The 57671-nt window shown below is 39.3% G+C and carries 63 protein-coding genes, 1 pseudogene and 2 other annotated features (2 of these 66 cut by a window edge); of the genes and pseudogenes, 10 read left to right on the top strand and 54 right to left on the bottom strand.

Going from position 1 to position 57671, the window contains the following annotated elements:
- From rpoD to gpr, 29 genes are all read right to left on the bottom strand, one after another.
- Positions 1 to 426: the 5' portion of an RNA polymerase sigma factor RpoD gene (gene rpoD, locus EEJ45_RS03320; protein ID WP_124563367.1), read on the bottom strand. Its footprint begins 690 nt before the window's first position; only the first 426 of its 1116 coding nucleotides appear in the window; it begins with the start codon at positions 424 to 426; its stop codon lies beyond the left edge, outside the window.
- Positions 427 to 466: 40 nt separating this feature from the next.
- Positions 467 to 2242: a DNA primase gene (gene dnaG / locus EEJ45_RS03315; protein WP_124563366.1), complete on the bottom strand. Its 1776-nt coding sequence runs from the start codon at positions 2240 to 2242 to the stop codon at positions 467 to 469.
- A 33-nt stretch (positions 2243 to 2275) separates the two neighbouring features.
- The gene (locus EEJ45_RS03310) at positions 2276 to 2734 is read right to left on the bottom strand and encodes a YaiI/YqxD family protein (protein ID WP_124563365.1); all 459 of its coding nucleotides are present in this window, start codon (positions 2732 to 2734) and stop codon (positions 2276 to 2278) included.
- Between the two features lie 512 nt (positions 2735 to 3246).
- Positions 3247 to 4056, bottom strand: coding sequence for a pyruvate, water dikinase regulatory protein (locus tag EEJ45_RS03305; RefSeq protein WP_124563364.1), 810 nt, complete (start codon positions 4054 to 4056; stop codon positions 3247 to 3249).
- Between the two features lie 20 nt (positions 4057 to 4076).
- Positions 4077 to 4706, bottom strand: a complete 630-nt coding sequence (gene ccpN / locus EEJ45_RS03300; protein ID WP_124563363.1) for a transcriptional regulator CcpN — start codon at positions 4704 to 4706, stop codon at positions 4077 to 4079.
- 114 nt (positions 4707 to 4820) lie between these two features.
- Positions 4821 to 5567 (bottom strand): DNA repair protein RecO, encoded by a 747-nt coding sequence (recO, locus tag EEJ45_RS03295; RefSeq protein ID WP_124563362.1) that lies wholly within the window; start codon positions 5565 to 5567, stop codon positions 4821 to 4823.
- Positions 5568 to 5598: 31 nt separating this feature from the next.
- Positions 5599 to 5742: a YqzL family protein gene (locus EEJ45_RS03290; protein ID WP_124563361.1), complete on the bottom strand. Its 144-nt coding sequence runs from the start codon at positions 5740 to 5742 to the stop codon at positions 5599 to 5601.
- Between the two features lie 101 nt (positions 5743 to 5843).
- Complete coding sequence (era, locus tag EEJ45_RS03285; protein ID WP_124563360.1) at positions 5844 to 6746, bottom strand: GTPase Era; 903 nt, start codon at positions 6744 to 6746, stop codon at positions 5844 to 5846.
- Positions 6739 to 7137, bottom strand: coding sequence for a cytidine deaminase (locus tag EEJ45_RS03280; protein WP_124563359.1), 399 nt, complete (start codon positions 7135 to 7137; stop codon positions 6739 to 6741). The genes era and EEJ45_RS03280 overlap by 8 nt, the downstream gene beginning before the upstream one ends.
- Positions 7138 to 7157: 20 nt before the next feature.
- Positions 7158 to 7520 (bottom strand): diacylglycerol kinase family protein, encoded by a 363-nt coding sequence (locus EEJ45_RS03275; protein ID WP_124563358.1) that lies wholly within the window; start codon positions 7518 to 7520, stop codon positions 7158 to 7160.
- The gene (gene ybeY, locus EEJ45_RS03270) at positions 7517 to 7984 is read right to left on the bottom strand and encodes an rRNA maturation RNase YbeY (protein WP_124563357.1); all 468 of its coding nucleotides are present in this window, start codon (positions 7982 to 7984) and stop codon (positions 7517 to 7519) included. Before ybeY ends, EEJ45_RS03275 begins: the two co-directional genes overlap by 4 nt.
- Positions 7985 to 8002: 18 nt before the next feature.
- The gene (locus tag EEJ45_RS03265) at positions 8003 to 10111 is read right to left on the bottom strand and encodes an HD family phosphohydrolase (RefSeq protein ID WP_124563356.1); all 2109 of its coding nucleotides are present in this window, start codon (positions 10109 to 10111) and stop codon (positions 8003 to 8005) included.
- A gap of 304 nt (positions 10112 to 10415) precedes the next feature.
- A complete protein-coding gene (locus EEJ45_RS03260) occupies positions 10416 to 11375 on the bottom strand; it encodes a PhoH family protein (RefSeq protein WP_124563355.1) in 960 nt (319 codons plus the stop codon).
- A gap of 3 nt (positions 11376 to 11378) precedes the next feature.
- Positions 11379 to 12578 (bottom strand): sporulation protein YqfD, encoded by a 1200-nt coding sequence (gene yqfD / locus EEJ45_RS03255; protein WP_124563354.1) that lies wholly within the window; start codon positions 12576 to 12578, stop codon positions 11379 to 11381.
- 12 nt (positions 12579 to 12590) lie between these two features.
- Positions 12591 to 12869, bottom strand: a complete 279-nt coding sequence (gene yqfC / locus EEJ45_RS03250; RefSeq protein WP_124563353.1) for a sporulation protein YqfC — start codon at positions 12867 to 12869, stop codon at positions 12591 to 12593.
- A 100-nt stretch (positions 12870 to 12969) separates the two neighbouring features.
- On the bottom strand, positions 12970 to 13413 hold the full coding sequence (locus EEJ45_RS03245; RefSeq protein ID WP_124563352.1) for a GatB/YqeY domain-containing protein: 444 nt from the start codon (positions 13411 to 13413) through the stop codon (positions 12970 to 12972).
- 14 nt (positions 13414 to 13427) lie between these two features.
- Positions 13428 to 13601 carry a 30S ribosomal protein S21 gene (rpsU, locus tag EEJ45_RS03240; protein WP_000048061.1) on the bottom strand — a complete coding sequence of 58 codons (174 nt, stop codon included), beginning with the start codon at positions 13599 to 13601 and terminating at the stop codon, positions 13428 to 13430.
- A gap of 303 nt (positions 13602 to 13904) precedes the next feature.
- Positions 13905 to 14567 carry a deoxyribose-phosphate aldolase gene (gene deoC, locus EEJ45_RS03235; protein WP_124563351.1) on the bottom strand — a complete coding sequence of 221 codons (663 nt, stop codon included), beginning with the start codon at positions 14565 to 14567 and terminating at the stop codon, positions 13905 to 13907.
- Between the two features lie 397 nt (positions 14568 to 14964).
- On the bottom strand, positions 14965 to 16302 hold the full coding sequence (mtaB, locus tag EEJ45_RS03230; RefSeq protein ID WP_124563546.1) for a tRNA (N(6)-L-threonylcarbamoyladenosine(37)-C(2))-methylthiotransferase MtaB: 1338 nt from the start codon (positions 16300 to 16302) through the stop codon (positions 14965 to 14967).
- A gap of 5 nt (positions 16303 to 16307) precedes the next feature.
- The gene (locus EEJ45_RS03225) at positions 16308 to 17051 is read right to left on the bottom strand and encodes a 16S rRNA (uracil(1498)-N(3))-methyltransferase (protein ID WP_124563350.1); all 744 of its coding nucleotides are present in this window, start codon (positions 17049 to 17051) and stop codon (positions 16308 to 16310) included.
- A gap of 52 nt (positions 17052 to 17103) precedes the next feature.
- The gene (gene prmA / locus EEJ45_RS03220; RefSeq protein ID WP_124563349.1) at positions 17104 to 18039 is read right to left on the bottom strand and encodes a 50S ribosomal protein L11 methyltransferase; all 936 of its coding nucleotides are present in this window, start codon (positions 18037 to 18039) and stop codon (positions 17104 to 17106) included.
- A 33-nt stretch (positions 18040 to 18072) separates the two neighbouring features.
- Positions 18073 to 19170 carry a molecular chaperone DnaJ gene (gene dnaJ, locus EEJ45_RS03215; protein ID WP_124563348.1) on the bottom strand — a complete coding sequence of 366 codons (1098 nt, stop codon included), beginning with the start codon at positions 19168 to 19170 and terminating at the stop codon, positions 18073 to 18075.
- Positions 19171 to 19276: 106 nt separating this feature from the next.
- Positions 19277 to 21100, bottom strand: coding sequence for a molecular chaperone DnaK (gene dnaK / locus EEJ45_RS03210; RefSeq protein WP_124563347.1), 1824 nt, complete (start codon positions 21098 to 21100; stop codon positions 19277 to 19279).
- A 25-nt stretch (positions 21101 to 21125) separates the two neighbouring features.
- Positions 21126 to 21698, bottom strand: a complete 573-nt coding sequence (gene grpE, locus EEJ45_RS03205; RefSeq protein ID WP_278017819.1) for a nucleotide exchange factor GrpE — start codon at positions 21696 to 21698, stop codon at positions 21126 to 21128.
- A gap of 27 nt (positions 21699 to 21725) precedes the next feature.
- Complete coding sequence (hrcA, locus tag EEJ45_RS03200; RefSeq protein WP_124563346.1) at positions 21726 to 22757, bottom strand: heat-inducible transcriptional repressor HrcA; 1032 nt, start codon at positions 22755 to 22757, stop codon at positions 21726 to 21728.
- 127 nt (positions 22758 to 22884) lie between these two features.
- Complete coding sequence (hemW, locus tag EEJ45_RS03195) at positions 22885 to 24021, bottom strand: radical SAM family heme chaperone HemW (RefSeq protein WP_124563345.1); 1137 nt, start codon at positions 24019 to 24021, stop codon at positions 22885 to 22887.
- Positions 24022 to 24102: 81 nt separating this feature from the next.
- Complete coding sequence (gene lepA, locus EEJ45_RS03190) at positions 24103 to 25929, bottom strand: translation elongation factor 4 (RefSeq protein ID WP_124563344.1); 1827 nt, start codon at positions 25927 to 25929, stop codon at positions 24103 to 24105.
- A gap of 208 nt (positions 25930 to 26137) precedes the next feature.
- A complete protein-coding gene (locus EEJ45_RS03185; RefSeq protein WP_124563343.1) occupies positions 26138 to 26461 on the bottom strand; it encodes a hypothetical protein in 324 nt (107 codons plus the stop codon).
- Positions 26461 to 27564 carry a GPR endopeptidase gene (gpr, locus tag EEJ45_RS03180; RefSeq protein ID WP_124563342.1) on the bottom strand — a complete coding sequence of 368 codons (1104 nt, stop codon included), beginning with the start codon at positions 27562 to 27564 and terminating at the stop codon, positions 26461 to 26463. The genes EEJ45_RS03185 and gpr overlap by 1 nt, the downstream gene beginning before the upstream one ends.
- Positions 27565 to 27751: 187 nt before the next feature.
- Here gpr and rpsT point away from each other — a divergent pair, with 187 nt between their 5' ends.
- Positions 27752 to 28018, top strand: a complete 267-nt coding sequence (gene rpsT, locus EEJ45_RS03175; protein WP_124563341.1) for a 30S ribosomal protein S20 — start codon at positions 27752 to 27754, stop codon at positions 28016 to 28018.
- A 323-nt stretch (positions 28019 to 28341) separates the two neighbouring features.
- On the opposite strand, the gene holA is transcribed toward rpsT, so the two are convergent.
- Positions 28342 to 29352, bottom strand: coding sequence for a DNA polymerase III subunit delta (gene holA / locus EEJ45_RS03170; RefSeq protein ID WP_124563340.1), 1011 nt, complete (start codon positions 29350 to 29352; stop codon positions 28342 to 28344).
- A gap of 259 nt (positions 29353 to 29611) precedes the next feature.
- Between holA and EEJ45_RS03165 the strand changes: the two genes are divergently transcribed.
- A complete protein-coding gene (locus tag EEJ45_RS03165) occupies positions 29612 to 29746 on the top strand; it encodes a YqzM family protein (protein WP_124563339.1) in 135 nt (44 codons plus the stop codon).
- 260 nt (positions 29747 to 30006) lie between these two features.
- Here EEJ45_RS03165 and EEJ45_RS03160 read toward each other — a convergent pair whose 3' ends face one another.
- The 3 genes from EEJ45_RS03160 to EEJ45_RS03150 all read right to left on the bottom strand — a co-directional run bounded on the left by EEJ45_RS03160 (position 30007) and on the right by EEJ45_RS03150 (position 33432).
- The gene (locus EEJ45_RS03160) at positions 30007 to 32304 is read right to left on the bottom strand and encodes a DNA internalization-related competence protein ComEC/Rec2 (protein ID WP_164464187.1); all 2298 of its coding nucleotides are present in this window, start codon (positions 32302 to 32304) and stop codon (positions 30007 to 30009) included.
- 86 nt (positions 32305 to 32390) lie between these two features.
- Complete coding sequence (locus EEJ45_RS03155; RefSeq protein WP_124563337.1) at positions 32391 to 32840, bottom strand: ComE operon protein 2; 450 nt, start codon at positions 32838 to 32840, stop codon at positions 32391 to 32393.
- 37 nt (positions 32841 to 32877) lie between these two features.
- Complete coding sequence (locus EEJ45_RS03150) at positions 32878 to 33432, bottom strand: helix-hairpin-helix domain-containing protein (protein ID WP_124563336.1); 555 nt, start codon at positions 33430 to 33432, stop codon at positions 32878 to 32880.
- 93 nt (positions 33433 to 33525) lie between these two features.
- Here EEJ45_RS03150 and comER point away from each other — a divergent pair, with 93 nt between their 5' ends.
- Positions 33526 to 34344 carry a late competence protein ComER gene (gene comER, locus EEJ45_RS03145; RefSeq protein WP_124563335.1) on the top strand — a complete coding sequence of 273 codons (819 nt, stop codon included), beginning with the start codon at positions 33526 to 33528 and terminating at the stop codon, positions 34342 to 34344.
- 60 nt (positions 34345 to 34404) lie between these two features.
- Here comER and EEJ45_RS03140 read toward each other — a convergent pair whose 3' ends face one another.
- From EEJ45_RS03140 to EEJ45_RS03105, 8 genes are read right to left on the bottom strand one after another with little or no spacing between them, the layout of a single operon-like run.
- Positions 34405 to 35148: a class I SAM-dependent DNA methyltransferase gene (locus EEJ45_RS03140; RefSeq protein WP_124563334.1), complete on the bottom strand. Its 744-nt coding sequence runs from the start codon at positions 35146 to 35148 to the stop codon at positions 34405 to 34407.
- Positions 35148 to 35501, bottom strand: coding sequence for a ribosome silencing factor (gene rsfS, locus EEJ45_RS03135; RefSeq protein ID WP_124563333.1), 354 nt, complete (start codon positions 35499 to 35501; stop codon positions 35148 to 35150). Before rsfS ends, EEJ45_RS03140 begins: the two co-directional genes overlap by 1 nt.
- Positions 35502 to 35506: 5 nt before the next feature.
- The gene (gene yqeK, locus EEJ45_RS03130) at positions 35507 to 36067 is read right to left on the bottom strand and encodes a bis(5'-nucleosyl)-tetraphosphatase (symmetrical) YqeK (RefSeq protein ID WP_124563332.1); all 561 of its coding nucleotides are present in this window, start codon (positions 36065 to 36067) and stop codon (positions 35507 to 35509) included.
- A complete protein-coding gene (locus EEJ45_RS03125) occupies positions 36036 to 36626 on the bottom strand; it encodes a nicotinate-nucleotide adenylyltransferase (protein ID WP_124563331.1) in 591 nt (196 codons plus the stop codon). The genes yqeK and EEJ45_RS03125 overlap by 32 nt, the downstream gene beginning before the upstream one ends.
- Complete coding sequence (yhbY, locus tag EEJ45_RS03120) at positions 36623 to 36913, bottom strand: ribosome assembly RNA-binding protein YhbY (RefSeq protein ID WP_124563330.1); 291 nt, start codon at positions 36911 to 36913, stop codon at positions 36623 to 36625. The genes EEJ45_RS03125 and yhbY overlap by 4 nt, the downstream gene beginning before the upstream one ends.
- A gap of 3 nt (positions 36914 to 36916) precedes the next feature.
- Positions 36917 to 37735, bottom strand: coding sequence for a shikimate dehydrogenase (gene aroE / locus EEJ45_RS03115; protein ID WP_124563329.1), 819 nt, complete (start codon positions 37733 to 37735; stop codon positions 36917 to 36919).
- Between the two features lie 10 nt (positions 37736 to 37745).
- Positions 37746 to 38852: a ribosome biogenesis GTPase YqeH gene (gene yqeH, locus EEJ45_RS03110; RefSeq protein ID WP_124563328.1), complete on the bottom strand. Its 1107-nt coding sequence runs from the start codon at positions 38850 to 38852 to the stop codon at positions 37746 to 37748.
- A gap of 4 nt (positions 38853 to 38856) precedes the next feature.
- Positions 38857 to 39372: a YqeG family HAD IIIA-type phosphatase gene (locus EEJ45_RS03105; protein ID WP_124563327.1), complete on the bottom strand. Its 516-nt coding sequence runs from the start codon at positions 39370 to 39372 to the stop codon at positions 38857 to 38859.
- A gap of 255 nt (positions 39373 to 39627) precedes the next feature.
- On the opposite strand from EEJ45_RS03105, the gene EEJ45_RS03100 reads away from it, so the two are divergent.
- On the top strand, positions 39628 to 39777 hold the full coding sequence (locus EEJ45_RS03100; RefSeq protein WP_124563326.1) for a sporulation histidine kinase inhibitor Sda: 150 nt from the start codon (positions 39628 to 39630) through the stop codon (positions 39775 to 39777).
- Positions 39778 to 39839: 62 nt separating this feature from the next.
- Here EEJ45_RS03100 and EEJ45_RS03095 read toward each other — a convergent pair whose 3' ends face one another.
- Both EEJ45_RS03095 and sigK read right to left on the bottom strand, forming a co-directional pair.
- Positions 39840 to 40616 (bottom strand): phosphatidylserine decarboxylase, encoded by a 777-nt coding sequence (locus tag EEJ45_RS03095; RefSeq protein WP_124563325.1) that lies wholly within the window; start codon positions 40614 to 40616, stop codon positions 39840 to 39842.
- A 127-nt stretch (positions 40617 to 40743) separates the two neighbouring features.
- Entirely contained in the window at positions 40744 to 41460 is a 717-nt protein-coding gene (gene sigK, locus EEJ45_RS03090) for an RNA polymerase sporulation sigma factor SigK (protein WP_124563324.1), read from the bottom strand.
- A gap of 400 nt (positions 41461 to 41860) precedes the next feature.
- Here sigK and EEJ45_RS03085 point away from each other — a divergent pair, with 400 nt between their 5' ends.
- Both EEJ45_RS03085 and EEJ45_RS03080 read left to right on the top strand, forming a co-directional pair.
- Positions 41861 to 42223: a DUF4259 domain-containing protein gene (locus EEJ45_RS03085; RefSeq protein WP_124563323.1), complete on the top strand. Its 363-nt coding sequence runs from the start codon at positions 41861 to 41863 to the stop codon at positions 42221 to 42223.
- A 627-nt stretch (positions 42224 to 42850) separates the two neighbouring features.
- Positions 42851 to 43402, top strand: coding sequence for a DUF3231 family protein (locus EEJ45_RS03080; protein ID WP_124563322.1), 552 nt, complete (start codon positions 42851 to 42853; stop codon positions 43400 to 43402).
- Between the two features lie 31 nt (positions 43403 to 43433).
- On the opposite strand, the gene EEJ45_RS03075 is transcribed toward EEJ45_RS03080, so the two are convergent.
- The gene (locus EEJ45_RS03075) at positions 43434 to 43976 is read right to left on the bottom strand and encodes a 2TM domain-containing protein (protein ID WP_124563321.1); all 543 of its coding nucleotides are present in this window, start codon (positions 43974 to 43976) and stop codon (positions 43434 to 43436) included.
- An 85-nt stretch (positions 43977 to 44061) separates the two neighbouring features.
- Between EEJ45_RS03075 and EEJ45_RS03070 the strand changes: the two genes are divergently transcribed.
- From EEJ45_RS03070 to EEJ45_RS03060, 3 genes are all read left to right on the top strand, one after another.
- Positions 44062 to 44652 (top strand): TetR/AcrR family transcriptional regulator, encoded by a 591-nt coding sequence (locus EEJ45_RS03070; RefSeq protein WP_124563320.1) that lies wholly within the window; start codon positions 44062 to 44064, stop codon positions 44650 to 44652.
- A 66-nt stretch (positions 44653 to 44718) separates the two neighbouring features.
- The gene (locus EEJ45_RS03065; RefSeq protein WP_124563319.1) at positions 44719 to 44988 is read left to right on the top strand and encodes an exonuclease domain-containing protein; all 270 of its coding nucleotides are present in this window, start codon (positions 44719 to 44721) and stop codon (positions 44986 to 44988) included.
- Positions 44989 to 45060: 72 nt separating this feature from the next.
- Positions 45061 to 46068 (top strand): YeiH family protein, encoded by a 1008-nt coding sequence (locus tag EEJ45_RS03060; RefSeq protein WP_124563318.1) that lies wholly within the window; start codon positions 45061 to 45063, stop codon positions 46066 to 46068.
- Positions 46069 to 46136: 68 nt separating this feature from the next.
- On the opposite strand, the gene EEJ45_RS03055 is transcribed toward EEJ45_RS03060, so the two are convergent.
- Complete coding sequence (locus EEJ45_RS03055) at positions 46137 to 47399, bottom strand: MFS transporter (RefSeq protein ID WP_245999817.1); 1263 nt, start codon at positions 47397 to 47399, stop codon at positions 46137 to 46139.
- A 159-nt stretch (positions 47400 to 47558) separates the two neighbouring features.
- On the opposite strand from EEJ45_RS03055, the gene EEJ45_RS03050 reads away from it, so the two are divergent.
- Complete coding sequence (locus tag EEJ45_RS03050) at positions 47559 to 48791, top strand: helix-turn-helix domain-containing protein (RefSeq protein WP_124563317.1); 1233 nt, start codon at positions 47559 to 47561, stop codon at positions 48789 to 48791.
- 56 nt (positions 48792 to 48847) lie between these two features.
- Here EEJ45_RS03050 and lysA read toward each other — a convergent pair whose 3' ends face one another.
- The 9 genes and pseudogenes from lysA to EEJ45_RS03005 all read right to left on the bottom strand — a co-directional run.
- Positions 48848 to 50134 (bottom strand): diaminopimelate decarboxylase, encoded by a 1287-nt coding sequence (lysA, locus tag EEJ45_RS03045; RefSeq protein WP_124563543.1) that lies wholly within the window; start codon positions 50132 to 50134, stop codon positions 48848 to 48850.
- Positions 50135 to 50287: 153 nt separating this feature from the next.
- Positions 50288 to 50827, bottom strand: a complete 540-nt coding sequence (locus EEJ45_RS03040) for an ABC transporter substrate-binding protein (protein ID WP_281274442.1) — start codon at positions 50825 to 50827, stop codon at positions 50288 to 50290.
- Between the two features lie 73 nt (positions 50828 to 50900).
- On the bottom strand, positions 50901 to 51536 hold the full coding sequence (locus EEJ45_RS03035; RefSeq protein ID WP_124563315.1) for a hypothetical protein: 636 nt from the start codon (positions 51534 to 51536) through the stop codon (positions 50901 to 50903).
- Between the two features lie 225 nt (positions 51537 to 51761).
- Positions 51762 to 52928, bottom strand: a complete 1167-nt coding sequence (locus EEJ45_RS19005; protein WP_124563314.1) for an ABC transporter substrate-binding protein — start codon at positions 52926 to 52928, stop codon at positions 51762 to 51764.
- A gap of 162 nt (positions 52929 to 53090) precedes the next feature.
- Complete coding sequence (locus EEJ45_RS03025) at positions 53091 to 54428, bottom strand: amino acid permease (RefSeq protein ID WP_124563313.1); 1338 nt, start codon at positions 54426 to 54428, stop codon at positions 53091 to 53093.
- Positions 54429 to 54524: 96 nt separating this feature from the next.
- Positions 54525 to 54748: a binding site (T-box leader), on the bottom strand.
- Positions 54749 to 54960: 212 nt separating this feature from the next.
- Positions 54961 to 55187, bottom strand: a binding site (T-box leader).
- A gap of 69 nt (positions 55188 to 55256) precedes the next feature.
- Positions 55257 to 56423 (bottom strand): M20 family metallopeptidase, encoded by a 1167-nt coding sequence (locus EEJ45_RS03020; protein ID WP_281274441.1) that lies wholly within the window; start codon positions 56421 to 56423, stop codon positions 55257 to 55259.
- Positions 56424 to 56481: 58 nt separating this feature from the next.
- Positions 56482 to 56796, bottom strand: a pseudogene (locus EEJ45_RS03015) (TIGR00366 family protein); the annotation flags it as partial.
- Positions 56797 to 56838: 42 nt separating this feature from the next.
- On the bottom strand, positions 56839 to 57645 hold the full coding sequence (locus EEJ45_RS03010; protein ID WP_124563312.1) for an ABC transporter permease subunit: 807 nt from the start codon (positions 57643 to 57645) through the stop codon (positions 56839 to 56841).
- A protein-coding gene (locus EEJ45_RS03005; protein ID WP_124563311.1) for an ABC transporter ATP-binding protein crosses the window boundary here: on the bottom strand, positions 57642 to 57671 show its final stretch. The gene runs 852 nt beyond the window's last position; 30 of the gene's 882 nt are visible here — the last part of the coding sequence; its start codon lies off the right edge, out of view — the gene reads right to left on this strand; it ends in the stop codon at positions 57642 to 57644. The genes EEJ45_RS03010 and EEJ45_RS03005 overlap by 4 nt, the downstream gene beginning before the upstream one ends.

The following is a 57671-nucleotide window of genomic DNA, read 5'->3' as shown; positions in this document are numbered from 1 at the left end:
ATTCGCTTCAGCAAGACGACGTTTCGCTTCTTCATCACCTTGTTCAATTCGTTCTGCAAGGTTAATCTCTTCTTCTGCTGACAGCAAATCAACTCGACCAATTTCTTTTAAATACATACGTACAGGGTCATTAATTTTCACACCTGGTGGTACGCTTAAATCATTTAAGTCGAACTCTTCTTCTTTTAATTGGTGGATATTTGGGTCTTCATCGGAGTCACCAATTAACTCAATACCTTGTTCACCAAGATATTCATAATATTCATCCATTTGTTCGGACTCCATATCGAATCCGCTCATGCGTTCTGCAATTTCTTCGTATGTAAGAACGCCTCGTTTTTTACCGATTTCCATCAATTGCTCTTTTACTTGTTCAACAGTTACATCTGTTTCAATTTCTTTAGAACGTGCTGATTTGTCAGCCATCTGTTCCCCTCCTTGCACGAGATACAAACTATTTTGCTTATTATCTTCTTGCTTTCCGCTTATTGATGATGTTTTCTAAAGCAAACTGAGCTGCTGCTTTTGGATCAACTTTTTCAATCTTACGAACTTCAAAAGCATAACTCATTTCTTCTATTTTTTGTTTATGATTTTGTAGCGATTTCAAATCACCTTCAAATAGTTCTTGCGAATAGCTTGGGTTAATTAATTCATCAGTTGAAATATCTGTAGCAATTTTTTTGAGCGTTTCGTTAGAAAGCCAGTCTAAAAACTTGCTGACACTTGCTTCATATCCCTTTTCATAATATGCATATAGTTCATATAAAATCCCTTTATGTTCTTCAGTATAAAAATCTTGGATATACGGCTGCAGACGTTGTGCAACTTCTTCACTGTGTAAGGCATGATAAACTAGTTCTCTTTCGGCTCGTTCATACCCTTTAAAACGAGGTTTAGTGAGCTGACGTCTTACAGGTACAACAGAGTCGGTTTGCATACGTCCCTTTTGAAGCTTGCGTAATTCATTACGCAAATCTTCCATCTCATACGGAAATTCCTTAGCCAATGCTTGCAAATAAGGCTGGGCCTGTACAAACGTTGTCAATTTTGCGAGTTCTTGTACGACAGCCTGTACATATTTTCCTTGTTCCTGTGGGTTTTGTAAATTTTTACCAAAACGAAGATAGTGAAGTTTGAAATCAATAAATGTAAGACTTTCTTCCACAAGCTTTCGAAAAGAACTCGCACCATGTGTGCGAATATATTCATCCGGGTCCATTCGGTCCGGGATGATAACAGTTTTGACATTACAGCCAGCTTCTAAAAGCATTACCCCTGCTTTTGCAGTCGCTTCTTGTCCCGCTTTATCACCATCATAACAAATAACAACGTTTTGCGCGTGGCGCTTTAACAACAAAGCTTGCTCCTTGGTAATCGCTGTTCCCATTGTTGCAACAGATTCCTCAAGTCCGATACCAACAGCGGCAATCACATCTGCATACCCTTCAAATAATAAGGCACGTTGCTGTTTTCGCATACTGGTTCGTGCTTGATGAAAATGATATAATACATTGCTCTTATGAAAGATTGGGGTCTCAGGGCTATTCAAATATTTTGGTGCATCATCTCCTAGCGTTCTACCACTAAATGCAATCGTTTTTCCTTGGGCATTGTGGATAGGAAACATAACCCGATGACGAAAACGATCTCGATATCCTTCTCCCTGCTCGTTTTCGATAACCAAGCCTGCCTTTTCCATATTCACAAGAGAAAACCCTCGTTTTTGCAACACTTTTGCACCGTGATCCCAAGCAGGACCTGCATAACCGAGCTCAAACTTAGAAATAAGATCCTTGGATATTCCTCGCTTCAGCAAATATTCGAGAGCTATTTGACCTTCCTGCGAATTTAATAACAAATGATGATAATACTTTTTAAGAAGTTCATGAGCCTCCACCATTCGCCCTTCAGCATTGTCTACAACTTGCGGCTCCCCCACGTACCCTGCAACATTTACGCCAACTTTTTCACCGACTTTTTGTACAGCTTCCGAAAAGGAAATACCCTCTATCTTCATAAGAAAAGATAATGCATTTCCACCTTCTCCACAACCAAAGCAATGAAAAATTTGCTTATCTGACGAAACGGAAAAAGACGGGGTGCTTTCGCCATGAAAAGGACATAAACCAAAATAATTGCGTCCTTGTTTTTTCAGTTGCACATATTCGCTGATTACATCTACAATATCAACGGACTGACGGACGCGCTCTACAACTTCATCAGGGATTTTCTCTCCCATAACTCCACTCCGTAACTTTATATTCGGTATAAATCAGTGAATTCCTTCATGATTCGACAATATTTTTTGTAGCATATTTGAAAATCTCTCTCGATCTTCTTTGGTGAATGCCTTAGGTCCTTTTGTAAATGTGCCTTGTCGGCGTAATTTTGCAGATACATATCGTGAATGCAATATGCAATCAATTTGCTCGTCCTGAATTAGGATACCCCTGGGGGAAATCACAATAACCTTCTTTTTTACTAGAAGAGCGGCCAAACCCATGTCTTGGGTCACCACAATATCCCCTGCGTCAGCACGTTGAAAAATTGCAAAATCAACTTCATCCTGTAAAGAGTCTACATAAATCCATGTACCACTCCCAAAATTGGTTCGGTGAGCGTGAGAAGCAATAAAATAAACTTCTATTTCATACGGCTTACAAGCATCAACTATTTCTTGCTTTACAGGGCAAGCATCAGCATCTACAAAAATCCGTTTCGATTTCAGCATATTTCTCTATTCTACATCCCTTCAGCGAATCCTTCCATAATGCATGCTTAATTGTTTGGATTTTTGTCGATTTTACGTAGAAGAATAGGTATCACGAATCTATCCCTAGTTTATTCTGAAAAATCAAAGTCTAAACGTAAAAAACACATGCTTTTATCACAATTTTTTATTATAATATATTTTTATTTTATTGGCTACACAAAAAAACTGTTTCTTGCAGAAAATTATTTGCACATAATTTTATTATATTCGTTCTGCTACATAGGCCTCACACATTATTCCACGATAAAAAACACCCACACATTTGCGTAGATGTTTTCTCGCATAACACTTAGTAGCTACATAAGCTCATGTACTTTTCTAACCTATAAATAAATCAAGTTTTAACACAGCTAATAAAAAAAAAGAAATTGCACAATCCCCTGAGTGTCAATTATTACTCCTTACGGAAACCGACTGTATCCACACACGGCCCGCTCTTCTTGCCTACGAAATACAGAGTTGGTTTCTGATTAAAACCGCCGCTGTGTTTGTATGGCGTTTAAAATAAGATTTGCTGTTTCTTCAATTGCTTTGTTTGATACATCGATAACCTGACATCCAATCTTACTAACAACGTTTTCAAAATGCTTTAACTCAGATTGAATGCGGTTCATATTGGCATAACTGGCACCATCGCTGAGCCCAAGCGATTTTAATCGCTCTTTTCGAATGTTATTCAACTTATCCGGATCAATCTTTAGACCAAAGCACTTTTCTTTTGGCACGCGATACAGTTCTTCTGGAGGATCTATTTCCGGCACAAGCGGTACATTCGCCACTTTTAATCGCTTATGGGCCAAGTATTGTGAAAGTGGTGTTTTAGACGTTCGTGATACGCCAATTAACACAATATCTGCTTTTAGTATACCTCTCGGATCTCTGCCATCATCATATTTTACCGCAAATTCAATTGCTTCAATCTTTTTAAAGTAATCTTCATCAAGCTTTCGAACCAAACCGGGTTCAAATCTTGGAATTGCTCCTGTTGTAGCTTGAATACAATCAATGAGCGGACCAATAATATCGTATACTTGTACACCTTCAGCTTGTGCTTCATTAATTAAATAATTTCGCATTTCAGGTTTTACTAACGTAAAACAAATAATGGCACCGTTACTTTTAGCAATTGAAACAACTTCCTTAAGTGTACCCATATCTTCTACATACGGCACACGTCTAATATCCGGTGTAAATAAAAATTGTCCCATGGCAGCACGAACGACTAAATCAGCTGTTTCCCCGACTGAGTCAGACACCACATATACAATTTGATTGCTCATGTTCTAACCTCACTTTGTGATTACAACGTTTCATTGTTGACTAAATCTACGAATGCACGTGTAATGTTCGTTTTTGTAATACGTCCAATTACCTCTGCCCCATGCTCAGTATCACGCACAATCGGCATAGCATCGATTTGCTTCGCTATTAGCTTCTTAGCAACCTCATACAAACTATCTTCGCGTCTACACATCGTAATATTGGGCATTCTCGTCATGATAATATTGACAGGTACAGCCGTTAACTCTTGTTTACCAAGGCTTGCTCGAAGCAAATCTTTACGGGAAACTACCCCTACCAATACTGTATTATGGTCTACAACAAACAATGTTCCTACATCTTCAAGAAACATCGTACAAATCGCATCATATACCGATACATTTTTATCAACAACTACAGGTCTGGATTGATAGGATTGTACGGTTAATTTCTTTACAGCTTCTGCTAATAATTGTCCGCCTGTTTTTCCTGTATAAAAATAACCGACGCGTGGGCGTGCCTCTAGGTAGCCCGCCATCGTTAGAATTGCGAGATCCGGTCGCAACGTTGCTCTTGTTAAATGCAATTGCTCAGCAATCGCTTCTCCTGTAATGGGACCGAAGTCTTTGACAATCTGAATGATTTGTTCCTGCCTCTTATTCAACTCCATGCACTCACCACCTTTATCCTTTCGTGAAAAAACGTTATACTGTCTTTTCAATATTATATACTAAATGGAAGATTCAAAAAAGACCGTCACATTGGGGAAAATCCCGTGACGGTCTTACGGTGTTAGTTTATCTAACTGATTTAAAAAACGTCGTGACTTTAAATAAATACCGCAATGCTCATCAAAATAAGCGTTTAATGCTATACGCATTTGCTTTTTCGTTTCTGGTTTAACAGATATGTTACCTAACCTTGTTAAATCAAAATGATGGAATAATCGTAATAATTTTGCAGCCGCTTCATTCAACGGAATACGATATGAATCTTGTTCAGCATGCGAAGCACATAGAAAGCCGCCTTCACGTACAGAAAAGGCGACGAATGTATCTAACCGATGACAAATCGCACACTCGTCAAAAGACGGGTGAAGCCCTAGAACAGGTAACATTTTTGTCTGATACATTAACGATAAAATTTCCGCATCAGCTCCTTCATTCATATGATGAAGCGTTTGATACAGCATTTCAAACAAATACGGATTGTTCCTTTTTTCCTCGGTTGCCTTGTCAGTCAATTCTACTACAAATGAAGCATATGCAGTCAAAAATATATCTTCACGTATATCACGAAAAGAAGAAACAATTTCACCTTGCTGTAGTGTTCCTAAACCCGAACCAACTTGCAGGAGAAAATAGCCATATGTAAACGGCTGTGAAACTGCTGCTAAACGACTTTTCGGTTTTTTAGCACCTCTCGCCATTGCGCTTACTTTTCCAAATTCTCTGGAAAAGATGGTGACAATTTTATTGGTTTCTCCATAATCAGTTGTTCGAATCACAATTCCCTCAATTTTTTGAAACACGTTCGCTCCCCCTGGGATTGAACAAATAAGATCAAGAAATTGGCGAATCGCTTTCTGCTAGCTCATCCATTTGTTGGTCTGGTATGTTTTGCCCTTCTCTCTCTAATTCCTTTAAGAGAAGATATGTTTCGATATTGCCCGTCTTTGAAAACACACTCCAGGTAAACTTCAACATAAGAACCCACCTTCCTCAATAAGACCAGCATATACTCCAATTCCTTATTGTTATTAAAATGACCTTATTTGTTCATTTTCATGTGAGAAAAATTTTGTTAATTAATACTCGTCTTCCCGGAATCCAAAATCACGAAGCTGCGACATCTTGTTGCGCCAATCCTTTTGTACTTTTACCCATAGTTCTAAAAATACCTTTGAACCGAGAAGCATTTCAATATCAAGACGCGCACGCTTCCCAACCTCTTTCAACATGCCACCTTGTTTACCGATAATAATTCCTTTTTGAGAAGGGCGCTCAACCACCACAGTGGCATTCACATACACTGCTCCTCCCTCACGCTTTTCAATCGCATCAATTGCAACCGCAACAGAATGTGGCACCTCTTCACGCGTCAAATGCAGCACCTTTTCGCGAATCAATTCCGCGATAATAAACCGTTCTGGATGGTCCGTTACCTGATCGGCAGGATAATATTGCGGACCCGGCGGTAAATACTTCTTAATCGTTCCAATTAAAGCTTCAACATTATTACCTTCCAATGCGGAAATTGGAATTACTTCTGTAAAACTATAAGCCTCTTTGTATTTTTCAATCAGCGGCAATAACTTTTCAGGGTGTACCTGATCAATTTTATTAACTACCAAAAAGACAGGCTGCTTTGTGCTCTTTAATTTTTCAATAATATATTCGTCTCCGCGTCCAAATTGTTCTGTCGCATTAATCATGAACAAAACAATGTCTACTTCCTTTAGCGTATTTTCAGCCATTTTAATCATAAAATCACCAAGCTTATGCTTTGGCTTATGAATTCCTGGTGTATCAATAAAGATGATTTGCGCATCTGTTTCTGTATACACACCTTGAATTTTATTCCGCGTCGTTTGCGGCTTATCGCTCATAATTGCAATTTTTTGACCGATGATTCGATTTAAAAATGTAGATTTTCCTACATTAGGCCTCCCAATAATGGAGACAAACCCTGATTTGTATTCTTTATTCATGTAAATCCTCCGATGAAAATGCGCCGGGCAATAACGCCGCAACGGTCGTTTCCTGCACGTCGCCCTTTAAGTTAGCCAAATAAACTTTTGTTTCCGGCTTGCATAATTCTACCATAACTTGACGGCATGCGCCACACGGGGAAATCGGACCAGCTGTGTCTCCTACCACTGCGATGGCTGTAAAGTCCTTATCCCCTTCCGACACTGCTTTAAACAATGCTGTTCGTTCGGCACAGTTTGTCAAACCATACGAAGCGTTCTCCACATTACAACCTTGGTATAGTTTTCCGTCTGCTGCTAATAAGGCAGCTCCCACTTTAAATTTAGAGTATGGTACGTAAGCATTTTGACGAGCTTCAATCGCTTTTTGAATCAATTCTTGACTGTTCATATAACCAACCCTTCCCAAAATTAAAATGATTGCTGAACGTAAGGGGAAAAAATTAATATGCCGATTACAACAGCAATAAACGCAAACAACAAAACAGCTCCTGCCGCTACGTCCTTGGCATATTTCGCAAGCGGATGATGTTCAGTTGTTGTTAGATCCACTACTTTCTCCACTGCTGTATTTACAGCTTCCAAGCTCATTACAGCACCGATTGTGAGCAAAAGAACACTCCATTCCTGCCTAGAAATGTCATAACAAAGCCCCATTCCGCACACAACCACCGCTGCACCAATGTGAATTCTCATATTACGTTCATCACGAACACACATCCAAAGGCCAAAAAATGCGTATTGGAAACTGTTTATTAGCTTCCCCTTTTTCATCGCTTTAGTCCGTAAGCATGCAAAATTTTCTTTTGCTTATCAAACATCACCTTTTCTTCCTCTTCCGTCATATGATCGTAACCAAGAAGATGCAATAACCCATGAACTGTTAAAAATCCAAGCTCTCTTTCAAACGAGTGACCGTAATCTTCCGCTTGCTCTTTTGTACGGGGAACAGAAATAACAATATCTCCAAGCATCCGCATTTCTTCTCCGCCCATAACCTCTAGCTCTCCTTCACCCATCTCCTCCATTGCGAACGAAATCACATCCGTCGGTTGATTTTTGCCACGATATTCATAATTTAACTCCTGTATACGTTCATTCGTTACAAACGTGACCGACATTTCGGCATCTTCAACCTTTTCACTCTTTGCCGCAAACGCAATCAGTTCTTGTAACATATTAATATGCTTCTCCTCTACTTCATTCGTTTCATCAAAAAAATCAACAATGATACCCATCTCGTACCTCCACTACTATTAATCCGGATATGTAATACGTGAATGAAAAATCCCATTTAACGTCTCACATAATGTTTTTGTTACAATTTCTAACTCTTGAAATGTTAAATTACATTGAGAAAACTGTCCATCTCGCAAACGATCCGATACAATCCCTTTAACCAAATTTTCAATTTGCTCAGGCGTGGGTGCGTTCAATGAGCGCACAGCAGCCTCTACACTGTCTGCAATGCCAACAATAGCTGATTCTTTAGACCTGGCCTTTGGACCAGGATACCGAAACATTTCTTCCTTGTATTCTTTGTCTCCAATTTGAACCGCTTTATGGTAAAAATATTTTAAGAGCGTTGTACCATGATGTTCAGCAGCAATATCTACAATTTCTTTAGGAATTTTATGTTCGCGCAGTAGTTTTACACCTTCCGTTACATGAGAGATGATAATATCGCGACTAACTTCAGGAGAAAGCTCATCATGAGGATTAGCGGCACCCATTTGATTTTCTATAAAGAAATGTGGTCGCACCGTTTTCCCAATATCATGATAATAAGCACCCACTCGTGCTACTAGTCCATTTGCACCTATTGCTTCACAGGCAGCTTCTGATAGGTTTGCTACCATAATACTGTGGTGATACGTTCCTGGTGTTTCGAGTAAAATTTTACGTAATAATTTATGATTGGGGCTACCAAGCTCCATTAACTTCATTGTCGAAACAATCCCAAGTCCGCTTTCTAAGTAAGGCAAAAGACCCATAACGAGTACGGAAGAAAGCAGTCCTGATGCCGCAGCCATCATCAGATGCAATCCAACCTCAAACCAGGAAAACTGTCCGTTACGAAGTAACAGTAACGCCGATACTACTAGTACATTAAAGAAGCTAATAAAAATACCCGCTTGTAAAATCATACTTCTGCGGTTTTTCTCTTTTAAGAAGATGTTAGCCGACAACGCACTTAACAAAATATACGTACCGACAGAATAATTAAATGCACTGGTTACACCCTCATTAAACATAATGCTTCCACTGATAGAAAGAATCATACTTGTTACAAAAACAAATCGCTCACCAATCATTAGTTTAATTAACATTGTCCCCATTGCTACCGGTACCATATAACTAAGTCCCGCATATTCCACTTGTTGAAATAAACTAATTATTTTCATAAGAAAAACCGTCATAGCAACGATAATGATATATGCCACAAGGTAAGGCTTATCTTCATGCTTATGATTCAAAAAACGTGTAAACTGCTTATGCACAAAGAACAATAAGAGTGATATTAACATAATTAACCCAAGAAACGGTTGAAGTGCTGTTTGATTGTCCGCTAGCCCTACCAGTTTGAGTTGCTCATATACCTCTCGCTTAATGGTGTCTCCTTCTTTTACAATAACTTGCCCTTGTAAAATGTATACAGGATCCACTGTGCTCATCTCTAATTGCTTACGTTCTTTCGTTGCGATTGGATCATAAAAATAATTAGGTATAACAGCATATTGCCCTAAAGAAATAATGGCATCTTTTAAAGCGCCAGTAACACTTGCATAGCGTAATTCATTGCTGAGTCTTGTTCTTGCTTCACTTACTTCATTGATTTTTATTTGACGACTCATTACATTATTAACAGCCGTGACAGAAAACTCTCGCGCCGCCGCAAGTTGCTCCGGCGTAGCACTTAGCATAGCTAATAATCCTTGTTCAGTAACACTTTTAATAATATCGCTTGGAAGCTTCTTTTTCAGCATATCAACTTGCTCTGAAACAGGCACTGTTGTAGCCGACCCTTTGCTATCATCGCCTACCTCTTTAACGATATCAAATACAGAATTCACAATATCGATTCGATTTTGTTTATATTCGGTACGATATATATATTGATCCTCTACTTTTTGGGCAGCTTCTCTCTTCTTCTTTTCAGTAGTGGCTTTATCTTCAATAGTAATGGGAGAATGAATGGTTTTTTTTGCGATTGAAAGCAGTTTTACATCAAGCTCGTCCGGCTTTACATGACTGGCCAGGGCTGCAAATAAGATAAGACCCAGTACAGTGTATAAACTCATTGTGATAAAATTAATATGTGAAAGCCTTCTCACAAATCGAGAGACCTTGTTTGTTTTCAACATGTTCGCTTCCATCCTCCTCTCTGGTTTACTTCCATGACCAGTTCTGTATACATATTTTCCTACTGGGAGAAAAAACGCATACCCTGCGTATAACCTCCTTAACTTTCTGGCGATGTTACAGTTTTTTGTTGATTTCCACGGGCGATTAGGTACGGGGTCAGCCCCCCTTCACAATGCCAATTATCAATATTACGCTTTAACACAGCTAAATTTTTATGTTACTTTTAAGTTTATCATAAAAAAAAATACATAAACACCAAATATTATTTTACAGAATAAAGAGGGTGTCCTTACAGGACACCCTCTACTCTGCTTTCTCATATGCCGCAATAATCCTTTGTACAACAGGATGACGTACTACATCAGACTGCTCCAAAGTTACAAATGCAATACCCGAGACATCCTTTAGAATCGTCGTAACTGTAGCCAGTCCGGAACGAACACCTTTTGGTAAATCAATTTGAGACGGATCTCCTGTTATAATCATTTTGGAACCAAATCCAAGACGCGTTAAGAACATTTTCATTTGCGCGCTGGTTGTGTTTTGTGCTTCGTCCAAAATAACGTACGAATCATCCAATGTTCGGCCGCGCATATAAGCAAGAGGCGCAATTTCAATCGTACCTCGCTCAATCATGCGCTGTGTATGCTCCTGTCCAAGCAAATCATGGAGCGCATCATAAAGAGGTCTTAAGTACGGATCTACCTTTTCTTTTAGGTCACCCGGTAAAAAGCCGAGACTTTCCCCCGCTTCTACTGCCGGTCTTGTTAAAATAATCTTTTTAACAGAGCCATTTTTTAATGCTCGAATGGCCATGACCACAGCCAAGTATGTTTTTCCCGTTCCTGCAGGTCCAATCCCAAACACAACATCGTTCCTTTTTATAGCTTGGATATACTGACGTTGTCCAATTGTCTTAACGTGTACAGGCTTCCCTTTTGCTGTTTTTAATAGTTCTTCAACGTATAGATTTTCAAACTGTGCTAGATTGCCTTCTTGTCCTAACTGAATGGCATAGGCAACATCCCTGGCAGAAATTGAAATCCCTTTTCGAATTACTACCAATAAATGTTGCAAAATGTCTTCAACAAGTTCTACAGCCTCTGGTTCACCTGATACACGAACGCTTTCACCTCTCGTTACAATTGTAACCTGTAATTCGCGCTCAATAAGTTTTAAATTTGCATCTTGGACGCCGAATAATACGGCGGCCTCATTCTGATTTTCTACCTGTTGCTTCATCTCTACTAAACGTTCGGCCATTACTTAGTCTCCTTGAATATTGGATTCTGTAATCGGTTGCGCTACTGCTATGTTTTCTATTACCTTAAAATATAACTTTAATTTTAATGTACCATTCTCGATCTGCTTCTGTAAAACCTTTTCACTTAAAATAACTGCATTACTTTCCAATTTTTTCTTAAGCTCCACCTTCGCCATTTCAACGCCAACTGTTAGCGCTTCTTTTTCACTGTATTGACGCATAGCTCCCTCCTCTTCTCTTACAATAACCTTCTCATACCCGAAAGGAAGCTCCCATTTTAAAAAGCGAAGAGAATGAGTTGTCATTTCCTCTTTATATTGCTTGTACTTATTTTTTTCAAAACCCCATATTTTTATCTTGAAATTACCGATTCTCAGATAATGTTTATGAAAAAATTCTCCCGTATACACTTGAAATGATGTTTTTAATGGTACCTCAACGACAGAGTCATACCACGTCTCTCCAAATACAACTCCTTCTGCAGCTGTAACGGTTGGTTGATTTTCAGGACCATACATACCTGACACCAAAAGTTGCCCTGGTTCCACATGGTCATATAACTGCACCATTGTTTTACCATGTTCAACAAACATCTTTTGAACAATTGCTTTTTTACGAGCAACTAAATTTTGAGGCGGCAAAGCTTTTTCTTGCTCCGGCTCATTTTTTTCAACGACCTGCAAATAATATGTTGTTCCACGTAATTCAACACCCACCCAAGTGATAGAACCTACATTATTTGTAAGTTGCCACTGAATTTGTTCTACATTGGGCACTTGAAATTGTAGCTTTCCTCTCGTAACCCCCATTTTTTGTAGTTCCTTTTCAATAATATACGCAGTATCTGGCTTAGCTCCTTTGATTTCCACATTCCATACCATATTAGACAACAACAGTAAAATACCAAAAAAACCTAGAAAACCAAGAGCAAATCCTGCATTGCGAAATGTTCGTTTTTGCAAAAAAGGAAGCCCACCCCTTCCAACGAATGTTAAATCACATTCATATTTACGAAAGATAGGACGAAGTGCTTTAACATCTTTGACATAGATACGAAAAGTTAAAATATCCTCTCCTACTCTTCGAACATCCCACACATGCATACCTTGTCTCACACATTCATTCAAGAAACGCTCTACCCCTCGTCCAGTGAGCTTGACTTTAACATGTCCAAAAAAGAAGGTTATCCATTGATTTTTCATCGCTCTCCCCCATTACTCCTCTAAAAATAATACTTGATCAATCGTCCCTTCGAGCAATAATTCTTCCGGCAAGATTGTTTTAATTACAAAGCCACTTCCTTTAACAAGAAGATGCCCCTGCTTTAACAACAAGCGTACTTCGGTATCTGAAAAAACAAGTAAACCTTTATGATTTTCTATATAAATGTGGATTTGTCCAATCAGTGTAATACGCGGAAGATCCATCAGAACATCCGCAGGCAGGTCCATCTTCTTTGTCATCCAACCTTTCATCTGTTGCAGCTTTTTCACAAAAGACCCCCCTTTCATCTCATATGTATGAAACAGACGAGGCATCTATCACTAAAAACAAAAAAAGCATAAAAAAACACCTCCAATCGGAGGTGTTTTTTTATGCTAGCAACTGTGAAACAAGCTTATTGACCAATGAACCGTCTGCTTTTCCTTTTGTTTTCGGAATCACAGCACCCATCACTTTACCCATATCAGCTTTGGATGACGCACCTGTAGCCGCAATCACGTCACGGATAATCGCTGTGAGCTCTTCTTCCGTAAGCTGCTTTGGCATATACGTTTCCAAAACTTTCATTTCGTCTTTTACTTTATTCACAAGGTCTTCACGACCCGCTTTTTCAAATTCGAGGAGGGAGTCTTTTCGCTGCTTAGCTTCACGACTTAATACTGTAAGCTCTTCTTCTTCATTTAGAGCACGTTGCATTTTAATCGCTTCATTTTGCAAAGCAGCCTTTACCATGCGAATGACGGAAAGTCTTTCTTTTTCCTTATTCTTCATCGCTTGCTTCATATCATTGTTTAAAGTTTCGAGAAGACTCATACTTACACCCTCTCTTAGAATTTACGTTTTCTCGCTGCTTCGGATTTCTTCTTGCGCTTTACGCTTGGCTTTTCGTAAAATTCGCGTTTTCTTGCTTCTGCAAGAGTACCAGTTTTAGAAACTGAACGCTTGAAACGGCGAAGTGCATCCTCTAAAGACTCGTTTTTACGAACGACTGTTTTAGACATTATTCTTTCCCTCCCTCCGAAACATCCACTTACACTAATCTAGGGCATGCAAAAAAGAAACACTTCTTCAGCATGTCTTTTGAAATTATAATACATTTTACTCCTATTGGTCAACAGTTGCATGAATAAAAGACAAAAACCAGCATAAAGAAGTGACAAAAGAGACTCTTGAGATAGGAGAGAAGACGAGCATTGTTTAGTTGAAGCTTACGATGCGCTCATGCTTTGCAAGGCCAAGTACTCTTGCTATGGAAATTTTCCATCTATCTATTAAAAAAACTGTCCCAAATTGGGACAGTTTTTTTAATAGTCAGTTGTTGCTGTTTTACCACTTACAAGTAATACGCCGGAGCTTGTGCCGATACGAGTTGCACCCGCTTCTACCATTGCATCCATACCTGCAGCATCACGAACACCACCAGAAGCTTTTACGCCAATATCAGGTCCTACAGTCTTTCTCATCAATGCTACATCTTCTACAGTTGCACCACCTGTAGAGAAACCTGTAGAAGTCTTAACGAAATGCGCACCTGCTTTTACGGATAGCTCACATGCGCGAACTTTTTCTTCTTCTGTTAATAAGCATGTTTCAATAATAACTTTTACTAACGTTCCGTTTGCTGCTTCTACAACCGCACGGATATCACGCTCAACAAGCTCATCGTTTTTATCTTTTAAAGCACCAATGTTAATTACCATATCAATCTCTGTAGCACCTTTTGCAATTGCATCTTTTGTTTCAAATGCCTTTGTTTCAGGTGTGTTCGCGCCAAGAGGGAAGCCGATAACTGTACATACCTTCACATCAGTACCTTTTAATAGTTGTGCCGCTGTTTCTACCCATGTCGGATTTACACATACTGATGCGAAATCGTGTTGCTTTGCTTCTGCACAAAGTGTCTCAATTGCCTCTTTTTTTGTATCTGCTTTTAATAATGTGTGATCAATTAATTTTGCGTAGTTCATTTCTTATACCCCTTTCGTATATGTATATCACTTGTTAGTTGTCTGACAACTCAATTCGTTAGTCATTATAACATAAAAAAAAGACATTTCCTATGTTAAGTTTTCCTGTTACAAGCATTTGCATACATATAGCTTTATGAATTGTGCTAATGAAATCTCCAGTTCATTTTCATTCTAGAATTGCATGAAAAGCTTCATTCAAAAGTGATCGACTTCTTATACTGCACCCATAAAAAAGAGGATGGGACATAACTGAATCATGTAACTCTAAAGCCGAAAGAATAGTGAATAAATAACACTCATAAAGGAAAAATCCGAACTAAATCGAATTCTGTGTAGAGAATTCCGACTAATAGTTCGGTTTTTTCTTTGGCTGAAAACCTGTTGTCCCAATCTCTTATGCGCTAGCAGATTCTGATGGTATTTCATCCAGCACGCGCACAAATTGACCTTCGTTGTAAGGATAACCAGCCTTTGTAATTTTAACTTTTACAAGCTGTCCAATCCATTCTTCCGGTCCTTCTAAAAGCACTTTCAAGTAATTATCTGTATAACCAACTAACAATCCATCACTATTGTATTCTTCTGGTATAATCTCAAGTACTTCACCTTCGAATTGTGAAGCATATTCCTTTGCCAATTGATCAGATAACGAAATTAAACGATGCACGCGCTCGTTTTTTACTTCTTCATCGATTTGGTCGTCCATGCGAGCTGCCGGTGTTCCTGTGCGCTTAGAATAAGGAAATACATGAAGCTCTGAAAAACGATTGTCCTTGATGAAGTTATATGTTTCCATAAACTCTTCTTCAGTTTCACCTGGAAACCCTACAATTACGTCTGATGTAACAGCTAGACCCGGCAATGCCTCTTTTAAACGGTCTAATCTTTCTTTAAAGAATTCCATTGTGTATTTACGACGCATACGTTTTAATACAGTGTTTGAACCCGATTGAAGAGGAATGTGAAGATGGCGTACAACCACTTTAGAATTGCGTAGTACTTCAATCACTTCATCCGTAATTTGACTTGCTTCGATTGAAGAAATACGAAGACGCTTTAATCCTCTTACTTGGGCTTCCATATCGCGAAGCAACATCGCTAAATTATAGTTTTTCATATCTTCGCCGTAGCCACCTGTATGAATTCCAGTTAGCACAATTTCCTTGTAACCTGCATCTACAAGTTGCTGTGCCTGGCGAATAACCTCTTGCGGGTCACGAGAGCGCATTAAACCACGTGCCCAAGGAATGATACAGAATGTGCAGAAGTTATTGCACCCTTCTTGAATCTTTAAAGAAGCGCGTGTGCGATCCGTAAAATAAGGTACATCTAATTCTTCATAAACACGTGTTTTCATAATGTTGCGCACACCGTTAATTGGCTGACGCTCTTCTTTAAATTGTTCAATATAACCAAGCATTTTCTCACGATCTTGTGTACCTACAACAATATCCACGCCAGGAATGGCCATAATTTCAGCAGGAGACGTTTGGGCATAACAACCCGTAACACAAATTACCGCATCTGGATTTTGACGAACGGCGCGGCGAATAATTTGACGACTCTTTTTATCACCTGTATTTGTTACTGTACAAGTATTAATTACATATACATCTGCCGTACGCTCAAACTCTGTGCGCTCATAGCCACCTTCTTTAAACAGCTGCCAAATCGCCTCTGTTTCATAATGGTTTACCTTACAACCTAACGTATGAAACGCGACTGTTGCCATCATGATCACCTCATTAATTCAAAATGATAGGACACAGCAGACAACGCATAAAGCGGCGCTGTTTCTGTCCGTAAAATTCTAGGTCCTAATCCGCACGGAATAAAATTCGCTTCACGTAACTGTGTAACTTCTTCTTCCGCAAGACCCCCCTCAGGCCCAAAGACAAGCAACGCCTTTTCCCCAGGCTGTAATCGTTCTAATGCGCCTGCAAATCGTGCTTGCTCACCTTGTTTAGATTCCTCTTCGTAAGCGACAATGCATATGTCATAATTAGCACTCATTGCTAATAACTCTTTAAACGTTACCGGTGCATATACAGAAGGCACAACGGCACGATGCGATTGTTCGGCCGCTTCCTTTGCAATTTTTGTCCAACGTTCAACCTTTTTATCACCTTTTTTACTATCCCATTTTACAATAGAGCGCTTTGCTTGAAAGGGAAGAAAAGCTGCTGCGCCCAATTCTGTACCTTTTTGCACTACAAGCTCGAGCTTATCTCCTTTTGGCAAGCCGCTGGCAATCGTAACGAAGACAGGAAGCTCGTTGGATTCCTCCACCCATTGTACAACAGCCGCTTTCACAAATTCATTGGTAATTTCAGCAACTGTACAAAGGGCCGTTTTTCCGTTTGCACAGCAATACATGGAATCGCCTGGCTGCATGCGCATTACTTTGACAATATGGTGCGCATCATCACCGGTCAATAAAACCTCATCATTTTCTATACGTTCAACAAAATAGCGCTGCATATTTATCACCTGACAATGCGGATGCCCCGTTTACACAAACGGGGCAAACCGCTTATTTATTTCGAGCTACAATCGCTACCCAATCTTCAATGTTTAAAACTTCTTCTACAGTGAAACCTGCTTGTATAAGTGCATGCTCTACTTCTTTTTGTTTTGTTTGGATGATACCAGATGTAATAAATAAGCCAGATGGCTTTATTACTTTTGCCGCATCCTCTACAAACAGTAAAATAATGTCTGCTAGTAAATTCGCAACAATTAAGTCCACAGGACCATCGATTCCTTGCAGCAGATTTCCTTGCCCAACTGTAACCACATGTTCTGTGTTATTCAGCGTAACATTTGATTTGGCGCTTTCTACTGCGACATAATCTAGATCATACGCTTCTACTTTTGCAGCACCAAGCTTGGCAGCCGCAATGCTTAAAATTCCTGACCCTGTACCAACATCAATTACATGATCTCCTGGTCGAATCGCTTTTTCCAACGCACGAATACACATCACGGTCGTCGGGTGTGTACCCGTACCGAACGCCATCCCAGGATCAAGCTCGATAATGCGCTCTTCCGGTTCTGCATCGTATGTTTCCCATGTGGGGACAATCGTAAACGTGTTCGATACCTTTACAGGATGATAGTATTTCTTCCAAGACGTTGCCCAGTCTTCTTCGTTTACTTCATGAAGAGTAATTGTATTCGCACCAAGATCAATATCATAAAGCTTTAGGGAATCTACAGCTACGCGAATACTTTCCACAGTTTGATCCAGCTCATCATTAACAGGGAAATATGCTTTAACTAGCACACCCTCCTCCGGATAATCATTGCGATCTAATGCATAGATTTCACCAAAGACATTTTCACGTTCCTTCTTAAAATCTTCAATATCTGCGATAGAAACACCGCTCGCTCCCATCTCATGCAGTATATGAGAGATAGGTTCCACAGCTTCTTGCGTTGTGTGAATACTAATTTCTGACCATTTCATTATGTGACCACTCCTGCGGTTTTTCTACCAGTATTACCCTTTAAAAGCTCTTTTAAGCTTTCCGAACAGGCTGTCGTCTTTATGCAATTCTTCATGTCCGTCCAGTTCCTGCAGCAACTCTTTCTGTCTTGCACTCAAGTTTGTCGGTGTCACCACACGCACGATAACATATTGATCTCCTTGTCCATAACCCCTTACGTTCGGTGCACCTTTTCCTTTCAATCTGAACTGCTTTCCTGTTTGTGTACCAGCAGGAATTTTTAATTTCACCTTGCCGTGTACAGTAGGAACCTCCACCTCTGCACCAAGCGCAGCTTGCGCGAATGTGAGCGGCATTTCACATACAATATCATCGCCCTCACGCTCAAAGAACTCATGAGAACGTACGCGGATTAACACATACAAATCTCCTGGAGGTCCTCCATTCACGCCGGCTTCACCTTTACCAGACACACGAATTTGTTGCTGATCATCAATACCTGCTGGAATTTTCACATGAATCTTTTTATTTTTTCGAACTTTCCCTGTACCGTGGCATGTCGTACATTTCTCTTTGATAATTTGTCCGCTACCACCACAATGGTTACATGTGCGGCGATTTACGATGCGACCAAATGGCGTGCTCTGCTCCACGTTAATTTGACCTGCTCCGCTACAATGCGAACATGTTTCCTTTTTCGTTCCAGGTTTTGCACCCGAGCCGTCACATGTACCACAATTTTCCTCAGATGGAATCTCAATATCCATCTCTTTACCAAAAATAGCTTCTTCAAACTCAAGTGTTATAGAATACTGTAGATCCGCGCCTTGACGTGGCGCATTTGGATCACGTTTTCTACCTCCACCGCCAAAGAACGTACTGAAGATATCTTCAAAGCCAAAGCCACCTTCAAATCCGCCAAATCCTTGATTTGGACCAGCATGGCCAAATTGATCATATTGGGCACGTTTTGTATCATCACTTAACACTTCATATGCCTCTTGTACTTCTTTAAACTTTTCTGTCGCGTCTGCTTCAGTACTTACATCAGGATGATATTTTTTTGCTAAGCGGCGATATGCCTTTTTAATTTCATCTTTAGAAGCCGTTTTACCAACACCAAGCACTTCATAATAATCTCGTTTACTCATGGCCGTCTCCTTTCACATAAACGTAATTGTAACACCTTGTGAAACTCCTTTGCAATACAGAAAAAAGCCAAAGTCAAGGCGCGCCTGACTCTGACTTTTTTTGTTCTTACTTATCTTCTTTTACTTCTTCAAACTCTGCATCTACAACGTTATCGTTCTTTCCGTTTGCTTCGGACCCACCTTGTGCTTGTGCTGCTTGTTGCGCCTGCTCATATAGCTTTACAGAAAGATTTTGAACGATTTCCTGAAGTGCATCCTTTTTCGCGCGAATCTCTTCCAGTTCGTTCTTTTCAATTGCAGCTTTTAATGCATCTTTAGCTTCATTTGCCTTTGTTACCTCTGTCGCATCTACTTTACCTTCCAAATCTTTCACAAGCTTTTCTGTTTGGAACACAAGTTGGTCTGCTTCGTTGCGAAGTTCAGCTTCTTCTTTACGCTTTTGGTCCGCGCTCGCATTTGCTTCCGCTTCTTTTACCATGCGTTCTACTTCTTCATCAGAAAGACCTGAAGAGGATTGAATTGTGATTGCTTGCTCTTTATTTGTACCAAGATCTTTCGCACGTACGTTAACAATACCGTTGGCATCAATGTCAAACGTTACCTCAATTTGAGGAATGCCACGTGGTGCTGGTGGAATATCAGACAATTGGAAACGACCCAATGTTTTGTTGTCAGCAGCCATCGGACGCTCACCTTGCAACACATGAATATCAACTGCTGTTTGGTTATCAGCTGCTGTAGAGAATACTTGTGATTTACTTGTTGGGATTGTTGTATTACGCTCAATTAACTTCGTAAATACGCCACCCATTGTTTCAATACCCAGAGATAATGGTGTTACGTCAAGCAATAGAACTCCTTTTACATCACCTGTTAATACGCCACCTTGAATTGCTGCACCAAGTGCAACTACTTCGTCTGGGTTAACGCCTTTATACGGCTCTTTGCCTGTTTCGCGTTTAATTGCTTCTTGCACTGCTGGAATACGAGTTGAACCACCGACAAGAATAACTTTGTCAAGATCGCTTGGTGTTAAACCAGCATCACGAAGCGCACGACGAGTCGGCTCTAGTGTTCTTTCTACTAATTCTGCGGAAAGTTCTTCAAACTTCGCGCGAGTTAATGTTACTTCCAAGTGCAACGGACCTGCCGCTCCTGCACTGATAAACGGTAACGAAACCTGTGTAGATGTTACACCTGAAAGATCTTTTTTCGCTTTTTCCGCTGCATCCTTCAAGCGTTGCATTGCCATTTTATCTTGAGATAAGTCAATGCTGTTTTCTTTCTTAAATTCCGCTACTAAGTAGTCAATGATAACTTGGTCAAAGTCATCTCCACCTAGACGATTATCGCCAGCTGTCGCGATTACTTCGAATGTGCCCTCGGCCAATTCAAGGATAGATACGTCGAACGTACCGCCACCTAAATCGTATACTAAGATTTTTTGTTCTTCGTCTTGTTTATCTAATCCATATGCAAGAGCCGCAGCTGTTGGCTCATTGATAATACGTTCAACTTCTAAGCCGGCAATTTTACCTGCATCTTTTGTAGCTTGACGTTCCGCATCGTTGAAATAAGCAGGAACTGTAATAACTGCTTTTGTTACCTTTTCACCTAAGTACTCTTCTGCATAAGCTTTTAGATTTTGTAGAATAATTGCAGAAATTTCTTGCGGTGTATATTCTTTTCCTTCAGCTTCCACTTTGTAGTCAGTACCCATGTGGCGCTTAATAGAGATGATTGTGTTAGGGTTTGTGATGGCTTGACGTTTAGCCACTTCACCTACTTGACGCTCACCATTTTTGAAAGAAACCACTGAAGGAGTTGTACGGTTGCCTTCTGGATTTGGAATTACCTTTGGCTCGCCGCCTTCCATTACAGCGACACAAGAGTTTGTTGTACCTAAGTCGATACCGATAATTTTACTCATCGTTCATCCTCCTCAATATGTAGTGTTATTGGCTGACCTTCACCATAGAAGGGCGAATAACACGATCTTTTAGTTTATAACCTTTTTGAAACTCTTCTACTACCGTATTAGACTCATAAGCGCTGTCTTCTACTTGCATAACAGCTTGATGCAAATGCGGGTCGAACGGCTGTCCCGCCGCTTCAATTGCTGCTACACCTTCTTTAGCAAGAGCCTCTGTTAATTGTCGATATACCATTTCCATACCTTGTAAAAGAGATTGTGCTTGCTCATCGCTTACTTCTACCTTCATTGCTCTTTCAAAGTTGTCAAGTGCAGGTAAAATGTCAGATACAAGGCTTTGTGCTCTGTATTTTTCAGCCGCCTCTTTGTCAAGTTGAACACGGCGTCTGTAATTATCAAAGTCAGCCTGCAGACGAAGCATGCGATTCTCTGTTTCAGAAAGCTTTGCTGTGAGCTCAGCTACTTGTTCTTGTAAATCATTAGGTTCGGAGCTCGCCTCTTCCAACACTTCCTGATCTTCCGTAGTATCAACATGCTCTTGCTCTGCCATTACTTCTTCCGTTGTATGTTCATTACGTTCTTCCACCATTTTCACCTCCCTTAAAAATGCGGTTCTTACCAATTACGTTTTATTTTGCTGCGATTTTTCAAATACATCGGCAAGCTGCCCGGTAAATAATTGCAACAAGCTAATCACACGTGCATAATTCATGCGGGTTGGTCCTAGAATTGCGAATGTACCTAGTGTATCCTCGCCGATAGAATAAGATGCTGTAATAAGACTACAATCTTCCATAGCGGATGGACCATTCTCTCGACCAATCTTTACCTGCAACCCGGCCGTATTACCTAATAGGTGGTAGAAATCCTGCTCCTGATCAATCATATGAAGCAATGAACGCACCTTTTGAATATCATGAAACTCTGGTTGCGATAGCATGTTCGTTTTACCGCCAAAATAAATTTTTTGCGATGCACTAAACTGAAACGTACCATCGAGCAATTTAATAACCTGATCATAGTTTTGTACGTGTTGCCGCAATACAGTGATAATTTCTTTAAAGATTTTATTGTGAAGCTCAGAGATTGGTACACCAGTGAGCTTTTCATTTAAAATATTGACCATTCGTTCCAAATCTGCAACTTCAATGTATTCCGGAATTGTAATTGTTCTACTTTGTACATGACCGGAGTCAGTTACGATGATAGCCACTATGGTATTGGCTGCGATTGGAACAATTTGAACGTTCTTCAGCTTATTTTCACTGACCTTAGGACCTAGTACAATCGCTGTGTAACTTGTCAAATCTGATAAAATTTCCGCCGACTGCTGTGCAATTTTCTCCATTTCAATCATGCGTTCCGCGAATACGCCTTTGACTTTCACAATATCTTCTGCAGGTAAGCGCTGCGGAGACAGCAAATGATCAACGTAAAACCGATAACCCTTCTCAGATGGTACACGACCAGAAGAACTGTGTGTTTTTTCAATATACCCTTGTTCTTCTAAATCCGCCATCTCATTTCGGATGGTCGCAGAACTAAACGTAATCTCATCTTTTTTTGACAATGTGCGTGAACCTACAGGTTGCGCAGAACGGATGAAGTCGTCAATGATAATTTGTAAAATTAAGAGCTGACGTTCTGTAAGCATATATCATCACCTCTGTTAGCACTCTTTTACTTTGAGTGCTAAATCTAATATTAAATTACCAAAACTTCTGTATCATTGTCAACGCTTATGCATACGCAAGCAAAAAATTTGGTTCTACATGTAACGCTTATTCCATTAAGAATGTTTGAAATACCTCATTCCCTAATAGTTTACCTGCTCTTGTAAGACGAATTGTATGTTCTGTTTCTTCGAGCAAACCATGCTTTACCTGTTCACGAATTTGTTTTTCAAATACTTCGTGTACAGATATACCATATTTCGCAGCAAATGTTGTTTTGTGTACACCTTTTTCCTTACGAAGTCCCAAAAACATTTCCTCTTCCATTTGTTCTTCTTTTGTCACATCGTGTGCAGAAAGGTATGGAAATCCTGCAGCATCTATCGTTTCAAAATATTTTTTCAACGGCCCCACATTCTGAATACGCTTGCCATCTACATAGCTGTGCGCTCCGGCACCAAATCCATAGTAGTACTCATTATTCCAGTAAGTTAAGTTATGTCTGCTTTCATATCCTGGCTTTGAAAAGTTACTTATTTCATATTGGGAATAGCCATTACGCGACATCGCATCTATTACCATCTCATACATGTTAGCTTCATTCTCTTCTCCAGGCAAAGGTAGCTTTCCACGGCGCATAAGATTATAAAAGACCGTTTTAGGCTCAATAATAAGCGAATACGCAGAGAAATGCTGCACATCGAGCGTAAAAGCTGTCTCCAAGGTATCTTGTAAGTCTTCTAATGTTTGTCCAGGAAGTGAGTAAATTAAATCTACATTTAGATTTGTAAACCCTACTTCTTGTGCCTCTGTAAGAGCCGTTAATACGTCACGCTTTGTATGAGCACGACCAATACTTTGAAGTAGTTCATCATTAAAAGACTGAACGCCAAAACTTAGTCGATTCACCCCTCCGTCAAGCAAAAGTTGTAACTTTTCTTTTGGTAAATCACCTGGATTTGCTTCAAATGTCAGTTCGTAATTTACTGTACGTGGTACCAGATGTTTATTAATTACAAAAAGAAGTTTTTCCGTTTGCGCCATATTTAATGCGGTCGGTGTGCCACCTCCCACAAAAATAGTGTCTAATTGCTGAAATGGTGCAACTTGTAAAGTATTTACTATTTCTTTTTCTAAATAATCCAAATACAAATCAACAGGCTGTCTATCAATAAAAACCTTGTTAAAGTCACAATAATGACAGATATGCTGACAAAATGGAATATGAATATACGCTGCTCGCATTTGAAGCTTCCTTTCTTCATACGGTTATACCTTGATAAGAACACAAGCAGATAATAAATAAAAAGCCGCGATCGCGGCTTTTTATTTATTATCATCCATACGCAAAACTGCCATGAACGCTTCTTGCGGCACTTCAACAGAGCCGACGGATTTCATGCGTTTTTTACCTTCTTTTTGTTTTTCAAGAAGCTTGCGCTTACGAGAAATATCTCCACCATAACATTTTGCCAAAACGTTTTTACGCATTGCTTTAATAGTAGAACGCGCAACAACTTTGTTTCCGATGGCTGCCTGTACAGGTACCTCAAATTGTTGTCTTGGAATAAGTTCCTTCAATTTCTCTACAATTACTTTGCCACGCTCATAGGCAGAATCACGATGCACAATAAAGGACAAAGCATCCACATTCTCTCCGTTTAGTAAGATATCCATCTTTACAAGCTTGGAAGGCTTGTAGCCAATCAACTCATAATCAAATGATGCATATCCTTTCGTACTGGATTTTAATTGGTCAAAGAAGTCATATACAATCTCAGACAAAGGAATTTCATATGTTAATGTAACGCGACTTTGGTCTAGGTATTGCATATCAATAAATGTGCCGCGTTTGCCTTGACAGATTTCCATAACAGCACCGACATAATCGTTTGGTACCATTACTGTCGCTTTCACATACGGCTCTTCAATGCGATCAATTGTTTGTGGATCTGGCATATTAGAAGGGTTATCTACAACAATTTCTTCTCCGTTTGTTAAATACACCTTGTAAATAACACTCGGCGCTGTTGTAATCAAATCAATTTTAAACTCGCGTTCAATGCGCTCCTGAATGATTTCCATATGAAGAAGCCCCAAAAAGCCACAGCGGAAACCAAAACCAAGTGCCTGTGATGTTTCTGCTTCAAACTCCAAGGCAGAGTCGTTCAGTTGTAGTTTTTCAAGTGCTTCTCGCAGGTCATTGTAACGTGCTGTATCAATTGGATATAAACCACAGAATACCATTGGGTTTAATTTACGATAACCAGGCAAAGGTGAAGCAGCTGGACGCTTGGCATGTGTAATAGTATCACCCACGCGCGTATCACCTACGTTTTTAATAGACGCGGTTAAGAATCCTACATCACCAACCGTCAACTCATCACGCAGGACTGCCTTCGGTGTGAATACTCCAACTTCTGTGACTTCAAACTCTTTCCCTGTCGCCATCATGCGGACTTTATCTCCAACCTTTACCGTACCGTTCACAACACGAATATACGCAATAACACCACGATATGCGTCGTATAACGAGTCAAAGATAAGAGCTTGTAGTGGTTCTTCTGGGTCTCCCGGCGGGGCAGGTACTTTTTCTACAATTTGCTCTAAAATCTCTTCAATTCCAATTCCCGCTTTTGCAGAAGCCAATACAGCTTCTGATGCATCCAGACCGATAACGTCTTCTACCTCTTGACGCACGCGCTCCGGATCAGCACTTGGCAAATCAATTTTGTTAATGACCGGCAAAATTTCCAAGTTATTATCAAGTGCAAGATATACATTGGCTAGCGTTTGTGCTTCAATGCCTTGTGCAGCATCCACAACTAAGATTGCCCCTTCACAAGCTGCCAAGCTACGGGACACCTCGTATGTAAAATCGACATGCCCTGGCGTATCAATCAAATGCATGGTATACGTTTCGCCGTCTTTTGCTTTATAATTCAACTGAACCGCATTCAGCTTAATAGTAATTCCACGTTCACGCTCTAAATCCATTGAATCTAGTAGCTGATCTTTCATTTCACGCTGCGAAAGCGCACCTGTTTTTTCTAAGATACGATCGGCTAGCGTTGACTTCCCGTGGTCAATATGGGCAATAATAGAAAAATTACGAATTCGAGATTGCCTACTTGCTCTTTCTTCTTTATTCATCTTCTCACTCCTACTGATCTCACACACTAGCCTTGATTATATCAATACGACAACGAAGATTCAACGAAAATTGCCAGAAACCGATCGCATAAAGTATATCTATGGTTTTGGGCATAAAAACACAATGCTAAAATTTATCTACCCATGGCCAAAATAAGAAGAGATAGTGCCTCTATAACCACTATGTACCAACAAATTAGGCAACTACCTATTTGTAGACCCACGTTGTAAAGATGTCACGAATTTTTTGAATCATCCCGTCTGTGACTACGTATGTTAATTCTTCAACTATACTTGTTATTAATTGAGCACTCCCTGACCATATGTTAAAGGTGTGGATACTCTCTAACTGTCGTTCTTTTTCCTCTATCCTAAATGGTTCAGCTTTTCCCGCAACATGGGCAATATCATCATAGCTGTAGGAATACCCCTTCATACGCTTCAATCCATCTCCCACAAGGTGTATGCACGTTGCTGTAATAACGGAAAGCAGCACTAACAAAAGTCCGCATTTTTTTAGGAACTCCTCCATTAATGAGTATATGCCCCAACATTATCTTGATCTACCTGATGATGCAAGGCAGCATTTAATCCCCCAGCTAAAATATTGGCCATATCTTCAATAAATACATCTACTTCTTTAGGTGTGACCATTAAATTATGACCAAGAGGTGCCAATACTTCATAAATAAGCTTTCTTTTTTCCTCTTCTTCTAATGTCCCGACAATCCCCATAAACATATTGCGTTGCTTTTCTCCTGGCATATCATCATCTGTTAATCTTTTCTTTTCTCCAAATGAAAAACCTGCCGGCAACAAAGATCGCGATGGTTTATGTCCTTCTTTTATCTCTCGCCCAAAATGCTTTAAAATAAAGTCTATTGTATCGCTTGTGATAGAAACAGCGTCTACTACAGTAGGAACGCCAATTGCTATTACTGGAATTCCGAGTGTTTCTTTGCTAAGCTCTTTTCTCTTGTTCCCAATTCCTGAGCCTGGATGAATGCCCGTATCTGAAATCTGGATTGTTGTATTTACTCGCTCAATAGAGCGTGCTGCTAATGCATCAATAGCAATTAAAAAGTCAGGTTTTGCTTTTTCAATTACTCCATGAATAATATCGCTTGTTTCAAGTCCTGTAATCCCCATCACACCGGGACGTAACGCGCTAACAGAGCGAAATCCTTCTTCGACTTGTTCGGGCTGCAATTCAAAGAGGTGGCGTGTCACGAGTAAATTTTCTACAACGATAGGTCCTAGCGCATCAGGTGTTACATTCCAGTTCCCAAGACCTACCACCAAACAGCTCGCTTCTCTTCCTACACCGATTTCCTCTAAAAAACGTGAAAATTCTCTAGCGAATACCTTTTCTACCTTTTGCTGCAGTTCTGTATCTTGTTGACGTATTCCTTGTATTTGCAGCGTTAAATAATTGCCCGGTTTTTTTCCCATCGCTTCCGTTCCTGTATCTGCAATCGTTACCTTTGTAATGATCACCCCGTCTTCCTCACGCTCTTGTACATTGACACCTGTCACCACCCCAGGAACTTGCTGACGCTCTTGTACCAATTCATGGGCTTCTACCGCTAAATCTGTTCGTACGGAATATTGACTTAAATCCAGTTCATTCATTATTCATCCTCCTAATCTATATGAAATGTGCTTATATTTCCCTAAAGTAAAGACGCCCATTCTTAGACAAAATATAGTTTGTAAAAATTTCATTGCTGAACTCTATTGCAATTCCCTCTTTCGTTTGATAGAATATCTCTTGTTCTATGTAAGTATCGAGTTACTCGATCGCACCAGGGAGGTGAAAGATATGGCAAACATTAAATCTGCTATCAAACGCGCTAGCCTTAGCGAAGAGCGTCGTGCACATAACGCTTCTCTAAAGTCTGACATGCGTACAGCTGTTAAAACTGTAGAAGCTTTACTTAACAATAACGATCTTGAAAATGCAAAAACAGCTTTCGTAACTGCTGCGAAAAAGCTTGACAAAGCTGCAACAAAAGGCTTGATCCACAAAAACGCTGCTGCTCGTAAGAAGTCTCGCTTAGCGAAACGTCTTAACGTTACAAACGCGTAATGATGAAACGATCCAACTGGGTCGTTTTTTTTATGAATCCGCACAAATCAATGGTTACATTCTACTAATAACTTTGAATGTTTACTTTTTCAAATCCCTGCCATATACTTCATTAAAAAATCTCATCATGAACAAAAATTGTACTGGCATCTTTATACAAAAAGAGGCCCGGACATAACGGCATCATGTAACTCTAAAGCCGAAAGAATAGAGAATAACGAACACTCATAAAGGAAAAATCCGAACTAAATCGAATTCTGTGTAGAGAATTCCGACTAATAGTTCGGATTTTTCTTTGGCTGAAAACCTTTTGTCCCAGCCTCTTATAAAGCATTTAAGCTCATAATAAAAAACTCTAACACCAACCGTTTTTCCATTTTACCCGTTTTCACATCATAATCTGCATCAGCAAGCTTACTTGTAATAAAGCGTAACTGCTCAAACGAAAACGAATTTGTTTGCTTCATCGCCAACTTAACACGATAGGGATGGACACCAATATGAGAAGCAATTTGATTTTGTGCATATCCATGCTGCTGCAATTCCTTTACTTGATATAATAAGCGGAACTGCCCCGCAAGCAATGCCAAAATCTTAATTGGTTCTTCTTGATGTACAAGCAACTCATCTAATATGCGCATAGCTGCACCAATATCCCGTCGCACTACTTTTTCCACCAACATGAATACGTTTTGCTCAATCGATTTAGGAACAAGCTCCGCGACCATACTTGCTGTGACATTGCCTCCAATTTCGCAATACAAGCAAAGTTTTTCTATCTCCTGCGATAAAACCATAATATTACTTCCTACCAAATCTAGTAGCTGATCAATAGCTGTTTCTTCCATCGTAATTTGATGTTCAACCACTTTTTCATGAATCCATTTCCGTACATCCGCCAATTGCATAACGTTAGCTTCCATGACTTCTGATTTTGTTTTTAACAGCTTGGTAATTTTTTTACGCTCGTCCAATTTTTCAAATGGCGCCACAAAAACTAGAATAGTAAAGGGAGATGGCTCTTCTAGATATTCCTCAAGCACCTTTACGTTTTGTTCGATTTTCTCTTTTTGTGAGGTTAAAAACAGCGGTGATTTCACAATAATCACTTTACGCTCTCCAAAAAACGGTAACGTCTTCGCATCTTCCACTACATCTTCTACATAAGAATCTTCTAAGTCATATATGACCGCATTAAACTCCCGGTCCTGCTCCTCTAGTGCTTCTGTAAGTAATATTTCCAGCGTCTCATTTATAAAATACATTTCAGTGCCATATAGTAAATAAATAGAAGCAAATTCGCCTCTTTTTAGCTTTTTATGTATATTGTTCATAAGTAAACTCTCCCGTAAACAGTTATATCTCTATACTACTTGTAGCACGTATCTTTTACAAGCACAGCCAGGACAGGCACCTGTTGTGCCCGCCCCCAATCTATATGAAACGTCAACACGCAAGCCCCGGGATACTTACTTGTTAACGATAAACGCTTCGCGACGACTTCTTCATCAACATCATATCTCACAGAGAAATTGTAGATTTTTTTCTGACATTATCTTATACTGAAAGTAATGAGTTGGGAGGGGTATATCAATGAATGAGTTTGAAAAAAACGTTCAAAGCACGCGAAATGATGCAGTAGATTCAGGGGTTGGTTTCATTGTTTCCTTCGGGTTCTTCACTACTTTGTTTGTCATTGCAACAGTAATTCATTTTATTGCTTCCTAAGACTGCCGCGTGCAGTCTTATTTTCATTTGGTTTTATTTTTGCAAACACCCGAGGAATTCTACTCATTAAAAATAGTAGAATTTATAATGTAGTCATCCCCATGTGTAAACAGCAAGAAAATAATCGCACAAAAGAAGCACTCATCGATGCTTACGGGCTTAGAGCATGCACTCCCTACAAGCCCTACCAACTCACTATACATTGCCCGTTATTATTTCCTATTTAAACGACTTACACCTATATCATGGGGTTCTCTTTTTTATATGTCATCATATGTAATATTTCTTTGAAAGGTTCCCCCTTCAGCTGTAAATGTAAAAATAATTGCCCCATGCTGATCTGTACGCCATATAGAAATTTTATTTTCTTTTAAACGCTGTAACACTTCTTGATGAGGATGACCGTATCGATTTTGTACACCAGCTGAAATGATAGCAGTTGTAGGTTGTACTGCACGGATAAGCGTATCCGTTGTAGATGTCTTACTGCCATGATGCCCTACTTTTAAAATATCTGCGGGAATCGAACCATAACGCTTCACCAAACTTTCTTCCCCATTCGCCTCTAAATCTCCAGTGAACAACCACCGTTTGCCGCCCATTTCTGTATACAAGACAATAGAATAATCATTTTCATTTCTCGCCTCGTGTGCTGGTGCTAAAATAGTAAATTGATATGCTCCACTCTTCCATGTATCCCCCGCCGTCACAGTCCGCACAGCAATTCCCTTTTTTAGCGCTAGTCGCTTGCTTTCTTCCTCTAGTTCACCATACAACCTCTTTTTTCCCACTATAACTTCTTTTACCGATACCGCTTTTAAGATATCCTTGGCGGCGCCAATATGATCTTGATCTCCGTGTGTTAGAATGAGCTTATCGATGCGGCGAATGCCCTGACTTCTTAAATACGGCAAGAGCACATCCGTTCCTATAGAGTATTCTCGTTTCCGAATCTGCCAAGACTCTTTTGGCAATGAAATATTTCCCCCAGTGTCAATTACATAGGTTGCTTTCGAATACGGCAACTGAATAATAATACAATCTCCTTGTCCCACATCTAGAAATGTAACGGTGCCATGCCCACGAAAAAATGGTGACACATAATGCAAACTACATAATAAAACCAGCATAAAAATACAATGTACTAGCCATTTACGCCATACTCTTCCCTCCCAAGCAATAAAGATTGCAGTTATACAAACCACATACAAAATTGTTACATACATTGGTGACGCACCAAATGTCAGTTGACGAAACGGCAACTTTTCACAAACGGCTAGCAACAAACTGGATATATCTAGAAGGTAAGTAAGGAGCTGTGCTGTTAGCTGTGCTAGAGAAGGGAGTGCTACAGATAAAAAGAGGGTTATAAGACAAAGTGGTAAAATGATGAAGGAGAGGTATGGGACATATACAAGATTTAAAACAAGGCTATACGGGGAGATTTGTCCAAAGTAGTGCAAAGTCACAGGAATGGCAGCCAGTTGGGCTACAATGCTCATATTAAGATAAGCTTGCCACCATCCACCCATAAGTATGGTTCTGGAGGAAAGAAGTAAAACAGCGGTTGAAAATACAGAGTACTGAAATCCAATATCATATAACACATAGGGGTTGTGGAGTAACATGAGTAGAACTGCAATGGATAAGATGTCTAAGCCGGATATACGAAGCGCAAATAGTAATGCTACTAGCGCACATATTCCCATCAAAGAAGCGCGGATAACCGATGGCGAGGCCCCTGCTAAAAACATATACAATGGTACAATTACAACAAATACAACAGCTGTTATCTCTTTTGTTACACCCAAACGCAATAATATATATCCCCCTATACCAATCAACAAGCTGATATGCGAACCCGATATCGCTAACAAGTGAACAAGACCGAGCTCTTGGTACGCACGCTCTGTCTCCTCATCTAGCCCGTAACGGTCACCGTATACAAGGGCATTTGTAAAGGCTGCAGCTTGTTCAGGAAGATGAGTATTCACATAGGTTATAGCTGTTTTCCTTATAGAGAATAGCCGATGAGTAAACGATGGGTTGGACGTACAAGAAGAAATTGTGGAGGCACGAAACAAATAATGGATTTGTTGTTTTCTTAAATACTCCCGATAGTCAAATAAACCAGGATTACGAGAAGGTGAAGGAATTTCACTTGTACCTGTAAAGAAGCATGTTAGTCCAGGCATTTGCTTGTTCCACTTCTGTTGTTCTCTATAGGTTTGGAGTTTATAAACGAGACGAAAAGACGCATTTTCAGTAGTAACTATAAAAGAGAGTCGATCACCGTCTACAAGAGGAGAAGTTTCAATAACACCATAAAACGAAGAGAGAGGAACAGAAGGCGTATTTTCCTTTTCTATATATTGCATATACACAACAGCAAGTAGAAAACCACTGATACATATAACAAAGCTACGTACAGGACGCATATAAAACAAATATAGTGTATACAACACGATCATAAGCAGCATATACCAGGCAAACTGAGACGACACCGTTACAATTCCTGCTGCAACGGATATTAAAATATATATCCATTGACCTTGCAAGTTCATCCACTCCTTTACCATGATAGATAAACAGAAAAACTGACATAAAACAAAATAGAGTATGTCAGCTTTTCCGTTAGAATCCTTTATTCTTTTTCTGCAATCGTATAATGCAACGGCACGTGCTTAACATTAACACCTGCCTGTGCGAAGAGTTCCAATGCATACGGATGGTTTTTATAGTCCTTCGCATAGTATATCGCTACAATACCACTTTGAATGATTGCTTTACAGCACTGCAGACAAGGAAAATGCGTGACATATAGCTCGGCCCCTTCCGTTTTCGCTCCAAATTTAGCACATTGTAACAAAGCATTCATTTCCGCATGGACGGTACGTACACAATGATTGTCAATAACATAACAGCCTTCATCAATACAATGTACACCACCAGCAATCGATCCATTATATCCACCAGCAATAATTCGTTTATCTCTTACAATTGTTGCTCCAACCGCTAACCTTGTACAAGTACTACGCAGTGATAGTAAATAACTTTGCGTCATAAAATATTGATCCCAAGAAATACGTTCCATCGCTCTCACCTTTTTTGTTTACAGTGTATCATTCGTTTTAGGGAACGACAATTTGTTCTTTTATATTTGCTAACGACTTTTCACCAATTCCGTCTACTTCAAGCAAATCTTCTACCGTTTGAAAGGGTCCATTTTCTTCTCGATATCTTATAATACTTTCCGCCTTTTTCGGGCCGATTCCCGGAATTTTTTCAATTTCTTCTTTCGATGCTATGTTTATAGCAATTTTGTTGGTCTGAGGAGAGACAAGAGATGCTCCTTCTGTTTTATTTGGTACATACAATAACATCTGGTCATGTACAAACTGCGCCAAGTTAATTTTAGAAGAATCTGCTTCTTGTAGCAATCCTCCCGCCTTGGCAATCGCATCTTTCACACGAGTTCCTTTAGAAAATTCATATACCCCCTCTCGTGCAACTGCTCCCTTAATATCTACAAACATAACAGTTTGTTCTGCTTCTTTTAGCTGTTCCTGCGGCGTGGTTATAGGTACACTTTCATCTTTTTTTTGATGTACGCTCCAAAAAAACAAGTATAGTATGATACACACTACAGCAGCTAGCACTAACCATTTTTTATAGACTTCCATCATAAGTACTCCTTTCCGACATGTAAACCAAAATCATAAAATACATAGATACTTCATATTGTTTAGGAGAAAGCATTGCAAGGGAGGGACGGAACATTGAACATAGGTATCATCGGAACGGGGAATATGGGACGAATTCTCATTGATTCGTTTATTGAAGCGCAGGCAGTCGAGCCCGCAAACATAACGATTATTAATCGCACATTTGCAAAGGCATATCATCTTAAACAAAAGTATCCTTCCATTCATATAGCAAGCTCTATACAAGAAGTAATTGAGCGATCTGACCTAGTATTAATCAGTGTTAAGCCACACGAAATATACCCGATTTTACAAGAGAATAAAGATGCTTTTACACCAAAGCAATGCTTACTTTCCATCACCAGTCCAATCAGCACAACTCTTCTCTCTTCTGTTGTACCATGTGGTGTAGCACGAATTATCCCCAGTATTACAAATCGCGCGTTATCTGGCATTTCACTGTGTACGTTCGCTTGCACAAAAGAATGGGAAGAGAAGCTACTTCTCTTATTTCAACATATCTCACACACTGTTCATATTGAAGAAAATGTTACAAGGGTCGCTTCTGATATCGTAAGCTGTGGTCCTGCCTTTTTTAGCTACTTATTGCGCCGTTTTATTGATGCTGCAGTTGCAGAAACGCTAATTACGGAGGAACAAGCAACAGAACTAGCTAGCGGTATGCTAATCGGAATGGGAAAATTAATTGAAAAGCAAGTCTTTACCCTTGATACACTACAGGAAAAGGTTTGTGTCAAAGGCGGTATTACAGGTGAAGGCATTGCGGTGATGGAGGCAGAGCTCGGAGACATGTTTGCACACGTGTTCCAAAAAACACACAGTAAGTATCACGAGGATATCAAGACAATTCATAAACAATTTAAAAGCTACTAGAAGATACAATTCGACATGAATCTTGCTTTTCCTTCCATAGAACAAAAAACCGCGACTATCTCATCGCGGTTTTTTTTGCGCAGTAAAAAAGATACGTTCTGTTGTATCTGTCAGTTCTTCTGTAAAATCACCTTCTACACACAGTACAGTAAAGCCAGCTTCTTCGAGCCAAGATATAATATGGTCTGTTTCATATCCTCGCTGCACATGAAGTTCATCAAAGCGCTGATAATATTCACCGTCTTGCACGAAAAATGTCATGTCATGCTCAACACTGTCAGGCTCCTCACCAGGAAAGCAAGTCCAAATTAAAGCCACTTCTTCCTCATTAATCGTATACGTTTCATTCATAAATACTTGATGTATTTTATAAAGTGAGTGTATGTCAAATAAAAACAAGCCACCGGGCTTTACATGTTCATACACTTTTTTAAACGTCTGTTTTATGCCATCTTCTGATGTTACATAATTGAGGGAATCACAAAAAATTGTGACACAATCAAACTCTCTATCAAGTGACAGTTCTCTCATATCCTGTTGATAAAATGCAGCATCATATCCTGCAGATCGCACCTTTTCATAAGCAACAGATAGCATATCATCTGATAAGTCTACCCCAGTTACATCATACCCTTTTTGCATAAGGGGAAGAGCAACACTTCCTGTTCCACATGCAACGTCTAATAAGGAAGGAGCCATCACATCATATTGATCCATTTTTCTTTCAACAAACGACACCCATTTGTCATATGGAACATCGTTCATGAGTTCATCATACAGCAACGCGAATTGTTGATAACTCATTAACGCAACGCCACCTCGATGTCTTCACGCGGTGCATCGCCCCACAGTCTTTCCAAATTGTAATAATCACGGTCATCCCGATGGAAAATGTGAGCCACAACATCTCCCATATCTACAAGCACCCATTGCGCTTCTTCCAATCCTTCAATACGCTTTACATCAAATCCGTGTTCATGCGCCTTTTCCTTCATTTCACGAGCAATGGCTTGTACTTGTTTATCGGAATTACCATGGCAAATAATAAAATAATCTGCAATTGTAGAAATACCTTGCATATTTAATGCCACAATATCCTCTGCTTTTTTATCATCAGCAGCCTTCACTGCTACATGTAATAGTTCTAATTCTTTCATTCAGTCTATTCCTCCTTGAGTAGTGCGTTATACGTATGAAATGTAAGTGGATATACACGCTGATTCTTTTGCAGCAAGTACGTAATTGTGTTTTTCAGCGCTTGCAACAAAGCGGCATCCAAATCTTGCTTCGCTAATTCTCTTACTTGCTCAACACCAGGGAATTGCCGGCCCGGCTCAATATAATCAGCTACCCATACTACTTTATCTAGCAATGTCATCTCTGTATGTCCACTTGTATGATACGCAATCGCTTGTAAAATGTCTTTGTCATAGATACCTACCTCCTCTTGCACAAGGTAAGCTCCCACCGGTGCATGCCAAAGCTCCTTATTATGATCAAGCAAATCCTTTGGCATATTTTCTCTTTCAATAATTTCCTGCATCTCACGAATAGGTCGGCATTTTGCGTAATCATGAAAAATGGCGGCTAACTCCGCTTTTTTTTCATCCGCTCCAAATCGACGAGCCAGTTGTATAGCGGTCTCCATAACTCCTATCGTATGAACATAACGCTTATCATGAAGTTGCTTCCTAACAATTTCTAGCGCTTCCTTTTGTTCCATACAATTCATTCCTTTCAATATAGTTGCGCACTTCTTCCGGCAACAAGTACGCTGTTGTCTCACCCTTCGCAAAACGCTCTCGCAAAAGAGAAGAAGACACCGCAAACTCTGGAATCTCTAGGCGAATGAGCGGATATGGAGACGATAGCGAATAACCTGGTCTCGTTACTCCGACGAATGTAACGAGTTTTAATAGTTCGTTTATACGGTACCATTTCGGGAGATATTCTACCATATCTCCCCCGATAATAAAATAAAACTCGCGTTCCGGATGCTTACCACATAGCCTGGTCATTGTATCATACGTATAAGAAGGGCTATTTCCATGTAATTCCTCTTTACAGATGGTAGTGTTAGCAACTCCGTTCAACGCCAACTCAAGCATAGTTACACGGTGCGCTTCGCTGACAATTTTTCTGTCTTGCTTATGAGGAGGAACTCGATTGGGCATAAACCAGACTTCCTCCAACTCTAACGCATGCTTCACTTCATTTGCAATGAGAAGATGGCCGTTGTGCGGAGGATCAAATGTGCCGCCGATAATTCCTGTTTTCTTCATGGTAAAACGATTTGTTTATTCTCTCTGGATTCTTTGTATAATACAATGGTGCTGCCAATTATTTGTACTAACTCCGCTCCAGCGCCTTCAGAAAGTGTCTCTGCTACTTCATGACGATCCTCATCGCAATTTTGAAGCACGCTCACCTTAATTAATTCCCTCACTTCTAACGCTTCTTGAATCTGCTTTACCATATTTTCATTTACACCGCCTTTCCCTACTTGAAAAATAGGAGAAAGATGATGTGCCTGCGCACGTAAATAACGCTTTTGTTTTCCTGTTAACATATGTCAACCTCCGAGTTTTTGAATTACAAGTTTTTTCATTCGAGCAACATCAGGCCATATACCTGTCCATAATTCAAATGCCAACGCCCCTTGATACACAAACATATCTATTCCGTTTTGTACCATTGCTCCGGCTCGCTTGGCATCTTGAAGAAGTTTCGTTTCAAACGGGTTGTAAATAATATCTGAAACAACGGCATGTTGTTTTACAGACTGTACCAAAACAGGTGTTTCATTCACCTGTGGATACATGCCCACTGTTGTCGTATTAATAATGATATCATATGCTTCAAGATTCACTTCCTGCGGTGTAAATACACGCGAGATTAGCTTTCCAGAAGCTACTATAGCTTGCGCTCGTGCAGCAGTGCGATTTGCTATATCTACATATTTAGCCCCCACTGAAGCTAATGAAAAGTAAATCGCTTTACATGCACCGCCCGCACCAACCAACAAAATTCGTTTATCTGTAACAGTACCACTCAGCTCTTGGAGTGCACGAACATAACCAATACCATCGGTGTTATAGCCGATAAGTCTGTTTCCCCTGCGCACAACCGTATTAACAGCTCCGATACGCTTCGCTAAATCGTCTATTTCGTCTAAATGTTGCATAATGGTTTCTTTGTGTGGTGTTGTAACATTAAAACCATCAATTTGCTTTGCGCGCAATTCCTGAATTGCATCTGCAAGCTCTGCTTCTTTAATATGAAACGCTTCATAATGCGCATCTATGTCTTGATGTAAAAACGCATCGTTGTGCATGGCGGGCGATAAAGAATGCCCGATAGGATCTCCAATTACACCATATAAACGTCCCATAGCTCTCCCCTTAAATAAGTGATTTTCGTAAAGAGGCACTAACACCTTTTGGTACATGAACCGCCACTTTAGCACCGGCTTCATTTACAGTAATCCAACCCAGACCTGATATGACAATATCCGTTTTGGGTTCGCGAATCATAAACTCATGACGAATCAATTCTGGAAAATTGGCAAGTTCCTCAGGTGAAGGCGGGCTCAGTAACTCGCCAGCATGTTCACGATACAATTCATCCGCTTTTTCAAGCTTCGTACGATGAATGTTCACTTGATTAGATACATAACATACAAACGAACGACGGCCACCTTTGATATAGTCAAGACGAGCCATTCCTCCAAAGAATAAAGTTTGCTCCTCATTCAACTGGAACGTTTTCGCCTTAATTTCTTTTGTCGGCGTAATTATTTTCAAGCTGTGTTTGCCCACAAAATGCGCCATCTGATGATGATTAATAATTCCTGGTGTGTCATACATAGAAGATGTCTCATCAAGGGGAATATCAATTAAGTCAAGCGTAGTTCCAGGAAAATGTGATGTCGTAATCACATTGTTTGTTTCCTCGCTAAATTCTTTAATCATACGATTGATAAACGTTGATTTTCCCACATTGGTACAACCAACCACATACACATCTTTTCCTTCACGATGCTCGTCAATCGCTTGCGCTAATTGGCGAATACCGTGACCCTTAGCAGAGCTGATTAAAAATACATCCGCAGGTTTTAAGCCCAGTTGTTTGGCGCTGTACTTCATCCAATGAATCATTTTCTCTGGACGCACAGATTTAGGAATTAAATCAGATTTATTTCCTACTAGCAACACTTTATTATTACCGATAAAACGGTGCAATCCCGGAAGCCAACTTCCGTTAAAATCAAAAATATCTACAATTTTAATCACAAGAGCATCCGTTTGTCCGATACCATTTAAAATGCGTAAAAAATCATCATCGGTTAGCTCAACATCTTGAATTTCATTGTAATGCTTTAAACGAAAACAACGCTGACATATTACTTCTTCTTTCTCAAGCGCAGACGGTGGTGCATAGCCGAGTTTTTTCGTGTTTTCTGTTTGAATCGTCACACCGCATCCTACACATTTCATTACTTCTATCAAAATCTTATTCCTCCCATTGAATCAAGCCTTGGCGTTTTAAGTTACTCATAATTCTTCTTTCAATTTTACGATTAAAACGTGTTATAAAACCGTCAGATTGGGCAACAGGTACAACCAAAATGGTATGTAATCCCATACGATTTCCTCCAAGTACATCTGTAAGTAGTTGATCACCTACTACCACTACTTCTTCTGGTTTCAGTTGCATTGCTTTTAATGCACGGCGAAAGGCTTTTCCCATCGGCTTTCTTGCTTTATAGATAAATGGAATCTGCAATGGATCCGAAAAGGAGCGTACTCGTTTTTCATTATTATTAGATACGATTGTCACCTTAATGCCCGCATCTTGCATTTCTTTAAACCATTGAATTAATTGCGGCGTTGCACTTGGTCGATCCCACTCGATCAGAGTATTATCAAGATCTGTAATAATTCCTTTCACACCACGCTCTTTTAGAGCTGCCGGTGTGATATGATAGACATTTTTAACATACTCACTCGGTAAAAACAGTTTTAACATGGTTACACCTCTTATTTATGACAGTTATTCACAAAAATGTTTCGACAGCATTTTTCGCAACCTGCACTGTGGATAACCTTTTACACATTTTCCACACAGAAATACTAAGCGAATCCTAAATTTACACACAGGTATTACACAGGTTATCCACCGAGACATGTGGACAAACAAGCGTTTGTATTGGCCGGTAAGATTTGGTACATTATACCCAAGCAGATACCACCTGCTTACCCAATAATCGGAGGTGTGAAAATAATGCAAAGATTATCTGATAAATTACTTACTGAATCTTATTATAAAGCAAAAGAACTGAAATTAAATCCCGAGTTCATTTTACTGATTCAACAAGAAATGATTCGTCGCTCTTTACAGGACAAGCCTAAGCAACCTGTACAGCAAGCGTAAAAAGAGCCATCCCTAAAATCAGACGGCTCTTTCCCCTTACCATCAAATCACTTTCTCACTAATTATAGCATACGTCCTAAACGCTCGCCCACTCGAATACCTTTGCCTTTGTCCAGATGATCTAACACAACCGCATTTTTTTCAAATAATAAAACAACGGTCGATCCAAACGTAAAGTAGGCCATCTCTTCACCTTTCTCAACAGCATCTCGTTCGTGAAGAAGTTCAATGCTATTTACAAACATGGCACCCACTTTTACCATAGCAATGCGACTTCTTTCTGTTACAAACTCTGTGACCGAACGATAATTTTTAGAAAGCGGTTCTTTTCCGTAGCGTAAACCAAGCTGATTTACCGGATATGATTTACGTCCTAACACAAAACGCTCTCGTACCATTCCTGATACAGGGCTATGGATACGATGATAGTGACTCGGACTTAAATATAGCACCATATATGTACCGCCGCCATACGCTTCCGCTCTTTCATTCGTACCAAGCATGTCTACAATGGAATACGTCTTACCTTTAATTACAAACTGCTTTTCATCTGTAATTGCGCCGTAGTCTTCTAGCACACCGTCTACAGGACTCACTACACTATCTGGTGCGGCGTCAATGGAGCGACGTCCAGGCTGCAAACGTCTTGTAAACAGTTCATGCAGCGTTTTATATTCTCGTAACTCGCGCTCCATTTCATCCTGTTGAATTTGAAACACACGTGCGTATGAAGGAATGAGAAATGCACTCAAGCGCGATTGTGTAAACTTGCGCAACAGGTAAGATGTAAAGCGGCCGTTCGTTAATTCAATAAATAAGCGATAAAATGTGCGTTGCAATCTGTAAATCCTCCTAAAGGTGTTTTATAAGTACAATTAAACGTTATTATATGTCAAATCGTATATAGAATCTACTACAAGTCCGTCATTTTCTCTTTAATACACATAAAAAATCCTAACAATATCGTTAGGATTTGTTGTTTTTCTTATCTTTTTCTGCTCTTACAAATTCATGAAACATCTTCATAAGTGCTCGTTTTTCAATGCGAGATACGTAGCTCCGTGAAATACCAAGCTCCTTTGCAATCTCGCGTTGTGTTTTTTCCTTCTCTAATCCTAATCCAAAGCGATTTACAATTACCTCTTTTTCTCGATCATCCAAAATGTCAATATACTCTCTAATCTTTTCAAGTTCCATACTGAGTTGAATGGTATCAATAACATCCTCTGATTCTGATTTTAAAATATCAATTAATGATATTTCATTTCCTTCCTTATCTTGCCCAATCGGGTCATGCAGGGAAATATCCTTTTTTGTTTTTTTGAGCGCACGGAGATGCATAAGAATTTCATTTTCAATACACCTTGCCGCATAAGTTGCGAGTTTCGTTCCCTTTCCTTGCGAGTAGCTTTCAATAGCCTTTATCAACCCGATTGTTCCAATTGAAATAAGGTCTTCAGCGTCTTCACCAGTGTTTTCAAATTTCTTAACAATATGAGCCACAAGGCGCAAGTTATGCTCAATTAAAATATTACGCGCCTCCGCATCTCCCTGCTCCATCAATTCTAAATATTTTCTTTCATCATCCGGTGACAGCGGCTGCGGGAATGCGTTGTTTTTTACGTAGGAAACAAACAAGATCAATTCTCGAACTAAATATCCAATTGCAGCCAATATACTCACTTCTTCACCCCCGTCAAAATCGTGTTCGTTACTAAATGTATGCAGTTGCAGGAATGTCCTTGTTTGTACCAAATGCGGAAATAAATATATAGCGGTTTATGAGCAGATTAGTTGCGCTAGCGGTGAAGGGGTATGACACATGAACGGCAAGTAACATCGTATGACGAAGCAATAAAAAATAAGAATTTTAACTATTCACGTATTTTTTACATCATACTCCTTAAATGTATTTAGGCGGAGATACCAACTCCTTTTTTCATATAAGTCTTCATCATAAATTACACCCATGAGACATCTTATTTTTCTTGCGATAAATAAAATATCTGAATTTACTCAAATATAGTATAGTATAGTTAAGTAGAGTAAGAATTCTATTTCTGTATTAAAGGAGTGACAATGGATGGGAGCTTGGGGAACCGGCATATTTGATAATGATACAACTTGTGATGTGAGAGATGATTTTTTCGAATTCTTAGAAGAAGGATTATCAGTTCAAGAAGCAACACAGCAAGTATTAGATACGCATTTAGAGGAGTTTGAAGAAGAAGACCTAGAAGTAATTTCCTGGGTATACACCGGACTCGCAGCTGCGCAACTAGAAAAAAATGTGCTGCAAGAAGAAATTCGCGTAAAAGCCATCGACTTAATTAATCAAGGCGCAGACTTAGAACTTTGGGCTGAAAGTGGAGAAGATGAAGACTATGAAGAACGAAAAAAGGTTCTGAGTGAACTAAGATCAAAGCTTGAAGCGACTAATACATAAACCAAAAACGTGGTGGACTATCCCCACGTTTTTTCATATTTTAAATCGAATTCGTTTCTTTGAACGACCTTGCCATTTCTAATGATTCTTTATTCTTTGGCTGTGTTAAAGTCCAATGTTGATTATTTGTACTTGTTGATGGGAGTGAAGGGGTGAGACTCCTGCGGGAAAAGCGAGTCAAGGGGAGACCTCGCAGGCGCATAGCGCTGAGGAGGTTCCCTGACCGCCCGCGGAAAGCGCACCCTGTAACAGAAATCAACAACGAACTTTAACACAGCCTATTCTTTAAGAACATTTCTAAAGAAACAACGCTAATCTTTAGATTTGTTACCTGTTCAAGGACATATATACCCTTTTCTTTTCAGTTACAATGTATTCAGGTCGAATAGAACTATTTGTAGCCCTTTCCATCTTAATAAGAGTATGCGCAAGAACATCCATATTGCTTTCTATGTACAAAAGGGTTCCTCAACTAGCATATACAGTTCGTTTTAGGAAAAACTACTCATATACATAAATACCACGCTACATAATAAAGGAGGATTGTTTCTTTTTCCGAAAAACAGATTCATCTTACCTAATCTGAAATCGCTGTTCTAAGGTATATTTGTGCGTGCGCCCTATATTATGTTACCTATTGAAACTGATTACATTGATAGCAAAAAATATTTAAGCGGTAGCAACCCTTTTTCCAACCCTAGACCGCTTAATGCCATTGAGATTTCACACCTTTACATGAACATCCAAACCAATTACATCGGCGCAAAACTGGCAACCAGCTTCGCTCAAACATCACAAACCCTAAGGGTACAAGAGTATATGTTACAAGGCAAGGAACTGAGCAACAAACATGTGAAAATATTCTCATCAGCTCTGGTTGATAACGATACGATTGTTCCAGGTTCACCAGATGTATGCATTACTTATTCAACTACATCCATCTTTTCAGATAAATTAATGATGTTTCATATGTCATTTCTCGGTGCCGCTGGAATAGGAAACTATGAAACAGCCGCGGCTGCTAGTCAAAGAAACGATCTTGTTTTAAGTTACGAAAGACTCTCTCTAGAAATCGCCAAGTATGCAAAAGACGACGCTTATCTTATGCTTCAAAATAATTGGCTAGAGCAGCCTCCGGGAACAAAGGATAAAGACAAGTTGGCAAAAGAAAAGGAATAGAAAAACAGACGATATAAAAATCGTCTGTTTTTTATACAGCAGTGTTCTTTTCTTTTTTAGGAAATACACTGTAGCTAAAACTCCATACAAAGTCTATGGCTAAGAGTAGTCCCCACAATTGCATAACTTGGTATAATGCCTCTGTCCTCTCTTGATTTCCTACCAATACAATCATGCTCACTAATAAGGTGTTTCCAATCGCCCAACCAATCAGATGCCTATACCATCCCTTTCGTTCTCTTGCTGCATGCGCTCGCCCATACTTGGGTTGACGGGTCGGAAGCGCTCCATCTGCAAATTGATATGCAAATCGTTCATCCGCCCATCTAATTAACACATGACCAAACGCCACTGTCATGCCTATATAGTAAGCTACCGCACCATGAAAAAAGGTTGCCGATTTACCATCTTTTAAATCTATTACCGTTAAAGTAAGCAAAACTAAATCAATAACTGGCGTACACCACAAAAGTAAGGCTCCTATTTTCTTTTGCCCTAATATATATCTACAGCATAGTCCCAAAACAACAAACACCCAAAATCCAATTTCACAAGCTATAATAAGCCAGAGCATGTTAACCACCCTTTTTTAATACAATTGTATTAAAATCAATGTAACACATTTGTATTAAAAAAGGCAACAGTGGTATAATAAAAACATGCCAAAAATCGTAGATCACCATAAACAAAAACAAAAGCTAGCCGAGGCCGCCTGGCGACTTATTAGACGCGATGGTATTGAAAGTGTAACTGTACGAAAAGTGGCCGAAGAAGCAGGTATTTCACCGGGTTCCATGCGATACTATTTTTCAAGTCAATCTGAATTATTTCAGTTTTCTATGAAGCTCGTCAGTGATCGTGTATATGACAGAGTTGCCGCTATTCGCTTTACAGGTAACCCATTTGAAGATGCACAAACGTTATTATTCGAACTATTACCGCTCGATGATGAGCGCCGTGCGGAAATGGAGGTGTGGACTGTTTTTCATCTCAAAGCGCTCACAGATAAAGGCATGCAGCCACTTGCTTCACAGGTATATGACGAGACAAAGCGTGCAGTTAGGATGATTATTGATGCATTAGTGGAAAATGGATTTATTAAACGTTCTATTGACAGAAACGTAGAAAGTACAATGCTGTTTGCACTCATCGACGGGCTGGCTTTACACCGCATTATGCAGCCTGATAAGCTGTCTCCCGATATGATGAAAAACATTGTACTACAGCACCTACATGCGCTATGCAAATAAGAGCTTGTTCACTCGGTACAAGCTCTTATTTTTATGATGTGTTGTGTTAAAGTCTAATGTTGCTAATTGGCACTTATTGCGCATAATTTATCCTTTGACCTTACGTTCTTAAAACACTACACAAAAGGAGAATGGAATATTCCTGCTGTTGATACACTTACAATTGCTAGAAAAAGGCTAGCACGCGCGAAACAAGAATATAAAATCGCTTCATTCAAGCTAGGAGATGTTGCTTCTTACTTTGGACATACGATTTCAAATGCGCACCGTGCTCAAGACGATGCGCTTGCGGTATATGCTGTCTACGAAGCACTCCATCGTATCGAAGCAAAATAAAACGTATTCACTCTTCCCTTCCGCTCTGAAAGTCCGTATAGTAAACAGGTACGAGTAAGAAGGGGTGACATCATGACAGAACAACTCATAACAGCTACAAAACAAAAACGATTGATCTTTTATAAAGGCATTACAATAACACTTGCCCTGGCAATCATAGCAAGATTTGCGGCGCAGCTTCCTTTATTACATATTGTGGGACAGCTTGTCATTGCTATGATACTTGGCATGCTTTGGAGAGGTGCAGGTGGCACATCAAATGTAGGAACCGCTTTTTCCAGCAAGGTATTGCTTCGGTTTGGTATTATTCTCCTTGGCATGCGCCTTGATTTTCAAGACATTATACAAGCGGGACCCAAAGTTTTCATAATTGCTGTGATTCATATCCTATTTACAATCACAATGATATACGCACTCACTAGATGGATAGGCGGCGATGAAAAGATTGGCATACTAACAGCGTGCGGCACAGCGATTTGTGGCGCAATGGCAGCTATAGCTGCCATTGCGCCGCAAGTCAAAGCATCTGAGGAAGAAACTACTTTAGGCATTGCTACAGTCGCTGTGCTTGGAACAATTTTTACCATCGCATACACATTGCTGTATCCCGTTTTATCCTTGTCTGCCAATGCGTACGGTGTGTTAGCGGGCGGCACACTTCATGAAATTGCACACGTTGTCGCAGCAGCAGCTCCGGGTGGAAGTGTAGCCCTAGATGCGGCTATTATTGTAAAACTGACGCGCGTGGCATTATTAATACCTGTAGCGCTCCTTATCGGTATATGGTGGACCAGACGCGATTCTGTTACAGACAACGCTAAGCATTCCATTCCTATCCCTTGGTTTATTTTCGGATTTCTTGCGATGAGCGGGGTTAACTCACTTCATATAATCCCGAAAGAAATTGTAGATCTGCTTATAACATGCGCTTATCTTCTTATGGCGATGGCAATGGCCGGCATGGGAATAAGTGTAAATATAAATGCTTTTCAACAAAAAGGGAGCAGGGTGTTTTTAGCCACTTTAATAGGATCCTTGCTGCTATCAATGCTAGGCTTTACCTTACTACATGTGCTATAACAAGACAATACAAAAGAGAGACCTGTTGTCTCTCTTTTGTATATCCTCCCTTCGAACACACAATTTTTTCATCCCTCTACAGTCAACGATCTTGCCTTTGCCATGCGACTTTTTCTCATGCCGATGTTTGCTACAAGCAATAATGCACTGCCTGCCAAAAAAGGAAGCCAAAATGCGGATATATAATCGCATAAGAGGCCAAACAGCATCAATCCCAATGGTGAAATAGCAGTAGCAATTGTTTCCACCAATCCAAATACCCTACCTCTATATACTTCGGCTGTTGTACGCTGAACAAACATTTGAATAGGAATGTTTATAGCCACAATGGTAACACCGATTAAAAACATTAGCAGTATATAATAGATAAACGTCACAGATTTAAATGTTCCAAATATAATGGGTAACGATGTAAGGACTATCAATACTCCCATGATAGAAAGCCCTAGTCTCACCACTTTGATTTGATCCGCTACTTCTTTTCGTGAAGAAAATATAAGAGAAGTAAGTAGCATTCCCACCGCAAACATACCTTCAATTATCCCGTATTGTTTTGGAGATAAGTGAAAATGATTAATAGTAATATACGGTAAGGAAACCAGTAGCGCGCAGAAAAAGAAATTAACAAAAAAAGCGGTTTTTACAATGGAAAATAACATCCTATTTTGTTGTACATATTCGAATCCTTCTACAATACTTTTAAGCAGGGGCATACTTTTTTCCTTTTCTTTCGTTTGATACAAATCAAAGACAATCAATGCACTTGCACAAGCCGAAATAAAGAATGCTACGCCAGTAACAAACACAAATACTGATAAAGGAGTCGTGCCGTATAAGATACCAGCGATCACAGGTCCTAAGATACTTGATAAAGAAGAAGCTGCTTGATTAAGAGCTCCTGCCTTTTGCAAGCGTTGATCATCGACAAGAGATGGTAAGGAAGAGGTAAAGGCAATAGAGAAGCATGTAGCACACACTGCCAAAAGAACACATGACCCGTAAATAACAGGTAAAGAAACGGGGTGAATGAGTGAAAAAACACCAACGGAAAACATAATAATAGCACTGCATATATCAGCACCAATAACCAGCTTTTTTCTGTTTATACGATCTGCTAAGGCTCCTACAAAAGGGCCAAGAAGAATACGTGGTACCATCCCACATACAATGGTTATAGCAAAGTTCATACCTGAGCCCGTCAATTTTAATACATACAAACCGATTGCAAAATTATAAATGCTTGCTCCTAATAATGACGAAAACTTGCCAATCACAAACAACATGATGTTCCTTGTAGCCTGTATTACTTTCATTTCTTCCGTAGCATACATGTATTATTCGTCTCCCCTCGCTAAAAGTTAAATTTAATTAAACTTATTTTATTCTGATTTTTCAGAAACGTCTACCTTTAAGTTAAATTTAATTAAACTTTTTATAGGTTGAGATGAACCAATCTTTCTGTATACTATAAGGAGAGGCACAGGAAAGGGATGTACGATATGGATATCGGAAACAGAATTCGAACACTGAGAAGACAAAAAGGGCTCACGCAATCTCAATTGGCGGGAGATGAATTGACTAAAAGTATGATGAGTCAGATAGAGAACGGACGAGCACTGCCTTCTATGAAAACATTGAACTATATCGCAGAAAAGCTTGGCTGTGAACCTGGCTACTTTCTTGAAAGTGATAGAGACGATTTTATCTCTCTAGTACGTAAAACAGAGCGGGCTTTAAATGAAAAAAAATATATGGCTGTATACCATGAATTAAAGCCCTTTATGAGTGAGAAGTTACCTGCTACGGTAAATACAGCAAGATTACTTGAGCAATTTGCCATTGCTTGCATGCACCAAGAGCAACCTGAAGCAAAAGAAGCATTAAATAAAGCTATTTCTATCTATGAGAGACATTCATTGTATCGCGAAAGTGCCCAAGCTCAACTCGCCTTTAAAATACAATTATTTAAGCAAAATAAATTTACTGAGCATCTTCAACTCATTAATGATGTTAGAGGTTATTACGCAGAAAAACAAATTGAAAACGATATCCTTTTTGAATTAAAACTATTGTATGACGAAGCAATTTCAATGCTTGCACTAGGTCATTATCAAGAAGGAAAAGATATCTTACTTCGCGCTATTACACTCTCCAAAGAAAAGCATACCTATTATAAGGCAGATGAATTTTATCGTATTGTTGCCTATCAAGCTGTTTTACAAGGCAACATAGAAGAGTACCAAGAATTTATAAAAAAGGCTCAACAATATGCAACATTTACAGAAAGTAATTTTTCGTTGGCTTTAATTGAAATGATGCAGGCATTCTATTATAATTCCTTTTGCAAAGATTACAAAAAATCCCTGCATCATGTAGAAGCATACCGTCAATACACCACTGAACTAAGTGAACTTTACTATTTAGAAAAAGGCAAAGCCTTATTTGGCTTGCAGCAATACACTGAAGCTCTAAAAATGCTGAATCAAGTGAACATTCCAAAGCAGCTTTTTCATCCGCTTGATCGTGCCATGATTTATACTTCAGGTGTCTATAAGGCTCTTTGCTATGCCCGTCTTGGTGAAAAGGAAAAGTCTATCCAAGAAGCAGAACAGGCTTATACAAACATTAAAAGTTTACCTGATTCTTATTACTACAAATTTGCATCTGAAACCTTGGTTTCCCTATATAAGCAATTTGGTAAATCTGCAAGTACTTTGGATTAAGAGAAATCGTATCTCATATAAAAAGCCTTACGCATTTGCGTAAGGTTTTCATTTACTTACAGTTCATTTCGTAATAAATCCTCGTATGTCTCTCTTCTAATCACTTGCTTCACTTTACCACCGCTGATAAACACAACTGCTGGCCGCGGCATCTTATTATAGTTATTCGACATCGCATAAGTGTAAGCACCTGTACATGAAACTGCTAAAATATCACCACTTCTTACTTTAGGAAGCAAGATATCCCAAACTAGCATATCTCCAGATTCACAGCACTTACCTGCAACGGAAACCAATTCCTTTTGCTCATCATTTCGATTGGCAATCATCGCTTCATGCCGCGCTTTGTATAGTGCCGGCCGAATATTGTCACTTATGCCTCCATCCACCGAAATATATTTGCGAACACCCGGAATTTCTTTGATGGCACCAATTGTATAAAGTGTTGTACCCGCTTCTCCTACAATACTGCGCCCCGGCTCAATCCAAATAGCGGGCAAATCCTTTTCCGTGTGAAAAGCTTTTTCAACTTCTTTTATCATTGCGTCGATGTATTCTTTTATTGGCAAAGGTCCATCATCTTCGTTATAGCGGATACCGAATCCTCCGCCTAAATTTAGCACATGCATGCGATGACCTTCTTCCTGTACACGTTTAAAAAAGAATGTCATTACCTCTACTGCTTTTACAAATCCTACTGTTTCAAAAATTTGCGAGCCTATATGGCAATGAACACCAATTAAATTGTAAAAAGGCTGATTTACAGCAATACGAGCTGCTTGCAGAGCTTGCCCGTTCTTTACACTAAACCCGAACTTAGAATCGTCCTGTCCTGTCGTTATATATGCATGTGTACTTGCTTCTATTCCAGGTGTGATACGCAATAAAATATCAACTTTTTGTCGGCGCTGTTCAGCTAATGTATGCAACAACTCTAGTTCCCAAAAATTGTCGACCACAAAGCAGCCAATATGCGCTTCTAACCCCATCTGTATTTCTTGAACTGTTTTATTATTACCATGGAAATGGATACGCTCAGCAGGAAAATCGGCTTGCAGTGCGGTATATAATTCTCCTCCTGATACAACATCCAATGCAAGTCCTTCTTCTTCAATGAGCTTCACTAGTTGCTTACAAAGAAAAGCCTTACTTGCATATGAAACCTTATACGAAAAACCGCTCTTGGAAAAAGCCTCCTTATACTTACGACATTGCATACGAATTAGCTCTTCGTCATACACCAAAACAGGTGTACCATATCGCATAGCAATTTCCTCTGCTTCCACACCGCCTATCTCCAAATATCCCCGTCCATTGATTTTGCTCGTTCCATGCAAATACATCATTCGCCTCCTCTCCCCTTATATATATGCGAAAGAAACTTTTAATAGATTGCTTATGTAAAAACCTCTTAACCTAACTTATTAAAAGTTCTTTTTAATGAAACTAAATTCAAAAAGAACAGCCTCCTATATGGCTGTTCTTTTAACATTAACTTAATCAATGTATACGTATTTATACGTATCAAGAGCTGATGCGTAATAAAATCCTTTTACATTAGAGCGAAGAAGATATGAAGCTCCTTTTTGATAGATTGGTACAATTGCCGCATCCTCAAGCAAGATTTTCTCTGCTTTCTTTAAAGCTTCCCAGCGCGCGGGCAAGTCATACAGTAGTTTCCCTTTGGCATCCAGAATTAATTGGTCATACGTAGGATTGGTGTATCCAGTTTGATTAAATGCACCGTCCGTTACAAACATATCTAAAAACGTCATAGAATCTGGATAATCGTAGCCCCAACTGGATAAGGACATCTCATAATCCATCTTCTTTTCCTGATCAAGTTTTTGTGCAAATAGTTGCTGAGAAATTGTAATGGTCAGACCGTTTAGGTTCTTTTCCAATTGCTCTTTTAAGTATTCTCCAATCTTCTTTGCATCTTCATTATCATAATTCAACAGCTGAATTGTGACCTTATCTACTCCCGTTTCTTTTTTCGCTTCTTCCCATAACTTTTTGCCTTCTGCCATGTTTATCTTGTTATATGTACCTGCAGTGGCACGAAAATCTTTAAATATACTTTTTTCCTAGATTTAGTAAAAGGTTTTTTTAGTTATTAGGGGCTTTTTTTAAATTTTTTATGACTTCTCGCAATGCGGATTGCGTAGCTACCATATCTGCTTTTTCAGTCGCAACATGTTGCACCGAGATTAATATGTTCTTATAAGCTACCACAATTGAATCAGTCTTATCTGCCAACTCCCTATTCAACTCATCGTAACCTCTGTTTGTTGGATATATCAACAAATCTTCAGCTATATAATTATCCGTATAACCAACAGTAATTGTAATTTGACTTGTACCACGTGCGTTCTCAAAAAAGAGCATTTCCTGCGTGCTTTCTGGCTCTGTGTTATTCATCTTTCCATCAATTGTTATCCATTCACGTTTTCCAAAACTTAAATCCTTATCAATTGCAGTAACATCCGGTCCCAGACTACTTGCTTTTAGTGTGTATCCATCTACTTTAATCGAATCATTAAGTTGTTCAAAAAGCTTCCTATATTCCTCAAAACTTATTACTCCACCTTCATTTTTATTGACTGTTCCTTCTTTACATTCAACACCCTTTTGTTTTACTACGTTATCCTTACTCTCGTTTTTTTCTGCTCCAGCTGATATACAACTTGTGCTAACACTGCAGATCAAAATCAACATTATACCCTTTATCACCTGTTTTTTCATTCACTTTTTCCCTACATTCGAAAAGTTGAGGCGTCTAAACTAAAATACACCCATTCACCCCATTAGCACATCAAACCATTGGAGACTAATACTTTTTAAAAAATACCACTTTATTACATTAACAATTCAACATAGGGTTAAAGTTTTCCTCTCAAACTGTGAAAATACACTTCACATAAAAAAGAGTGGTAGCATCTGCTACCACTCTTACTGTGTATCTCTCTTTTATTTAATGTCAATTATCCATTTTGCTTTTGTGTCTGTTGCCATATCAGCGAAAAATATCTCATAAGGCCCTTTACCAGTTACACCAAAATGAACTGAACCAGATACATTTTTCCCTGGTTGTACATTTTCTCCAAAGAAATCGATAGATGTTACTTCTTGCTTCGTACCATCAGCATCATAGATCTCAAACTGGTGACCATCAATAAACTGTTCTTCTTTCGTTGAATTTTGATACACGAAGTCTACCTTCAATACTTTCGCTACTGTTACCTCGTATTCTTCTTTTTTACTATCATCATAGACTGCATTACTTAGAGTAATGATGTGTCCACCTACATCCACTTTGTCACCTATTTTAAAAGTTCCCAAATCTTTGGATGTCTTTGCATCTTCATCAAATTTTACAGGTTTATCGTTTTTTGCAATTTCAAAACCTGACAAGTCATTAATGATAATTGTTGGTTCTGCTTTCTTATAGTAATCTGAGTGTTTGTATAGTTCACGTACCCAAGCATCCATTATGGCACCCATCATCTGGTTTTCAAATGTACCATGCCTCTGTCCTTGTTGTGTTACAAACTTTTGATTAAGAGGGTAAAACGTTGGTGACGTAATAACATCCAGGAAATAAGGAACAGGATTTTTTAGCTCTACTTGGAACGTATAGTCATCTAATGCCTTTACGCCTAATTGATCAACAGGCAATTTTTTATTATTTACTTCTTCCGCATTTTTAACATCAAACAAAATATAAGCATATTCTGCCGCAACACTTGGATCTACTGCGCGCTTCCATGCATAAACAAAATCATGCGCAGTAAGCGGATCTCCATTCGACCACTTTGTTTCTCGAAGCTTGAATGTATATGTTTTCTTATCTTCACTAATGTTCACAGACTTCGCAATTGCCGGTTGCGGTTTATTATTTTGATCTAAACGATATAATCCTTCCAACACATTATTCATTACCCTAAAGGAAACTGCATCTGTTGCCAGAGTAGAATCCATTGAAGGAATTTCTGCGTTTTCTGTTACATTTAAAATCTGCTTAGGTGTATTTGTTGACGCCTTTTTGACAGAAGCTGTTTCATTTCCACTACATGCTGCTAGTCCTATACTGACAGCTAAAGTTGTAGACAATATTACTAAACTCATCTTTTTCATATGTACATTCCCCTTTTTATAAAAATACGTTGTTTTTAATTTTTATATAAGTATTACACTGACAAAATGAAAAATTAATATGCTTTTTGAAAATTAAGAAAATTTATTACTTAATTCACCACACAAAAGCCCGCCTATAACAAGCGGGCTTCTACATGTAATTTATTTTGACCTCTGTTTGGTTAGTACGGAAACAATTATTAATAGGCATAGCACACCTAAACACACACCCATGCTAATTCTATTTTGAGGGTTTAGCATAAAAATCACACATATAACAGTTAACACAAGTGCTGTAAATAAAGAGATGTAAGGAAATCCCCATACCTTAAAGGAGGGTTGCTTTTCATACGTTTTACGCAATTTTACTTGAGCCAAACAAATGCTAATCCATACAATTGAAACGGTAAATCCGGGAATTGCCATAAGATAACCAAAAATGCGTTCTGGTGACAAATAAGCAATAAAAGAGCCGCCAATTAGGACAATGGCACTACATATTAATCCATATAAAGGAATTCCCTTCTTTGATACGTAAGCAAACCACTTAGGTGCTTCTCCTTCCATTGCTAAGGAATGTAACATTCGTGTACATCCATATAAGCCAGAATTTGCTGCTGAGAGAACCGCGGTAATTAATACAAAGTTCATGATATGAGCAGCCGAGGAGAAACCTACCGTTGATAATACTTGTACAAACGGGCTACTATCTCCGCTAAGCTGGTTCCACGGAATCAGTCCACAAATAATAAGAATTGGTAGCGTGTAAAATAATACAATCCTAACAATGACACCTCTTACCACCTTAGGCAACACTTTCTCTGCATCTTTTGTTTCATTTAAAGTAAGACCGATTAATTCTGAACCGCCATAAGAAAAGATGACAACGAGTAAAGCAGATACAACCCCGCTAAAGCCTTTAGGAAAAAACTCTTCATTCGTATAATTTTGTAAGTAGTCAACTTGGTTACTTGGGATGATATCAAATAAAATACCTGCTCCTAATAGAATAAACAACACAATCATCGTGATTTTAATACCTGCAAACCAAAATTCGAATTCTCCGTAATGCTTAACACTTAAGAAATTAATTGCGACAATTCCTGATGCACATAGCACACTTAATGTCCATAGCGGTATTGATGGAAACCAATATTGCAAAAAACTTCCTGCTGCAATAACCTCAATAATACAAACAACAAGCCACATAAAACAATACAACCAACCGATAACAAATGATACACGCGTTCCAAAAGCCTTATGAATAAAACCTTTCATATTTGTACCTGGATAGGCTATTGCCATTTCTGCAATGGCAGTCATCACAACAAGTAGGAGCAAACCTGCAAATATATAGGACAATACTACAGCTGGCCCAGCAATAGACACTGTTTCGGAGGTTCCTTTAAAGATCCCTGTTCCGATTGCTCCTCCAAGTGCCATAAAACGAATATGTCTTGGCAATAGCTTTTTTTGCAACTCTGTTTGATTTGTGTTCATGCTGTTTTCTCCTTTACTACAGTTTTTATAAAAAAGCGGAAACTACACGCCTTTCTTTGTACATAAACAAAAAAATCGTCCCTGCCGAATTATATCGGCAGGGACGATAAAACCGCGGTACCACCCTGATTACGGACACTTTATTATCCGTCGCTCTTCTTTGTTAACGATCAACATGACCGTCTTTCCCTTCATGAAATAGCTTCACTACGAAAAAGATGCTCCAGGAGCGAAATTCATGTGTACATTTGTACCGGTTCGCACCCTCCACCGGCTCTCTGCAAACGAAATCATACACACTACTATATACGTGCAAACGAAAAAATCAACATCCCTTTTAAATGAGCGAAAGAACAAGCATTGTATTATTATGGTCAGTACCTAATACCCTGTGAGACCCTATACATAGAGCAAGCTATCCTTGCACTGTCGTCCTTTTGTCACTGTTATGTTGAAAAAGTTGTTGCACTTATACATTCCCTTCATCACATACAATATAAAATTAAAAACAAAAAGTCCCTGCTGATGTATCAACAGGGACTTATGGATATAAGCGGTACCACCCTAATTGCGGAAAAACTCCGCCTCTTTGCTTTGTTAACGATCATATGACCGGCTTTTCCTTCATGAGGTATCTTCACTACGAAAAAGATGCTCTGGGACTGAAATTCACATTTGCCTATATACTGATTTTCACCAACCATCAGCTCTCTAGAATAGGGAGGCAAATCCTACTTATGTTCCCTTCATCGCTTTTATAAATATTAAGGTTTTTTAAGTATGGGACTCATTATAAAATGTTCTCTAGTAATCTGTCAACAAGATTTGTTATTTTTGCAACAGGTCAAATGCAGCTTGCACAAATAAAGATGTTCCCATAAGTAACGAATCCTCATCAATGGTAAAGCGTGGATGATGATGCGGATATACAATTCCCTTCGTCTCGTTACGCGCTCCGATGAAGAAAAAACAGCCGGGCGCTTTTTGTAAATATGCCGAAAAATCTTCTCCTCCCATTGTAGGCTCTGGATAAACAATAGCTTCTTTTCCAAATAACTTTATTGCTGTTTGTTCAATCTGTTTTGTCACCTCGTCGGCATTTACAACAGGTCGATAACCGTATATAAAATCAAACGAATAGGAAGCACCATGCGCTTCTGTAATTCCTTTCACAATTTGCTCAATACGCTTTGCAGTTTCTTCTCTCAGCTCTTGTTTCATCGTACGGACAGTGCCACCAATTGTCGCATGATCTGGTATTACGTTGTGGGCTGTACCGGCATGAAATTGCGTAACAGATACAACAAGGGGCTCAAATGGGTTGGTATTGCGTGAGACAATATGTTGTAAATTGGATACAATTTGCGTACCAATTGCTAAGCAGTCTACCGTTTCGTGTGGTATACCTGCATGTCCTCCCTTACCAGACACCGTAATCGTAAATGCATCAGGAGATGCCATCATTTTGCCGTATACGATACCAATTTTGCCCACCTCGATGGGAGACCAAAGATGCGCCCCTATCACATAATCCACGCCATCCATAACACCATTGTCTACCATCTCCTGCGCGCCGCCCGGGAATTCTTCTTCTGCGTGCTGAAACAAAAATCGAACTTCTCCTTGAAGTTCATCTCGTCTGTACGCAAGCTCTTGCGCTGCTCCAAGTAACATAGCTGTATGTCCATCATGCCCGCAAGCATGCATCACGCCTGGCTTTTGTGAAACAAACGCAAAATCATTTTCCTCTTGAATTGCCAAAGCATCCATATCAGCTCGAATTGCCAATACAGGTCCTGATTTGGCACCAATTAGTCTGCCCATTACACTATACTTAGTAGGACGCGTTACTTCTACATGCGGAAAAGATTGTAGTGTTTCATATACAAACTGCGATGTATTCTCTTCTTGAAAGGATAACTCCGGATTCATATGTAAGTATCTTCGCCATGCGACCAATTGTTCTTTTGTAACACGATTCATTACCGCGCTCATCTTGTTTTCAACTCCTGCCCTTGTTTTACTTAACTATTTCAAACATACAGAATTATTATTATAAAAACAAGAAGCAAAGACCTATAATCACACCGGAATATAACAAGTTAATAACACAAAAGCCCATAATATCTCTCGCACCCAAGCCTGCGATTGCTAATGCAGGAAGCGCCCAAAACGGTTGGATGAGATTTGTCCAGGCATCACCCCAAGCAATTGCCATCGCTGTTTTTGCAGCAGGCACACCGAGCTCTGCGCCAGCTGGAATCATAATAGGAGCCTGCACAGCCCACTGTCCCCCGCCGGATGGAACAAACACATTAACCAAGCCAGCGCTTAAAAAAGTGAATAAAGGAAATGTTATTTCATTATTTCATATAAATAAAAAGGATGCCAAATTAAGCATCCTTTCACATTACAGCAGCAGGTCTTTTCGCTGAAACACATATACAGAAGCTACATATCCAAGCATACCTACAAGCAATAAAATCAGTACGGCTACGAGCGTATTTGTGTCCCCCTTTAAAATTGTGGATGGTTCGTACAAGGAAAAAAGAGAAAACGATTTTGCCACCTCATACGTTTTATTAATGCCCCCTATCATATGAAGCACATAAAACAAAAAGGTGAAACCACCGGCAACACTGAGCACGCGACGTTCCTCCGTAAACAAAGCTGAGCATAGAAAACTATATCCACCAATTGCAAAAAACAATAAAAAGCCTAACATATGAAGCTGAAAAAAAAGAATAACATCCAAGTCATACTGAATAATCATAGCTCCCACTAAGCTAATTAGAAAATTGCTTGCGATGATAAAAAATAGACCGCTCAAATATACAAGAATCATAGCAACAGCTACCTTGCCTCTACTAATCGGCATAGCCAGTATATACGCCATACTGCCCTGCTCCACTAAACGTGCAAGTAATTTAGAGGCTGTAGTTATTGTAAAAATAGAAAGTAAAATTAAAAATAACATGCTGTAATATTGAACAGACAATAAATCTAATAAAGTTGAAATAAACTGCCCCTTTTCAAGACCGAACGCAGCTAGCATTCCTTCAGGCATTGTATTCATAATATCCGCTTTGGCTTTTAAGGCTTCTTGTATGTTTGGAAACAACAACGTGATGAACAGCAAAAATAGAGAGGATCCAAGCGCATATCCTAGAAAACCCTTGCTATATTTTGTAAGCATTGTTGTATATAAAGTCATCATACGCTTTCACCTCTTTTATAGTAGTG

The organism is Ectobacillus antri (assembly GCF_003852715.1).
Lineage (GTDB): Bacteria > Bacillota > Bacilli > Bacillales > Bacillaceae_G > Ectobacillus > Ectobacillus antri.
The sequence above is the reverse complement of the archived record's forward strand: the minus strand, read 5'-3'. Positions and strand labels throughout refer to the sequence as shown.

Coding starts and splice junctions, on each gene's coding strand:
- dnaG (WP_124563366.1), bottom strand. CDS start 2,242: ATGGGAGAGAAAATCCCTGATGAAGTTGTAGAGCGCGTCCGTCAGTCC.
- EEJ45_RS03310 (WP_124563365.1), bottom strand. CDS start 2,734: ATGCTGAAATCGAAACGGATTTTTGTAGATGCTGATGCTTGCCCTGTA.
- EEJ45_RS03305 (WP_124563364.1), bottom strand. CDS start 4,056: ATGAGCAATCAAATTGTATATGTGGTGTCTGACTCAGTCGGGGAAACA.
- ccpN (WP_124563363.1), bottom strand. CDS start 4,706: ATGGAGTTGAATAAGAGGCAGGAACAAATCATTCAGATTGTCAAAGAC.
- EEJ45_RS03290 (WP_124563361.1), bottom strand. CDS start 5,742: ATGTTGAAGTTTACCTGGAGTGTGTTTTCAAAGACGGGCAATATCGAA.
- era (WP_124563360.1), bottom strand. CDS start 6,746: ATGAATAAAGAATACAAATCAGGGTTTGTCTCCATTATTGGGAGGCCT.
- EEJ45_RS03280 (WP_124563359.1), bottom strand. CDS start 7,137: ATGAACAGTCAAGAATTGATTCAAAAAGCGATTGAAGCTCGTCAAAAT.
- EEJ45_RS03275 (WP_124563358.1), bottom strand. CDS start 7,520: ATGAAAAAGGGGAAGCTAATAAACAGTTTCCAATACGCATTTTTTGGC.
- ybeY (WP_124563357.1), bottom strand. CDS start 7,984: ATGGGTATCATTGTTGATTTTTTTGATGAAACGAATGAAGTAGAGGAG.
- EEJ45_RS03265 (WP_124563356.1), bottom strand. CDS start 10,111: ATGTTGAAAACAAACAAGGTCTCTCGATTTGTGAGAAGGCTTTCACAT.
- EEJ45_RS03260 (WP_124563355.1), bottom strand. CDS start 11,375: ATGGCCGAACGTTTAGTAGAGATGAAGCAACAGGTAGAAAATCAGAAT.
- yqfD (WP_124563354.1), bottom strand. CDS start 12,578: ATGAAAAATCAATGGATAACCTTCTTTTTTGGACATGTTAAAGTCAAG.
- EEJ45_RS03245 (WP_124563352.1), bottom strand. CDS start 13,413: ATGAGTCTTCTCGAAACTTTAAACAATGATATGAAGCAAGCGATGAAG.
- rpsU (WP_000048061.1), bottom strand. CDS start 13,601: ATGTCTAAAACAGTCGTTCGTAAAAACGAGTCTTTAGAGGATGCACTT.
- deoC (WP_124563351.1), bottom strand. CDS start 14,567: ATGAACTACGCAAAATTAATTGATCACACATTATTAAAAGCAGATACA.
- mtaB (WP_124563546.1), bottom strand. CDS start 16,302: ATGGCAACAGTCGCGTTTCATACGTTAGGTTGTAAGGTAAACCATTAT.
- EEJ45_RS03225 (WP_124563350.1), bottom strand. CDS start 17,051: ATGCAGCGCTATTTTGTTGAACGTATAGAAAATGATGAGGTTTTATTG.
- prmA (WP_124563349.1), bottom strand. CDS start 18,039: ATGAAATGGTCAGAAATTAGTATTCACACAACGCAAGAAGCTGTGGAA.
- dnaJ (WP_124563348.1), bottom strand. CDS start 19,170: ATGAGTAAACGAGATTATTATGAAGTGCTTGGTGTTGGTAAAACGGCT.
- dnaK (WP_124563347.1), bottom strand. CDS start 21,100: ATGAGTAAAATTATCGGTATCGACTTAGGTACAACAAACTCTTGTGTC.
- hrcA (WP_124563346.1), bottom strand. CDS start 22,757: ATGCTTACAGAACGTCAGCTCTTAATTTTACAAATTATCATTGACGAC.
- hemW (WP_124563345.1), bottom strand. CDS start 24,021: ATGCGAGCAGCGTATATTCATATTCCATTTTGTCAGCATATCTGTCAT.
- lepA (WP_124563344.1), bottom strand. CDS start 25,929: ATGAATAAAGAAGAAAGAGCAAGTAGGCAATCTCGAATTCGTAATTTT.
- EEJ45_RS03185 (WP_124563343.1), bottom strand. CDS start 26,461: ATGGAGGAGTTCCTAAAAAAATGCGGACTTTTGTTAGTGCTGCTTTCC.
- rpsT (WP_124563341.1), top strand. CDS start 27,752: ATGGCAAACATTAAATCTGCTATCAAACGCGCTAGCCTTAGCGAAGAG.
- holA (WP_124563340.1), bottom strand. CDS start 29,352: ATGAACAATATACATAAAAAGCTAAAAAGAGGCGAATTTGCTTCTATT.
- EEJ45_RS03165 (WP_124563339.1), top strand. CDS start 29,612: ATGAATGAGTTTGAAAAAAACGTTCAAAGCACGCGAAATGATGCAGTA.
- EEJ45_RS03155 (WP_124563337.1), bottom strand. CDS start 32,840: ATGGAACGTATTTCTTGGGATCAATATTTTATGACGCAAAGTTATTTA.
- EEJ45_RS03150 (WP_124563336.1), bottom strand. CDS start 33,432: ATGATGGAAGTCTATAAAAAATGGTTAGTGCTAGCTGCTGTAGTGTGT.
- EEJ45_RS03140 (WP_124563334.1), bottom strand. CDS start 35,148: ATGAGTTATCAACAATTCGCGTTGCTGTATGATGAACTCATGAACGAT.
- rsfS (WP_124563333.1), bottom strand. CDS start 35,501: ATGAAAGAATTAGAACTATTACATGTAGCAGTGAAGGCTGCTGATGAT.
- yqeK (WP_124563332.1), bottom strand. CDS start 36,067: ATGGAACAAAAGGAAGCGCTAGAAATTGTTAGGAAGCAACTTCATGAT.
- EEJ45_RS03125 (WP_124563331.1), bottom strand. CDS start 36,626: ATGAAGAAAACAGGAATTATCGGCGGCACATTTGATCCTCCGCACAAC.
- yhbY (WP_124563330.1), bottom strand. CDS start 36,913: ATGTTAACAGGAAAACAAAAGCGTTATTTACGTGCGCAGGCACATCAT.
- aroE (WP_124563329.1), bottom strand. CDS start 37,735: ATGGGACGTTTATATGGTGTAATTGGAGATCCTATCGGGCATTCTTTA.
- EEJ45_RS03105 (WP_124563327.1), bottom strand. CDS start 39,372: ATGTTAAAACTGTTTTTACCGAGTGAGTATGTTAAAAATGTCTATCAT.
- EEJ45_RS03100 (WP_124563326.1), top strand. CDS start 39,628: ATGCAAAGATTATCTGATAAATTACTTACTGAATCTTATTATAAAGCA.
- EEJ45_RS03085 (WP_124563323.1), top strand. CDS start 41,861: ATGGGAGCTTGGGGAACCGGCATATTTGATAATGATACAACTTGTGAT.
- EEJ45_RS03080 (WP_124563322.1), top strand. CDS start 42,851: ATGTTACCTATTGAAACTGATTACATTGATAGCAAAAAATATTTAAGC.
- EEJ45_RS03075 (WP_124563321.1), bottom strand. CDS start 43,976: ATGCTCTGGCTTATTATAGCTTGTGAAATTGGATTTTGGGTGTTTGTT.
- EEJ45_RS03070 (WP_124563320.1), top strand. CDS start 44,062: ATGCCAAAAATCGTAGATCACCATAAACAAAAACAAAAGCTAGCCGAG.
- EEJ45_RS03060 (WP_124563318.1), top strand. CDS start 45,061: ATGACAGAACAACTCATAACAGCTACAAAACAAAAACGATTGATCTTT.
- EEJ45_RS03055 (WP_245999817.1), bottom strand. CDS start 47,399: ATGTATGCTACGGAAGAAATGAAAGTAATACAGGCTACAAGGAACATC.
- EEJ45_RS03050 (WP_124563317.1), top strand. CDS start 47,559: ATGTACGATATGGATATCGGAAACAGAATTCGAACACTGAGAAGACAA.
- lysA (WP_124563543.1), bottom strand. CDS start 50,134: ATGTATTTGCATGGAACGAGCAAAATCAATGGACGGGGATATTTGGAG.
- EEJ45_RS03035 (WP_124563315.1), bottom strand. CDS start 51,536: ATGAAAAAACAGGTGATAAAGGGTATAATGTTGATTTTGATCTGCAGT.
- EEJ45_RS19005 (WP_124563314.1), bottom strand. CDS start 52,928: ATGAAAAAGATGAGTTTAGTAATATTGTCTACAACTTTAGCTGTCAGT.
- EEJ45_RS03025 (WP_124563313.1), bottom strand. CDS start 54,428: ATGAACACAAATCAAACAGAGTTGCAAAAAAAGCTATTGCCAAGACAT.
- EEJ45_RS03020 (WP_281274441.1), bottom strand. CDS start 56,423: ATGAGCGCGGTAATGAATCGTGTTACAAAAGAACAATTGGTCGCATGG.
- EEJ45_RS03010 (WP_124563312.1), bottom strand. CDS start 57,645: ATGATGACTTTATATACAACAATGCTTACAAAATATAGCAAGGGTTTT.